Raw genomic sequence first — 55395 nt, 5'->3', positions numbered from 1 at the left:
CAGTCAGCTCCATCACCATGATTTCGCGGGTGCTGGGCTTCGTGCGCGACACTATCCTGGCCCGTGTTTTCGGTGCCGGGATCGCCACCGACGCCTTCTTCATCGCCTTCAAGCTGCCCAACCTGCTGCGGCGGATCTTTGCTGAAGGGGCGTTCTCCCAGGCGTTCGTGCCGATTCTGGCCGAATACAAGACCCAGCAAGGCGAGGAGGCGACACGGACCTTCATCGCCTACGTCAGCGGCCTGCTGACCCTGGTGCTGGCCCTGGTCACGGCGGTCGGCATCCTCGCCGCGCCGTGGGTGGTCTGGGCCACCGCCCCAGGCTTTGTCGACAGTGCCGAGAAGTACGCGCTGACCACCGACCTGCTGCGGGTGACGTTCCCTTATATATTGCTGATCTCGCTGTCGTCCCTGGCCGGCGCGATCCTCAACACCTGGAACCGCTTTTCGGTCCCGGCGTTCACCCCGACCCTGCTCAACGTGGCGATGATCATCTTCGCCGTGCTGCTGACGCCGTACTTCAACCCGCCGATCATGGCCCTGGCCTGGGGCGTGCTGGCCGGTGGCCTGGCGCAGTTGCTTTACCAGCTGCCAGCGCTGAAGAAGATCGGCATGCTCGTGCTGCCGCGTCTCAACCTGCGCGACGCTGGCGTATGGCGGGTGCTCAAGCAGATGCTGCCGGCGATCCTCGGGGTGTCGGTGAGCCAGATCTCGCTGATCATCAACACCATCTTCGCCTCGTTCCTGGTCGCCGGCTCGGTGTCGTGGATGTACTACGCCGACCGCCTCATGGAGCTGCCTTCGGGGGTGCTGGGCGTTGCCCTGGGCACCATCCTGCTGCCGACCCTGGCCAAGACCTACGCCAACAAGGACCGCGAGGAGTATTCGCGGATCATGGACTGGGGCCTGCGCCTGTGCTTCCTGCTGGTGCTGCCGTGCACCCTGGCCCTGGCGATCCTCGCCGAGCCGCTGACCGTGGCGCTGTTCCAGTACGGCAAGTTCAGCGCCTTCGACGCCGCGATGACCCAACGTGCGCTGATCGCCTATTCGGTCGGCCTGCTGGCGATCATCCTGGTCAAGGTACTGGCACCGGGCTTCTATGCGCAGCAGAATATCCGTACGCCGGTGAAGATCGCGATCTTCACCCTGGTCTGTACCCAGCTGTTCAACCTGGCGCTGGTCGGCCCGCTGCAGCACGCCGGCCTGGCCCTGGCGATCAGCCTGGGTGCCTGCCTGAACGCGGGCCTGCTGTTCTGGAAGCTGCGCAGCCAGCAATTGTTCCAGCCGCAACCGGGCTGGGCGATGTACCTGCTCAAGCTGGTACTGGCAGTTACCCTGATGGCAGCGGTGCTGCTGGTGGGCATGCACTATCTGCCGGCCTGGGAACAGGGCAACATGCTCGAACGGTTCCTGCGCCTCGGTGCGTTGATCGCGGCGGGTGTGGTGACCTATTTCGGTTGCCTGTACCTGTGTGGTTTCCGGCCCCGGCATTTCGCCCGCAAGGCCCTGCATTGAGGTAGAAGGCGGGTCAGGCGTCGGTTTTTCGCATTCCACGCCACCCCTTGGCGCTGCTGCCTGTCACCAGCGCCCGGGTGTGGTTATAATCGGCCACTTTATGAGCAAGAAGCGCGTTATGCAGCTGGTTCGAGGTCTTCACAACCTGCGCCCCGAGCACCGGGGCTGTGTCGCCACCATTGGCAACTTCGACGGGGTTCACCGCGGCCACCAGGCAATCCTGGCGCGCCTGCGCGAGCGCGGCCAGGCGTTGGGCCTGCCGACCTGCGTGGTGATCTTCGAACCGCAGCCGCGCGAGTACTTCGCCCCGGACACCGCACCCGCCCGCCTGGCGCGCCTGCGCGACAAGGTCGAACTGCTGGCCGCCGAAGGCATCGACCGGGTCCTGTGCCTGGCGTTCAACCAGCGCCTGAGCAAGCTCAGCGCCGATGCGTTCGTCAAGGCGATCCTGGTCGATGGCCTGGGCGTGCGCCACCTCGAAGTGGGCGACGACTTCCGCTTCGGCTGCGACCGTGCCGGCGACTTCGCCTTCTTGGTCGCTGCCGGCGAGCAGTATGGGTTTACCGTCGAAGCCGCCAACACGGTGATCCAGGACGGCCTGCGGGTCAGCAGCACCGAGGTGCGCAAGGCGCTGTCCGAGGGCAACTTCGAGCTGGCCGAGCACCTGCTGGGCCGCCCATACCGTATTACCGGCCGTGTGCTGCATGGCCAGAAGCTGGCTCGCCAGCTGGGCACGCCGACCGCCAACATCCAGCTCAAGCGCCGCCGTGTGCCGTTGTCCGGGGTCTACCTGGCCAGCATCGAGATCGACGGCAAGGCCTGGCCGGGTGTCGGCAACATCGGGGTGCGCCCCACGGTGGCCGGCGACGGCCGCCCGCACCTCGAGATTCATCTACTGGATTATGCCGGCGATCTGTATGGCCGGCGCCTGACGGTGGAATTCCACCACAAGCTGCGTGAAGAGCAGCGATTCGCCTCCCTGGAGGCGCTGAAGTCGGCGATCGATGCGGATATCGCCGCCGCACGTGCACATTGGCACGCTCAACCGCTAACGAAGAGCCTGAAATGACCGACTACAAAGCCACGCTAAACCTTCCGGACACCGCCTTCCCCATGAAGGCCGGCCTGCCTCAGCGCGAACCGCAGATCCTGCAGCGCTGGGACAGCATTGGCCTGTACCAGAAGCTGCGCGAAATTGGCAAGGATCGTCCGAAGTTCGTCCTGCACGACGGCCCGCCCTATGCCAACGGCAAGATTCACATCGGTCATGCGCTGAACAAGATCCTCAAGGACATGATCGTCCGTTCCAAGACCCTGTCCGGCTTCGACGCGCCGTATGTACCGGGCTGGGACTGCCATGGCCTGCCGATCGAGCACAAGGTCGAGGTCACCCATGGCAAGCACCTGACCGCCGACCGCACCCGCGAGCTGTGCCGCGAGTACGCCGCCGAGCAGATCGAAGGGCAGAAGACCGAGTTCATTCGCCTGGGCGTGCTGGGTGACTGGGACAACCCGTACAAGACCATGAACTTCGCCAACGAGGCCGGTGAAATCCGTGCCCTGGCCGAAATGGTCAAGCAAGGCTTCGTGTTCAAGGGCCTCAAGCCTGTGAACTGGTGCTTCGATTGCGGTTCGGCCCTGGCTGAAGCCGAAGTCGAATACGCCGACAAGAAATCCCAGACCATCGACGTGGCCTTCCCGGTTGCCGACGAAGCCAAGCTGGCTGCCGCCTTCGGCCTGGCCTCGCTGGCCAAGCCAGCTGCCATCGTGATCTGGACCACCACGCCGTGGACCATTCCGGCCAACCAGGCGCTGAACATCCACCCGGAGTTCAAGTACGCCCTGGTCGACACTGGCGAGCGCCTGCTGGTGCTGGCTGAAGAGCTGGTCGAGTCGTGCCTCAAGCGTTACAACCTGGAAGGTTCGGTGATCGCCACCGCCCCAGGCTCGGCCCTGGAGCTGGTCAACTTCCGCCACCCGTTCTACGACCGCCTGTCGCCGATCTACCTGGCCGACTACGTCGAGCTGGGCGCCGGTACCGGCGTGGTGCACTCGGCACCTGCCTACGGTGAAGACGACTTCGTCACCTGCAAACGCTACGGCATGGTCAACGACGACATCCTCACGCCGGTGCAGAGCAACGGCGTGTACGTCGAGTCGCTGCCATTCTTCGGCGGCCAGTTCATCTGGAAGGCCAACCCGGCCATCGTCGACAAGCTGAGCGAAGTCGGCGCGCTGATGCACACCGAAACCATCAGCCACAGCTACATGCACTGCTGGCGCCACAAGACCCCGCTGATCTACCGCGCCACCGCGCAGTGGTTCGTCGGCATGGACAAGCAGCCGAGCACCGGCGAGCCGCTGCGCGAGCGTGCACTCAAGGCCATCGAAGACACCAAGTTCGTCCCGGCCTGGGGCCAGGCGCGCCTGCACTCGATGATCGCCAACCGCCCGGACTGGTGCATCTCGCGTCAGCGCAACTGGGGCGTACCGATCCCGTTCTTCCTGCACAAGCAGACCGGCGAGCTGCACCCGCGCACCGTCGAGCTGATGGAAGCCGTGGCCAAGCGCGTCGAGCAAGAGGGCATCGAAGCCTGGTTCAAGCTGGACGCCGCCGAACTGCTGGGTGACGAAGCCGGCCAGTACGACAAGATCGCCGATACCCTGGACGTCTGGTTCGACTCCGGTACCACTCACTGGCACGTGCTGCGTGGCTCCCACGACATCGGCCACGCCACCGGCCCGCGCGCCGACCTGTACCTGGAAGGTTCCGACCAGCACCGCGGCTGGTTCCACTCGTCCTTGCTGACCGGTTGCGCCATCGACGGCCACGCGCCGTACCGCGAGCTGCTGACCCACGGCTTCACCGTGGACGAAAGCGGCCGCAAGATGTCCAAGTCGCTGGGCAACACCATCGAGCCGGAGAAGGTCAACAACACCCTGGGTGCCGACATCCTGCGCCTGTGGGTTTCCGCGACCGACTACTCGGGCGAGATGGCGGTTTCCGAGCAGATCCTGCAGCGCAGCGCCGATGCCTACCGCCGTATCCGCAACACCGCGCGCTTCCTGCTGTCCAACCTGTCCGGCTTCGACCCGGCCCGCGACCTGCTGGCCCCTGAAGACATGCTGGCCCTGGACCGCTGGGCAGTGGACCGTACCCTGCTGCTGCAGCGCGAGCTGGAAGAGCACTACGGCGAATACCGCTTCTGGAACGTCTACTCGAAGATCCACAACTTCTGCGTGCAGGAACTGGGTGGCTTCTACCTCGACATCATCAAGGACCGCCAGTACACCACCGGCGCCAACAGTGTTGCTCGCCGTTCCTGCCAGACCGCGCTGTATCACATCAGCGAGGCGCTGGTGCGCTGGATCGCGCCGATCCTGGCGTTCACCGCTGACGAAATCTGGCAGTACCTGCCGGGCGAGCGTAACGAGTCGGTGATGCTCAATGGTTGGTACCAGGGCCTGACCGAGCTGCCGGAAGGCACCGAGCTGGACCGCGCCTACTGGGACCGCGTGATGGCCGTGAAGGCAGCGGTCAACAAGGAGCTGGAGAACCAGCGTACCGCCAAGGTCATCGGCGGCAACCTGCAGGCTGAAGTCACCCTGTTCGCCGAGGAAGGCCTGAGCGCCGACCTGAGCAAGCTGGGCGACGAGCTGCGCTTCGTGCTGATCACCTCGGCCGCCAGCGTGGTGCCATTCGCCCAGGCGCCGGCCGAAGCCGTGGCCACCGAAGTCGAAGGCCTCAAGCTGCAGGTGGTCAAGTCTGGGCACGTCAAGTGCGGCCGTTGCTGGCACTTCCGCGCCGACGTCGGCAGCCACCCGGAGCACCCGGAAATCTGCGGCCGTTGCGTCGACAACCTGAGCGGCTCGGGTGAGGTGCGCCACTATGCCTAACCCTGCAGCGGGGCGCTTCGGGCGCCTTGCATGGCTGTGGCTGAGCTTGCTGGTCCTGGTCCTCGACCAGGCCACCAAGCTGTACTTCAACAACGCCCTGACCATGTACCAGCAGATCGTCGTCATCCCTGACTACTTCAGCTGGACCCTGGCCTACAACACCGGTGCTGCCTTCAGCTTCCTCGCCGATGGCGCCGGCTGGCAGCGTTGGCTGTTTGCCCTGATCGCCGTGGTGGTCAGTGCGGTGCTGGTGGTCTGGCTCAAGCGCCTGGGGCGCGGCGAGACCTGGCTGGCGGTGGCGTTGGCATTGGTACTGGGCGGTGCGATCGGCAACCTGTACGACCGCATCGTGCTCGGCCATGTGGTCGACTTCATCCTGGTGCACTGGCAGAACCGTCATTACTTCCCGGCCTTCAACCTGGCCGATAGCGCCATCACCGTTGGTGCGGTGATGCTGGCGCTGGATATGTTCAAGAGCAAGAAGTCCGAGGATCCGGTCCATGACTGACACCCGTATCGGCCAGAACACCGAAGTCACCCTGCACTTCGCGCTGCACCTGGAAAACGGCGACACCGTCGACAGCACCTTCGACAAGGCCCCGGCCACCTTCAAGGTCGGCGACGGCAACCTGCTGCCAGGCTTCGAGAGCGCGCTGTTCGGCTTCAAGGCCGGTGACAAGCGCACTGTGGTGGTGGCCCCGGAGAACGCTTTCGGCCAGCCCAACCCACAGAACGTGCAAGTCATGCCGCGGTCCAACTTCGAAGGCATGGAGTTGTCCGAAGGGCTGCTGATCATCTTCAACGACGCCGCCAACACCGAGCTGCCGGGTGTGGTCAAAGCGTTCGACGACAACCAGGTGACCATCGACTTCAATCACCCACTGGCTGGCAAGACCCTGACCTTCGAGGTGGAGATCCTCGAGGTCAAGGCCCTGTAGCCTGGAGCCGAGCATGCAAATCAAACTCGCCAACCCGCGCGGCTTCTGCGCGGGGGTCGACCGGGCGATCGAGATCGTCAACCGTGCGCTGGAAGTCTTCGGCCCGCCGATCTATGTGCGTCACGAAGTGGTGCACAACAAGTTCGTGGTGGAAGACCTGCGCAACCGTGGCGCCATCTTCGTCGAAGAACTGGACCAGGTGCCGGACGATGTCATCGTCATCTTCAGTGCCCACGGTGTTTCCCAGGCCGTGCGCCAGGAAGCCGCCGGCCGGGGCCTGAAGGTGTTCGACGCGACCTGCCCGCTGGTTACCAAGGTGCACATCGAAGTGGCCAAGTACAGCCGCGATGGCCGTGAGTGCATTCTCATCGGTCACGAGGGACACCCGGAAGTCGAAGGCACCATGGGGCAATACGACGCCAGCAACGGCGGCGCCATCTACCTCGTCGAAGACGAGGAAGATGTTGCCCAGCTGCAGGTGAACGACCCGGACCACCTGGCCTTCGTCACCCAGACCACGCTGTCGATGGACGATACCAGCCGCGTCATCGATGCCCTGCGCGCACGCTTCCCGAACATCGGCGGCCCGCGCAAGGACGACATCTGTTACGCCACGCAAAACCGCCAGGACGCCGTCAAGCAGCTGGCCGAGGAGAGTGATGTATTGCTGGTAGTTGGCAGCCCCAACAGCTCCAACTCCAACCGCCTGCGCGAGCTGGCCGAGCGCATGGGCACCCCGGCCTATCTGATCGATGGCGCTGAGGACATGCAGCTTGCCTGGTTTGAAAAGGCGCAACGGGTGGGCATCACTGCCGGTGCTTCGGCCCCCGAAGTGTTGGTGCAGGGTGTGATCGAACAGCTCAAGGCCTGGGGCGCTACCGGCGCCGAAGAGCTGGATGGGCGGCCGGAGAACATCACGTTCTCCATGCCTAAAGAGCTGCGGGTTCGCTCGCTGATCTGAATCAAGGGCCTGCGCACAGAGAATCTGTTTTGTCATCTGTGCGCAGGTCGACCCTTCCTGCACTTGATATCACCACGCGATACTTGCTGCTCGTTGATGAGCCTTCGCAAACTCTGATCGTTGCGCCCAGGCGCCCCACCGGCATTCCCTGTGCACTGAACTTCACCTGCCCATCGGTGTTGCCGGCTATTTTCATCAGCCGTGAGAACCGGTGTTCGCGTAGTACTTGTTGGTTGTGTTCGAGCAACACGCGCCAACCTTTCCCCCAATCACCCTCCAGTGGTCGCACCAACACCGGCTGACTTTGCAGCATGGCGTGGCTGCGTGCGCCGCGCAGCGTTTGGGTCAGGTCCCGGGCCGCCGCCGCTCTGTATAGGTCATCGCTCAACCTTGCGTAGGCCGGCATGCCGAGCTGCGTCAGCAATGCGGCCATGGCCAGGGCGAACATCATTTGAATCAGTGTTACACCACGTTGCCTCACCGTGCATTCCTCCCTGGAAGTGCTTGGCTATAGCTTCACGGTCGGTGGGCATGACGTCCAGACGACCAAGTTCAAGGTAGTTGCAGGAAAAGTCGCGGGAGGTGCAGGGATGCACAAGAAACAGCGGGGCATGACGCTTCTGGAGGTGCTGTTGGCAGTAGTCGTGGTGGCAGTGGGCATCTTGGCCTCGGCCGCCTTACAGCTTAAGGCATTGCAAGCCACCGACAGTGCACGGCGGGAAGGGCAGGCAGCGTTGGCGGAGCACAGTGAATACGAGCGGAACCGGCCATGAAGCGCATTCAAGTCGGCTTCGGGTTGCTGGAGGTCATGCTGGCGCTCGCGATCGGGCTGATGGTGTTGGTGGCTACCAGTCAGCTTTTTGTTTCCGCTTATCAAACATGGCGGCTTCAGGGCGCGGCGTTGCGCCTGCAGGATGACGCACGCTTGGCCCTCCTGCGCATGGCCCAAGATATCCGAATGGCTGGCATGTTTGGTTGCCTGCGACTGAAGTCCAGTGACTTCAAGGATCCGCTTGCTCAGCAGGTATTCTCGCAGCCATTGGTGATTGGGGCGTCCAGCCTGGAATTGGTGGTCGCTGAGTCATCGGGATACACAGGAAAGCCGGACTGGACATTGCTGACGGACTGCCGTGAAGAAGCCGTCGTCTTCAAAGATCCTCCTTCGCAAACGGGTACGGTCATGGCCGTGCGGATCAGCCGTCATCGTTACGAGCTGCGCGGTTCAATTCTCTATTTCACACAGGGCCAAAACTCACAGCCGCAGCCGCTCGCCAACCATGTGAGTGAGATGCAGGTGATGCAGGTTGATGCGCCCGAGGGGGAAAGGGTTGACCTGCAACTGACGTTGTTTGAACCGACACTGCAACTTGAGCAGCGCCATGAACTGAGCGTGGCACTGCGCAATTCGGTATCCATCCCATGAACCATCAGCGCGGTATCGTACTGCTGCTGTCGCTGGTGTTCAGCCTGCTGCTGGCCTTGCTTGCAGCTTCAGCCCTACGCGACGCGCTGATCGAAACGCGCATGACAGGCGCCATGAGTGATGGCCTGTTGGCATTCGAACAAGCGGAGATCGTGCTGCAGGCTGGCGTCGATGAACTGCAGCGCTCCCCGCCCGTGAAGTGCAGCGACTGCCAACCACCATCACGTCCGCACGACCTGCAAGGCCAATGGCAAAGCATCAAGGGCGGCTACTTTCACCTGCAGAACCTGGGTACAACTACCCGCGCCGCCCATATGCCGGAGGGGGAACGGGTCACCTTGTACCGAATAACAGCCGTCAGCCAGCAACTGGCAGCCCGCCAGGTCCTGGAGGCCGTCTACGCCATCCCAACCGCTCAAGCACAAGCCCCCCAGCGCATCCTCTGGCGGCAAAGACTGAGGCAGGACTGACATGCAGCAAGGTATGAGCCTGATCGAGTTGTTGATTGTCGTGGCCGTGACCGGCATTCTGGCAGCCATTGCCTACCCCAGTTACAGCGACCAGCTCAGGCGAGCCGCACGCAGCGAAGTGGTTGGCCTGCTGCATGACGCTGCCCTGCGCCTGGAACGCCATCGCGTGCGCACTGGCCAGTACGCCGAGGGCGACCCACATCTGCCCACCAGCAACCGCCACTACCGCCTGCAGGCCCAGCGTGACAGCGACACCTTCACGCTGATCGCCCGCCGGCTGCCCGATGGCCTGATGGCCGATGACCGCTGTGGCGACTTCCAGCTCGACCAGGCCGGCGTGCAGAGCAATCCGGGCGCCATGCAAAGCAACGAGCGCTGCTGGGGAAGCTGAAGGTTGAATGATGCCCAGGCATCGCGGATTTACTTCAGGTGTTGGATCGACAGATGAGCAAGCAAGTAGTGGTGGTCGGCGGCGGGGTGATCGGCCTGCTGACCGCGTTCAACCTGGCGGCGAGGGTCGGCCAGGTGGTGGTGTGTGATCAGGGCGAAGTTGGCCGTGAGTCTTCCTGGGCCGGCGGCGGTATCGTTTCGCCGCTGTACCCCTGGCGCTACAGCCCGGCGGTGACCGCCCTGGCGCATTGGTCGCAGGATTTTTATCCACAGCTGGGCGAGCGCCTGTTCGCCAGTACTGGCCTCGATCCGGAGGTGCACACCACTGGCCTGTACTGGCTCGACCTGGATGACGAAGCCGAGGCGCTGGCCTGGGCCGAGCGCGAACGGCGGCCACTCAGCGCTGTGGATATCTCCGCCGCCTACGATGCGGTGCCGGTGCTTGGCCCAGGTTTCAAGCACGCGATCTTCATGGCTGGTGTGGCCAATGTGCGCAACCCGCGGCTGGTGAAGTCGCTCAAGGCAGCGTTGCTGGCACTGCCCAACGTGACCTTGCGTGAGCACTGCCAGGTCAGCGGCTTCGTTCATGAGAACGGGCGCGTGACTGGCGTACAGACGGCTGACGGTGTGCTCATGGCAGATGAAGTGGTGCTCAGCGCTGGCGCCTGGAGCGGTGACCTGCTGCGCACCCTGGGGCTCGAACTGCCGGTCGAGCCGGTGAAGGGCCAGATGATCCTGTTCAAGTGCGCCGAGGACTTCCTGCCGAGCATGGTGCTGGCCAAGGGGCGCTATGCGATCCCGCGGCGTGACGGGCACATCCTGGTGGGCAGTACGCTGGAACATGCCGGTTACGACAAGACCCCGACCGAGGACGCGTTGGCCAGCCTCAAGGCTTCAGCCATCGAACTGCTGCCAGCGCTCAAGGATGCCAAGGTGGTGGGGCACTGGGCCGGACTGCGGCCCGGCTCGCCGGAAGGCATTCCCTACATTGGGCCGGTACCTGGGCATGACGGTTTGTGGTTGAACTGCGGGCATTACCGCAACGGGCTGGTGCTGGCGCCGGCTTCGTGTCAGCTGTTCACCGACCTTTTGACCGGGGCCGAGCCGATCATCGATCCGGCGCCGTATGCGCCAGAGGGGCGTTTGGGCTAAGGGCCTCTTCGCGGGTATACCCGCTCCTACAGGGATCTCACAGATCTGTGTGGGAGCGGGTTTACCCGCGAAAGGGCGTGAACAGGGATAGCCTCAGCCTTGTCGGCCAGGCCCCTGCTGCAAGTGCGCCTGGCTGCAATACCAGTCATTACCCTGCTGCAGCGCCCGGTCGTCGGGCAGGTGCACGCCGCAGTGGGCGCAGCGCACCATCTTCAGCGGCGCGTCGAGCTTCGGCTCGGGGTGCGACTGCTGGCTGACTTTGAACTTGCGCCACAGCCAGAACGCGGCGGCGATCAGGGCGATCCAGAAAAGTAGGCGAACCATGGTGTCCAGCTTGTTGGTTGTAGAAGCCGACAGTCTAGGACGCGGGCATAAAAAAAGGGAGGCCTCAGGCCTCCCTTTCTCATTGCGCTTGGATCAGTCGAACAGACCAAAGGTCATGTAGCTGAACCACGAACGGTCTTTTTCAGCTTCCTTCGGGCCTGCCGGCACGATCGGGTCGCCGTTCTCGTCCTTCGGCAGCAGCTCTTGCGGCATTTCGTCGCGCGCGTCCTGGAACTGCTTGACCACGTCCTGGTTGGCGCGGGTTTCGCCCGGCGGCAACGGGGTTTCGGTCTCGATCAGGCCCAGGGTGGCCTTGGACAGCCAGCCGCGGCCGTCAGACTCGGTCTGCTTGGGCTGGAACTGGCCATCGACCAGGCTCGGGTGGTCGGGGTAGTTGAGCTTGAGGGTTTCCAGGCTGGTGGCCGCCAGGTCGTCCAGGTGCATCTTCTGGTAGGACTCGACCATGATCGCCAGGCCGTCGCCGACCGATGGGGTTTCCTGGAAGTTCTCGACCACGTAGCGGCCACGGTTGGCAGCGGCCACGTAGGCCTGGCGGCTCAGGTAGTAGTCGGCCACGTGGATTTCGTAGGAAGCCAGCAGGTTGCGCAGGTAGATCATGCGCTGCTTGGCATCCGGCGAGTAGCGGCTGTTGGGGAAGCGGCTGGTCAGCTGGGCGAACTCGTTGTACGAGTCGCGGGCGGCACCCGGGTCACGCTTGGTCATGTCCAGCGGCAGGAAGCGCGCCAGCAGGCCACGGTCCTGGTCGAACGAGGTCAGGCCCTTGAGGTAGTAGGCGTAGTCGACGTTCGGGTGCTGCGGGTGCAGGCGGATGAAGCGCTCGGCGGCCGATTTGGCGGCCTCAGGCTCGGAGTTCTTGTAGTTGGCGTAGATCAGCTCGAGCTGCGCCTGGTCGGCGTAGCGGCCGAACGGGTAGCGCGACTCCAGGGCCTTGAGCTTGTTCACGGCGCTGGTGTAGCTGGAGTTGTCCAGGTCAGCCTGAGCCTGTTGATACAGCTCGGCCTCGCTGAGGTTCTCGTCAATGACTTCCTTATTAGAGGAACAGGCCGCGGTGAGCCCGAGGATGGCGATCAGCAGCAGGTGTTTCACTTGCATGGCGGCTTGCGTCCCTTTGACGGCCGCTGTCTTGGGCGGTGCCGTCCTGTTATGATGAGCGCCCCGGCCAACCCCGGGACAAAAGAAGCCGTATTTAACCACAAGCTCGCAGCCGAAACCAAAGGCTGTGCGCCCGCCGAATCGAGCATGTCCGAGATCATTCAACTTAGCGCAGAGGTCCCGTCCGAACTGGGCGGCCAACGCCTCGACCAGGTCGCCGCCCAATTGTTCGCCGAGTATTCGCGTTCGCGGCTTACTTCGTGGATCAAAGAGGGCCGCCTGACGGTCGATGGCGCGGTCGTGCGCCCACGGGACCCCGTCCATGGTGGCTCGCAGCTTGTCCTGGAGGCCGAGCAAGAGGCCCAGGGTGAGTGGGTCGCAGAGGATATCGAACTGGATATCGTCTACGAAGACGACCACATCTTGGTGATCAACAAGCCTGCCGGGCTGGTTGTGCACCCGGCCGCCGGGCATGCCAGTGGTACGCTGCTCAATGCGCTGCTGCACCACGTGCCAGACATCATCAACGTGCCGCGCGCCGGTATCGTTCACCGTCTGGACAAGGACACCACCGGTCTGATGGTGGTGGCCAAGACCTTGCAGGCGCAGACCAAGCTGGTCGAGCAGTTGCAGAGCCGCACGGTCAGCCGCATCTACGAGTGCATCGTGGTTGGGGTGGTGATCGCCGGCGGCAAGATCGACGCCCCGATCGGTCGTCACGGCGGGCTGCGTCAGCGCATGGCGGTCACTGACGGCGGCAAGCCTGCGGTCAGCCACTACCGGGTGCTCAAGCGCTTCCGTTCGCACACCCATGTGCGGGTCAAGCTGGAAACCGGCCGTACGCACCAGATCCGCGTGCACATGGCGCATGTCGGTTATCCGCTGGTCGGCGACCAGACGTACGGTGTGCGTTTCCGTATTCCGCCGGCAGCCAGCCCAACCATGGTCGAGGCGGTCAAGAACTTCCCGCGCCAGGCGCTGCATGCGCGGTTCCTGGCTTTGGTCCACCCGATCACTGGCGAGAAGATGAAGTGGGAGTCGCCACTGCCGGACGACTTCGTCTGGTTGCTGTCGCTGCTCAACCAGGACCGCGAGAGCTTTATCGGATGAACGGCCTGACGCAGTCGCTGCTGTTCCCCGACTGGCCAGCCCCGGCCTCGGTTCGCGCCTGTGTCACTACCCGTGAGGGCGGCGTCAGCCTGCCGCCCTACGAATCCTTCAATCTCGGCGATCACGTGGGCGATGACCCGCTCGCCGTCGCCGAGAACCGCCGACGCTTGAGTGACGAATTCACTATCCAGCCAGCCTGGCTCAAGCAGGTGCATGGCCTGGTGGTGGCGGATGCCGACCCGGCGCTGGTGGCCGAGGCCGATGCCAGCTGGACTGACCAGCCAGGCATTGCCTGTACCGTGATGACGGCCGATTGCCTGCCAGCGCTGTTCTGTGATCGCGCCGGTACTCGCGTGGCGGCAGCCCATGCCGGCTGGCGCGGGCTGGCGGGTGGCGTGCTCGAGGCCACCCTTGACCGCCTGGCGCTGGCGCCTGAAGAGGTGCTGGTGTGGCTCGGGCCGGCCATTGGCCCCAAGGCCTTCGAAGTGGGGCTGGAAGTGCGCGATGCCTTTACCGCCGTGCATCCTGAAGCGGCCAGGGCCTTCGTCGACGGCGAACGGCCGGGCAAGTTGATGGCCGACATCTATGAGCTGGCGCGCATTCGCCTGGCGGCGCGTGGGGTGACGGCTGTTTATGGTGGTGGTTACTGCACGGTCAGTGATGAGCGATTCTTCTCCTATCGCCGTACCCCGCAAGGCGGGCGCTTCGCCTCGCTGGTCTGGCTGGCCTCGCGCTAATCCACCAGGTTGACCCCGGTCAACCCCGCTACGCTTGAATCTTCCAGAATCAGCCTTATCTATAAGGTCATCTCAGGCAGGTTTCTTCATAAACAGGCGCTGTCCATCGCTCCGACCTGCCCTTTAAAGGAAGGTACACCATGCGAATAGACCGTTTGACCAGCAAGCTCCAGCTTGCAATATCCGATGCCCAATCCCTGGCCGTTGGCATGGACCACCCAGCCATCGAGCCCGTGCACCTGTTGCAGGCACTGCTCGAACAGCAGGGCGGTTCGATCAAGCCGCTGCTGATGCAGGTTGGCTTCGACATCAACAACCTGCGCCAGGCGTTGGTGAAAGAACTCGACCAGTTACCGAAAATCCAGAACCCCACGGGCGACGTGAACATGTCGCAGGACCTGGCGCGCCTGCTCAACCAGGCCGACCGCCTGGCCCAGCAGAAGGGCGACCAGTTCATTTCCAGCGAACTGGTGGTGCTCGCCGCCATGGACGAGAACAGCAAGCTCGGCAAGCTGTTGCTCAGCCAGGGCGTGACCAAGAAGGCCCTGGAAAACGCCATCAACAACCTGCGCGGCGGTGCGGCGGTGAATGACGCCAACGCTGAAGAATCGCGCCAGGCCCTGGACAAGTACACCGTCGACCTGACCAAGCGCGCCGAGGAAGGCAAGCTCGACCCGGTGATCGGCCGTGACGACGAAATCCGCCGCACCGTGCAGGTGCTCCAGCGTCGGACCAAGAACAACCCGGTGCTGATCGGTGAGCCTGGCGTGGGTAAAACCGCCATCGCCGAAGGCCTGGCCCAGCGCATCATCAACGGCGAAGTGCCCGATGGCCTGAAAGGCAAGCGCCTGCTGGCGCTGGACATGGGCGCGCTGATTGCCGGTGCCAAGTACCGCGGCGAGTTCGAAGAGCGCCTCAAAGGCCTGCTCAACGAGCTGTCCAAGCAGGAAGGCCAGATCATCCTGTTCATCGACGAACTGCACACCATGGTCGGCGCCGGCAAAGGCGAGGGCGCCATGGACGCCGGCAACATGCTCAAGCCGGCCCTGGCCCGTGGCGAGCTGCACTGCGTCGGCGCCACCACGCTCAACGAATACCGCCAGTTCATCGAGAAGGACGCGGCGCTGGAGCGGCGTTTCCAGAAAGTGCTGGTGGAAGAGCCGAGCGAGGAAGACACCATCGCCATCCTGCGTGGCCTGAAAGAGCGCTATGAAGTGCACCACAAGGTGGCCATCACCGACGGTGCAATCATCGCCGCAGCCAAGCTCAGCCACCGCTACATCACCGACCGCCAGCTGCCGGACAAGGCCATCGACCTGATCGACGAAGCGGCCAGCCGCATCCGCATGGAGATAGACTCCAAGCCGGAAGTGCTGGACCGCCTCGACCGCCGCCTGATCCAGCTGAAGGTGGAATCCCAGGCGCTGAAGAAGGAAGAAGACGAGGCGGCGAAGAAGCGTCTCGAGAAGCTCACCGAAGAAATCGAGCGGCTGGAGCGCGAATATTCCGACCTGGAAGAGATCTGGGCGTCGGAAAAAGCCGAAGTGCAGGGCTCGGCGCAGATCCAGCAAAAGATCGAGCAGGCTCGTCAGGAGCTGGAAAGCGCCCGGCGCAAAGGTGACCTGAGCCGCATGGCCGAGCTGCAGTATGGGGTGATCCCGGACCTGGAGCGCAGCCTGCAGATGGTCGACCAGCACGGTAAGACCGAGAACCAGTTGCTGCGCAACAAGGTCACCGAGGAAGAAATTGCCGAAGTGGTGTCCAAGTGGACCGGCATCCCGGTGGCGAAGATGCTCGAAGGCGAGCGCGAGAAGCTGCTGAAGATGGAAGATTTGCTGCACCAGCGGGTGATCGGCCAAGGCGAGGCGGTGACCGCGGTTGCCAACGCCGTGCGCCGTTCGCGTGCCGGGCTGTCCGACCCGAACCGGCCAAGTGGTTCGTTCCTGTTCCTTGGCCCGACCGGCGTGGGCAAGACCGAGCTGTGCAAGGCGCTGGCCGAGTTCCTGTTCGACACCGAAGAGGCCATGGTGCGCATCGACATGTCCGAGTTCATGGAGAAACACTCCGTGGCTCGCCTGATCGGTGCCCCGCCAGGCTACGTTGGTTATGAAGAGGGCGGTTACCTGACCGAGGCCGTGCGCCGCAAGCCGTACTCGGTGGTGCTGCTGGATGAAGTGGAGAAGGCTCACCCGGATGTGTTCAACGTGCTGCTGCAGGTGCTGGAAGACGGCCGCCTGACTGACAGCCATGGCCGCACCGTGGACTTCCGCAACACGGTGATCGTGATGACCTCCAACCTGGGCTCGGCGCAGATCCAGGAGCTGGTGGGGGATCGCGAGGCGCAGCGTGCGGCGGTGATGGACGCAGTGGGTTCGCACTTCCGTCCGGAGTTCATCAACCGCATCGACGAAGTGGTGGTGTTCGAGCCGCTGGGCCGCGAGCAGATCGCCGGTATCACCGAGATTCAGCTTGGCCGCCTGCGCAGCCGCCTGCTCGAACGCGAACTGTCGCTGAGCCTGAGCCCAGAGGCCTTGGACAAGTTGATCGCCGTGGGTTACGACCCGGTATACGGTGCACGGCCGCTGAAGCGGGCGATCCAGCGCTGGATCGAAAACCCGCTGGCGCAGCTGATCCTGGCTGGCAAGTTCATCCCAGGGACGGCGATTACTGCCAAGGTGGAAGGCGACGAAATCGTCTTTGCCTGATTGCAGTTGTGAACAAGCCCCGCTTCGGCGGGGCTTTTTTGTGTCTTCCTGTGCCGGCCTCTTCGCGGGTAAACCCGCTCCTACAGGGTAATGCGATCTCCTGTGGGAGCGGGCGAGCCCGCGAAGAGGCAGGCACAGGCCCAGCAAATCCGGGGCTTTCCGGGGGTTTGAGATAACTTGCTGAAATTTTTGAAATTTCTGCTTGCATCAAGAATCGAGTGCCCCTAATATACGCCGCGTTGTCAGGCACTAAGCGAATCACCAGCAACATCGGTGACCGCAAAACAACTTACAAATCAGTAAGTTGAATGAAAAAAAGTGGTTGACAAGCAAAACGAAGAATGTAGAATAGCCGGCCTCAGCAGCGACAAAGCGAAAGCAGAGAAGCTAAAGAGTCCGAAGCGAACACAGTCTTCGGAGTAGCAGTGAAGTAAGTTGTACCGAAGTTCAGTTCCGCGATAGCTCAGTCGGTAGAGCAAATGACTGTTAATCATTGGGTCCCTGGTTCGAGTCCAGGTCGCGGAGCCAATCTCGGGGTGTAGCGCAGTCCGGTAGCGCGCCTGCTTTGGGAGCAGGATGTCAGGAGTTCGAATCCCCTCACCCCGACCATTTTCCGGGTCGTTAGCTCAGTTGGTAGAGCAGTTGGCTTTTAACCAATTGGTCGTAGGTTCGAATCCTACACGACCCACCATGTAAAAAGGGGCATCTCGATCGAGGTGCCCTTTTTTTTAAGCAAGACCTCGGGGTGTAGCGCAGTCCGGTAGCGCGCCTGCTTTGGGAGCAGGATGTCAGGAGTTCGAATCCCCTCACCCCGACCATTTTCTGGGTCGTTAGCTCAGTTGGTAGAGCAGTTGGCTTTTAACCAATTGGTCGTAGGTTCGAATCCTACACGACCCACCATGAACAAAGGGCATCTCGCATGAGATGCCCTTTTTCTTTGCGCACAATAATTTACAGATACCCATCTGCCTCCTTGTTAGCCTATGGCTTTGCCACAAGGAGTGCCCCCATGTCTTTCAAAGCCAGTGTGTTCATTGCCACCAGCCTGGATGGCTTCATCGCGCGTGAAGATGGCGACATTGACTGGCTGCTGGGCGCCACCCAGTCGACTGACGATCATGGTTATGCGGCGTTCATGGCCGGTATCGATGCGCTGGTGATGGGGCGCGGCACGTTCGAGAAGGTCGCGGGCTTCGATGCGTGGCTGTATCCGGGTACCCGCGTAGTCGTTGTCAGCACTACGTTGCAGGCATTGCCAGCAATACCCGGCGCACAGGTTGAGCTGCACCCAGGGCCGATACCGGCGTTGCTGGAGCATTTGCAAGGCAGCGGCGCCAACAGCCTCTATGTGGATGGGGGCAAGCTGATTCAGGGGTTCTTGCGTGAAGGGCTGATCAACGAATTGACCATTACCCGCATCCCCGTTCTGCTGGGGCGGGGCATTCCATTGTTTGGTGAGCTGGTGAAGGATGTGCCGTTGCAGCACTTGCGCACAACCAGTTATGCCAGTGGGTTTGTGCAGAGCACGTATGAAGTAATCAAATAGGCGGGCTTGGATATTGGGCCTGCCTTGCAGGCCTTGTGTCGCGAAAGGGGGCGCAAAGCGCCCCCGGCAATCTTCAGTGCAGCTTCAACCGCGGCTCAGTGCCCCGACCAATCTTGCTACCCAGCATCATCAACGCCGTGCGGAAGAACCCATACAGCGCCATCTGGTGCATGCGGTACAGCGACACGTAGAACATCCGCGCCAGCCAACCCTCCAGCTTCACGCTGCCCATCAGGTTACCCATCAGGTTGCCCACCGCCGAGAAGCGCGACAGCGACACCAGCGAGCCGTAGTCCTTGTACTCGTAAGTCGGCAGCGCCTTGTTCTCCAGCCGTGCCTTCAGGCTCTGCGCCAGCATCGAAGCCTGCTGGTGCGCGGCCTGGGCCCGTGGTGGTACGTTACGGTCGCTACCCGGTTGCGGGCACGCGGCACAGTCACCGAAGGCGAAGATGTTGTCGTCGCGGGTGGTCTGCAGGGTAGGGCGCACCACCAGCTGGTTGATGCGGTTGGTCTCCAGGCCGTCGATGTCCTTGAGGAAGCCCGGCGCACGGATACCCGCGGCCCACACCTTGAGGCTGGCCTGGATCACTTCACCGTCTTTGGTCTTCAGGCCATCCTCGGTCACTTCACTGACCGCAGCGTTGGTCATCACCTTCACCCCGAGTTTTTCCAGGGTCTTGTGCACCGGTACGCTGATGCGCTCCGGCAGTGCAGGCAGCACGCGCGGGCCGGCTTCGATGAGGGTGATGTGCATGTCCTTGGGCTGGATGCGGTCCAGGCCATAGGCCGCCAGTTCGTGGGCAGCGTGGTGCAGCTCTGCCGCCAGTTCCACACCGGTGGCACCGGCGCCGACGATGGCCACGCTGATCTGCTCGCTGGCCACGTCACCGGCGTGGGCGCGCAGGTAGTGGTTCAGCAGCTGCTGGTGGAAGCGCTCGGCCTGCTTGCGGGTGTCGAGGAACAGGCAGTGCTGCGCCGCACCCAGGGTGCCGAAGTCGTTGGTGTTCGAACCCACGGCAATGACCAGGGTGTCGTAGCCCAGGGTGCGTGCAGGCAGTAGCTCGCGGCCGTCTTCATCGAGGGTGGCGGCCAGTTGAATCTGCTTGCCTTCACGGTCCAGGCCGCTCATGCGCCCCAGCTGGAAGTTGAAGTGGTTCCACTTGGCCTGGGCCACGTAGTTCAGTTCGTCTTCCGAGGAGTTCAGCGAGCCGGCGGCCACTTCGTGCAGCAGGGGCTTCCAGATGTGCGTGAGGTTGGCGTCGACCAGGGTGATTTCGGCCTGCTTGCGCTTGCCCAGGCTTTTACCCAGGCGGGTCGCCAGTTCCAGGCCGCCGGCGCCGCCGCCGACAATCACGATGCGATGAGTCATGGGGATATCTCATAAGGTTTACGGAATTCGTGGCCCCAGGGGCCGGCCGCAAACTGCACGAGGGGAGGGCGAGCGCAAGGCAGCTCATAGCACCAGTCCACTCAGCAGGCGGCTGATGAGACCCAACCCGATGGTCACGGCCAGTACCAGCACAAGGAGCAGCCAGGGCCGGAAGGGCCGGCGCTCGACTTGGTGCTGGGGGGCTCGCAGATACTCATCGACACGACGCTGATCTTCCGGGTTCAGGCGACTGGTCATGGTGGGCCTCGTCAGGTAGACGTTTGTGACTGCCCGAACGCCACAGCGTTCAGGCAAGCGCTTCAAACAAATGATAATGCTTTCTATCCCTGGCGCCGAGTTTACGCCATCGCAAAGACTCTCGGCAGTGGATCAAAGACTGATGCCCACGTCGAAGACGATGCTGCGCCCCAGGTTGCCGCGCAGAAAGTCCGGCGCGTCGGGGTGGGCGAACAGCACCCGGGCGAACGTCGGCCCGACCAGCGACAGCGAGCGCCAGCCCTGGCGCAGGTATTCGGTGGGCGGTGGGAAATGGGTGTTGAGGTCGAGCACTTCGCGCTTGAGGCTGGCGAAGGCGATGATGTCCAGCTCACCCAGGTCCAGCCCGCGCTCACGGTAGTTGTGCGCCTTCTTGCGCAGGGTCGGCGCCAGGCGCCCGAGCAGCTCGGCAGCGGCGATGCGCCGGGGGCGGGCTTCGCGGCGCACCAGCTGGGCCAGGGAAAAGGCACTGCGCCGGCGTTGCAGCTCTTCACGCCACTCGTCGTTAAGGCGGCGGCCTTCGTCGAGCACGAAAAACACCTCGAATGCCGCATCGCGGAACAGCACGTCCGGTGGCTCCTGGCCGGCCGGGGTGAAGTCCTCGCTGCGGTAGGGAATGTTCAGCCCTTGTAACAGGCGCTGGCACACCCATCGCTCCCGCTCCCACTTGCGGGCGTTGGAGAGAAAGGCATTGGCTTGTTCGGCCTGGATGGTAAGCAGGCGCAGGTAGTCTGAGTCATCCATGGGAACAAGCTTAGCCGCTAATCGATGACGGTAAGATGCTGTTTGTGCGTGGGAATCAGGCCAATGTCGACCACTGCTGCAGCAGCCCGACCAGATGCACCACGCCGAACCCCAGGCAGATCAGCGAGCTGATCACGATGAAGCGCTTGCTGCGGCCAGTGCCCGCCAGCAGCAGCGGGCCCAACAGGCCGCGTGCCAGGTACACCAGGGTGATCAGGCAAATGACTGGCAGTAGCAGGGGCAAGCGCCCGAGCAGGCCAGCGGCCGACAGCGCATAGGCTGACCACACCAGCAGTACCCCGGCGATGGCTGCGGTGATGAGCGCGGGGTAGCGGTGGCCTTTTTCAGCCGCCACCGCCAGGCGCTCGCCCGCACCGAACAGGCGATACCAGCGCGGGCCGACGACGATGATGGCCAGGTGCAGCAGGCCGGCGATGGCGCTGAGCGCAGCCCCCAGCAATAGAGGTAGGTTGAGTCCTTCAGCCATGGTGGATGCTTCCTGCATCGAAAAGAGCGCCTAGCCTACCGCAGCCGGGCATCGGCGAGAATCGGTGTAGACTCAGGTTTATCCACAGGCCGGAAAGGGGCATTGCTCGGGTGATCAGCGCGCAGGTGTTATCCACAACCAGCCTTGCCTTGGGCTGGCTCGGTTATGTGCCCTTGCTGATCTGGGCCGCCAGCCGTACGCGCTGGGTCGAGCTGGTGACCGACCGGCGCCGCCAGCACCTGCTGTTCGGCACGGTGTTCTGCCTGTTTGCCCTGTGGCTGGTCAGGCGCGATTTCGATACGGGCGTGTCATACCACTTCATTGGCATGACGGCGGTGACCTTGTTGCTGGATTGGCCGCTGGCCGTTCTGGGCGGGTTCCTCGCCCAACTCGGTTTGCTGGCACTGGGCCGACAGGACCTCGCAGCGCTTGGGGTCAACGGTTTGCTGCTGGTGGGTTTGCCGGTGCTGATCACCGAGGTGTGCGCGATCCTGGTCGAGCGGGCGCAACCGCGAAACCTGTTCGTCTACATCTTCTGTTCAGGGTTCTTTCCCGCTGCGCTGACGGTGCTGATTTGCGTGCCGGTGGCGTTGGGGGTGTTATGGCTGGATGGTCGCTTTGCGATGCCGGAGTGGCTCAGCGACTTTATTGGCTACCTGTGGTTGATGATGTTCCCGGAGGCGTTCATCAACGGCATGGTGATCAGTGCGCTGGTGGTGTTTTGCCCGGAGTGGCTCGAGACATTCAACCGAACCCGGTATCTGCAGGCGCCGTGGAAGGATGACGAGCGCTGAGAATTGTATTGGCTGTGCTGGCCTCTTCGCGGGTAAACCCGCTCCCACAGAGATATCACCGTTTGCAGCCCTGTGAAGGACCTGTGGGAGCGGGTTTACCCGCGAAGAGGCCAGTGCAGGCTAGCGAAAATCAGCTCAGTGCCGCGGCTCCAGCTCCCCGGAAAACAGCTCATCCTCGGCATCCGGCGCCACCGGAATCTTGTGCTCTTCCGCCGCCCAGGCGCCCAAATCGATCAGCTTGCAGCGATCGGAACAGAATGGCCGGAACGCGTTTTTCTCGTTCCATTCCACAGGTGCGCCACAGGTCGGGCAATCGACGGTCAATGGCTGGCTCATGGCTGGCCTCCTCGTAAAGTCAGGTAAAAGTGGTGCAGGCGGTCAATCTGTTCGTACAGTGCGGCCAAATCGCCGTCATTGACCACCACATCGTCGGCATGGCCCAGGCGCTCCTCACGGGCCAGCTGGGCCTTGAGAATGGCCTGCACCTGCTCAGGGCTGGTGTTGTCACGCGCCAGGGTACGCGCCACCTGCAGCTCCTGCGGCACATCGATCACCAGCACACGCTGGACCTTCTGATGCTGGCCCGACTCGATCAGCAGCGGCGACACGTAAACCGCATAGGGCGACTCGGCCTTGGCCAGGTAGCTGAAGATCTCCTGCCCGATCAACGGGTGCAGCAGTTGCTCCAGCCACTTGCGCTGCGCCGGGTCGGCAAAGATCAGCTGGCGCAAGGCCGCACGATCAAGCTGGCCATCGTCCAGCAGCACGCCGGGGCCGAAGCGTTCGACGATGCTCGCCAGTGCCGGGCGGCCGGGTTCGACCACCCAGCGTGCTGCCTGGTCGGCATCGACCAGGTGCACGCCAAGTTCGACGAAACGCTCGGCGGCGGCACTCTTGCCGCTGCCGATGCCGCCGGTCAGCCCGAGAATCCAGGGGGTGAAGGCCTTGGTGGTCATCACATTCCAAACAGTTGCAGGTAGAAGGCGTATATTTCATCACCCCAGAGCACGGCAATCCACCCCGCAATGGCCAGATAAGGGCCAAAGGGTATGGCCGTGCCGACGGATTGCCTGCGCACGCGCAGCAGGCACAGGCCCGCCGCCACGCCGATCACCGATGACAGCAGCAAGGTTACCGGCAAGACCTGCCAGCCGCCCCAGGCACCGATCAGCGCCAGCAGCTTGAAGTCGCCATAGCCCATGCCTTCCTTGCCGGTGATCAACTTGAACACCCAGTACACCGACCACAGGCTCAGGTAGCCGGCCACCGCGCCCCACAGTGCATCGGGCAACGGCACCACAGTATCGAAGGCGTTGACGATCAAGCCCAGCCACAGCGTCGGCAGCACGATGACATCGGGCAGAATTTGCTGGTCATGGTCGATCAGGCTCAGTGCCAGCAGGCTCCAGGTCAGCAGCAGCAGGGCCAGCGCGTCGATACCTGCACCGCAATGCCAGGCCACCACCATCGACAACAGCGCACAGGCCAGCTCGACCAGTGGATAACGCGCACTGATCGGCTGTTTGCACGCCGAGCAGCGCCCGCGCAATGCCAGGTAACTCAGTACGGGAATGTTCTCCCAGGCGCGGATCGCGTGGTTGCAATGCGGGCAGTGGGAAGCGGGGAGGGACAGGTTGAAACGCTCGTGCTCGGTGGTCGGCAGGCCCAGCACTTCCTGCGCCTCACGCTGCCACTGGCGCTCGAGCATGATCGGCAGGCGATGCACCACCACATTGAGGAAGCTGCCCACCAACAGGCCGAGCACAGCCGCCAGGGTAATGAAGTACGCCGGCTGTTCGGCCAGCAAAGTCCATGAAGTCATGTTCAGATCAAGCTACCCAACTGGAAGATCGGCAGGTACATCGCCACCACCAGGCCACCGACCAGCAAGCCCAGGATCAGCACGATGGCCGGCTCCAGCAGGCTGGTCAACTGGTCCAGCGCCTGGCTGACCTGTTCCTCGTAATGGCTGGCGGATTTCTCCAGCATCTGGTCCAGCGTGCCGCTGGATTCACCGATGGCAGTGAGTTGCACCAACAACGGCGGAAACAACGGCTCAATCGCCATCGCCTGATTCAGCGCCTGCCCGTTGGCCATGCCCTGGCGCAAGCGCTGCACCGCCTGCTCGTGCAGGTCATTGCCGCAGGCCTTGGCCACGGTGACCAGCGCATCCAGCAACGGTACCCCGGCAGCATAGGACGTGGCCAAGGTGCGAGCGAAACGCGCCAGGGCCGCCTGGCTCAAGAGCTTGCCGAACACGGGAACGCGCAAGGCTTGTGCAGTTATCCACAGGCGTGCTGGCGCATGCTTCTGATACAGGCGGGTCACGGCAAATCCCAAGGCAAGCGCGGTTATCAACAGCAGTGGCGCATAACGCCCCAGCCCTGTGGACAAGTTGATCACCCACTGCGTAAAGGCCGGCAACGCTGCATCGAAACCGGCAAACAGGCTCTCGAAACGCGGAATCACCTCCAGCAACAACACCGCCGAAACCCCCAACCCGGTCAGCAACAGCAGCAACGGATAGAGCATCGCCTTGCGCACGCGTTTACGCAGCACCTGGCGCTGCTCCAGCATCCCCGCCAGTTGTTCCAGCTGCCGATCGAGCGTGCCGGACTGCTCGCCCACGCGAATCAGGTTGCAGTACAACCCATCAAACCACGCCGGATGCCGCTGCAACGCATCCGCCAGCCCCAGCCCCGAAGCCACATCCCGTTTCAATTTATCCAGCAACGCTGCCAGCCCCGCACTGCAGCCGCTGCGCCCCATCACCTCGAAGGCCTGCAACAGCGGCACCCCGGCCTTGAGCAAGGTCGCCAGCTGCCGGCTGAAGCCCGCCGGGTCGGCCTTTACCCGAGCCTTCGGTAAACGCCATTCAAACCCGCCAGCCGCCCGCAGGCTGACCACGCGAATGCCCTGGCGCTGTAAGCCGGCCCGCGCATAGGCCGGGCTGCGCCCGCTGACCTGGCCGCTGACTTTAGCGCCACTGGCATCGGTGCCGTGCCAGGTATAGAGGTGTGTGGTTGGGTTCATGCAAAGGTCCTTTTCTGCCCGTGCGACAAGCCTGGAAACAGCTTGCCGCGTCCATGAGCGGGCGTGCGTCCGTGATGCTCACTAGAGTAGTTCAGCGAAGATGACGCCCTGGCGGGCAGGGGTGACAAAAGGTGTCTGTTCAGGCCTACTGCGCCGCTGCCAGTTGGGGTCGAGCCTGACCTCCACGCGTACACGTATCAAAAAGGAAATCGTTCATGAAAGGGCAACGCGGTATCACCCTGATCGAACTGATGATCGTCGTCGCGATCATCGGCATTCTGGCGACCATCGCCATCCCGATGTACACCAACCACCAGTCCCGCACCAAGGCTGCGGCCGGGTTGCTGGAGATCAGCGCGCTGAAGACGGCGATGGAGCTGCGCTTGAATGAAGGCAAGGACGTGACGAATGTGGCCGAGTTGGGCGGCCAGCCGGCTACGGCGAACTGTGCGATCACGGTCAGCAGCAAGGCGGCTGACGGGACCGGCACGATCGCGTGCACCCTGGCTGATGCGCCGGCCAATGTGGTGGGCAAGAGCCTGACCCTGACCCGCTCGCCTACTGGCTGGGGCTGCACCACCAACATCGAGGAAGACCTCGCGCCGAAGGGCTGCAAAGCGTCCTGAGGGGAGGGGAATAAGGCCGGGGAAACAGGGGTTTACGCGGCGGGTGCGGCAGTGGTACGTTGCGCTACACGCCGGTGTAGCTCAGTCGGTAGAGCAGCGCACTCGTAACGCGAAGGTCGCAGGTTCGATTCCTGTCTCCGGCACCAGTTCAGGTTCCAGCGAAGGCTACCAAAATCTCTGGAACCCCCGTAAAACCCGCCTTCTGGCGGGTTTTTTCGTTATGGCGTTCCGTCGGATTCCGACAGGTGCCAGCCGATTTAGGGGTAACGTTTGGGATAAAGTCGATTCGATAAAGGTGTTTACCCTTATGGCTCGCACTACTGCTCCCCTGACCGACACCGCATGCCGTTCGGCCAAACCTACTGACCGCCCCTACAAGCTTTTCGACGGTGACGGTCTTTACCTCCTCGTTTACCCCAATGGCCGCAAAGGCTGGCGCTTCCGCTATGTGAAACCGGATGGGCGAGAGGGGCTGACCTCGTTTGGCAACTATCCCGTCATTGGTCTCGCAGATGCTCGGCAGAAGCGTCTGGAGACTAAGCGGATGCTGGCTGAGGGCATCGATCCGATTGCGTCCAAGCAGCAGGCCAAGGCCGAGGCGGTTATCAGAGGCCACACATTCGAGCGCGTTGCCTTGGACTGGCATAAGGAAATGTCAGTTAAGTGGGCGCCTGGTCATTCGAGGACTGTGCTGAGTCGCTTGAAGACGCACGTATTCCCGCTGCTAGGCGCACGCGCCATCGTTGATCTGGATACCTTCGACCTCATGCAGCCGCTTGAGGCAATCAAGAAGCGCGGCACGATTGATGTGGCGTTGAGGGTGCAAAACTACCTACAAAGCATCATGCGTGAGGCGAAGCGGCTGCGGCTGATCATGGTGAACCCTGCATATGACCTTGAGGGCTTCATCAGCGCGCCACGGGTTACGCATCGGCCTGCACTCCCGCTCTCACGTCTGCCAGAGTTGATGTACCGCATCGAGAACTACAAGGGACGCACGCTCACTCGGCTGACCGTCATGCTGTCGCTGCATGTGTTTGTTCGGTCCAGCGAATTACGCTTCGCACGCTGGAGTGAGTTCGACCTGAAGCGCGGCATATGGGAGATACCTGACACGCGGCCCGCGTTGGACGGCGTACCGTATTCGACCAGAGGAACGAAGATGGCGGGCGACATCCATCTGGTCCCTCTGTCACCGCAAGCGGTAGCGTTGCTCGAACAGATTTATGCGATCACCGGGTACTTTGATCTGGTATTCACCAGTGACGCCCGCTCGTGGAAGCCTATGTCCGAGAACACGGTCAACAGCGCTTTGCGGAACATGGGCTACGACACCAAGACCGAAATTTGCGGGCATGGCTTCCGGTCCATGGCGTGCAGTGCCTTGGTCGAATCCGGGCTTTGGTCAGAGGCGGCTATTGAGCGGCAGATGAGCCACAGGGAGCGCAACAACGTTCGGGCGGCGTATATCCACAAAGCCGAGTTCCTGGAGGAGCGGCGATTGATCATGAGTTGGTGGAGCCGCTACCTCCAAGCGAATCGGCAGGAGCATATCTCGCCGCATGAGTTCGCGAATCAGATCGGGGCAAACATTTCTAGCCTAAGAGCAAGGCGTGGTGCAGTCGAGTGAGCGCACGGCTTTGAAGTTTCGATGATCCGCTTTCCATGCGGGTCCATCCAAACAGGGCTGCAAAGCCGCCCTGTTTGGATGGACCTCATCTGAAAAATCAAAAACACCAAATCGGCCACTGGAGACCACGGGATTCCGTACACGCCCAACGTCATGTTCAACTGCAAAATCCAGCGGGCGAGTCACTTGACCCTCTCGGATTGCGGGCGTAGAAAAGACAGTGCAAAGGCTGTCGTTGACAGCATCCCAGGTGACCCGAGCCTTCAAGGTCACGCCGCTCTCGCGGTGGTTCTCCCCAAGGGCGATTCGCATCCGGCAGCTCGCCCGGTCACTACCCATGTGATGGATGCTCTTACACATATAGCGCTCGTGCGCCAGACACACCGTACCTCGCTGCCCTGCAGCAACCTATCCGCTTGGCCGACTATTGCGCCAACCTGTGCCCGTCTCTTTCTTCTGGAAAGAGACGGGCACTTCTACCACTGCTGCAGCCCTGATCGCACAAGACTTTGCGGCATTCCCCCTCGTGACAATCGGCGTGACAAACACCGATGTCACCAGCAACAGCGCTGTAGATGATGGTGCCGCAGACCAAGGAATGGACTGCACCTGACTGACAGTCAGGTATACCCCGGTCATCGCATTGCTGCTTGCACATGACTCAGGATCTTCAGGCGCTGGTCTCGTCAGCCAGTGCTGCCTCCACCCGCCCACCGGTAACGGTGTTCAGGAGGCCAGATCATGAGATGCCCTGGCTCCCGGTCGTAAGGAGCCGCCAGTCCCGCGTAGAGGACATTCCCCACAGGTCGCAGGGGCCTTGATCCCTGATAACACTCAACATTCTTGGCGGGATGACGTGGGGCGAGGACCAGAGACCAGGCGATGAGGTGATTAGACATGGCATTGGTGGGTAGACGCGATGGCCGTAATTTCGGCTACGGTAGGCAACTGAGCTACGCAGGGCCGCAGGCGTTGAAAGACATGTTCGGCGGCGGCCACTACGGCACGGTGAAGGCACACTGTGATCGGTGGCAGGCATTCGTCAGATGGTGCCGATCCGAACAAGGGCCCGGTATCAATGATGCGCGGCAGATTGATCGGAAGGTATTGGCGGACTATGCGGCGTATCTGCGCGATGTGATTAGGCGCGGTGACCTCGCCATCAGCACCGCGCAAAATCGGCTATCCAGCGTTAACAGAACCATGGCGGCGCTTCGCGGTGATCAGTACGTGAAATTGCCCAGCCCGAGCAAGGCGTTGGGTATGCAGCGCACCGGGGTTCGCCACTCGGTGCCACAAGGACAAGATCGCGAGCAGGTGAAGCAGATCGTCAATGCACTTTGCAGCCAACATCATCAACGCGCCGCCGCGATTGTTCTGTTGGCGCGAGCCACCGGCATGCGCTTGCGTGAGGCCATCTTGGCTGACCTGCCACGGCTAAGTGGTGAGGCTGAAAAATTCGGCAAGATCAACATCCAGGATGGCACCAAAGGCGGCCGCTCCGGGGCCTCGGCGCCACGTTGGATTACGGTAGACAACAATGTTCGAGATGCACTTCGGTTTGCACGGCAGGTGTCGTCAGCGGGTAGCAGCAACCTGATAGCCCCGGGCGAAAGTTACCTGGACGTTCTGCAGAAAGTCGTCCGTCCGGCGCGCGACATCCTTCATGCCCACAACCTCAAAGGTTTTCATGAACTACGGGCGGCGTACGCGTGCGAACGCTATGAGCAGATCACCCGACTTCGCGCGCCTATCAACGGTGGTAAATGCTGCCAGATAGATCGGCGCCTTGATCGAGATGCCCAAAGGCAAATCAGCTACGACCTAGGGCACGGTCGTGTCGACGTGGTTGCTGCGTACATTGGGGGGCGGGCATGAGCAAGCCATTCGATATGGAATTGTTCCTGGCAGGCATGCTGAACGGTTCGCACGCGACCCGGCAACGCCATTTGCGGCAAGCAGAGCTTATCCAAGTTGAAATCGCAGAGCGCTGGCAGCGAGAGACGCCTTGGGCCTGGCAGAGAAAGCATTTGGCTTGGTTTCTCGAGCATCGCCTAGGCCGGCGCAGTGAGGCGACGCGCTATTACTACGTGCTGACTATGCGGGTGCTTACTCGCCGGTTAGAAAAGGCATGGGTATTCGCCCGCTAAGCGAGGAGCCGTTATTGATAGTCGCGGTCGGCAGCAATCGACCCAGCGGACATTCACAGATGGATGATTCGCCAGAAGCAGCATGGAGGAAAAAGAACGGGGCTTTCCTCTCCAGATAATCGATGATGAGCAAAGCTGCGTCGAAGAAAATTTTATGAGGTATTCATGCAGACGCAGTTAGCAACCGGATTGTAAGTTAGCGGTTATCTCGCTCTAGGCTTCTCCATTCGAAGGTACATGGACATGCGAATCCCTCGTCGAGGATTGTCTAAGAGCCGCATCCACGAAAACTTCACCATTTTGCATCCGTAGGACTGTGGTTAGTTCATATAATATTCCGTTATAAGTAAACTTAAGATTTTTGGGGTTGTTGAATTTTCTTAAAGTAAATTGATATGGTTGAGAGTCGACAAAGCTAATTTGTATGTAGGCATATGGACCATTGTCCCCTTCTAGGAAGTCCATAAAACCTACGTAGAACTCAGGGTTCTTAGGGTGCCAGATCTGCTTCACCATAAGCTGTCTTGAGTCGCTTTTCAATGCGGAGTCAACAAGTTCGGCTTTCTCTGTTAATTCGCTTACGGTCGATTCCAGCTTCCTGAACTGTGCAATCGGAACGTAGCCTGCCTCGACCTCTTTCCTAGGCAGGTAATCCTTCTCAACATCATCTTTTCTTAAATAATTCTGCTCTAGTTGGTCCTTTGTGATGTAGGTGCCGTTCTGAAGGATTTTTGAATTGGTTTTTTCCAGCACCCAATCGGTTTGCTTTAAGCCCATCTGGTAAGCCCCCGCAATCGAGGTCAGTAGAAAAGCCAGGATTAAGCGTTCAGATTTCATAGCAAACATTGTTGAAAAGATCTCTGTATTATTTTCAGCAAATGATAAGTGTTGTCACTCAGCGGGTGTGCGCAGGACGTAGCTATATTCCTTGGTTTGCCAAGGTGTATCTGGCGGCTACCATCGATCTTCGATGAAGATTGCGGATGTGAGCATTACTGGCTGAATAACAGGTTCGCTAACGCTCATCAAAACAGCACATCTTGGGAAGCAAGGTGCGATTAGGCGACCGGTCGGCCACTGAAGGTAAAAATGTGCTCGCCATCGTCGGTATACGCGACGGGAGTCCCGTTGCGGTCGTAAAAATCCAAGCTCATGCAGAATTTCCATCCGAAAGGGGGAGGGCAGGGCACTGCTGTGCCCTGAGCTCTGTTAAGCGGCCAACTTAATTGGCCGCTTTAGGGCGAATGACGATGCGGAACGGCTGGCCGTTTGCACGTCGAATCACCTTGCCCGATTTGGTGGTGATGGTCATACGATAGATGACCTCGCCTTCCCCCTCGGGTTTTTCGAACAGCTCAAGCTGGGACATAGAATCTCTCCTGTGAGGCGGCTCGAACACAGAACTCGCTCCCTTGCGAAAGGAGCCCATAGGGGCTACCATCCACAAGCTTTTTCCACAAAGCGCGAGAGACATCTGGAGCCAGTTCAGACGTCTTTTCCCGAAGGCCGGTCAAGTTCGTACCTTGACCGGCCTTTCTGTTTCTGGCGTTCTGAGATCCCATCCATGCCTCCTTTTTGAATCGCCTGAGGTGCTATGGATAGAGATGTATCACGACCATATCCAAAGGCTATCATCATCATTTTGATTACGTCAAGCGCTCGTGTGTTATCATTGACTATCAGATGTGCCCGACCGGATGTTGGGTCAGCAAGGCAGGTAAAACGGTAAGCCGGAGAGCAAATGATTGATTTGAGCGAATACAGCCAAGCGCAACGGGAGCGCCTGGTGTACATAGATTTCCGCCTGTACTTCACGGGAGCCGTTTCAAGAACTGATCTCATGGAGCGATTCGGGGTGGGGGCTGCAGCTGCCACCCGTGATTTCGCGCAGTATCGGGAGATTGCTCCTGAGAACACTGAGCTCGACACTGTGACCAAGCATTACGTGATACGCGAGACGTTCTCGCCTTTAATCGCGCACTCGCCTGAGCGAGTGCTCACGGCACTTTCCCAAGGGTATGGATACGGCCTGGATGGAGAGAAGCCGCTAATCTTGAACGAATCCGTTTCGCTGCTCAGCAAGCCGAAGGTGGAAGTTTTGGCGCCGATCTCGCGCGCGATCAGCCTCAACCAAGTGGTAAAAATTAGCTATACCTCGGGATCAGGCGAGTCTGAACGGGAAATCGTGCCGTTCGCGATCAGTTGTGATGGCTTGCGCTGGCATGTCCGAGCGTATGATCGGAAACGCCGGAAATTTGTGGACTTCGTTTTAGCTCGAATCGGCAATGCTCAGACTCAGTGGGGTGTTAAACCCAAGAGCGAAGAAAACCAAAAGCACGATGATCAATGGAATCGAATGCTGGATCTCCCCCTCGTGCCGCACCCTGATAAGAATTATGCGCAGATCGTGATGCTCGACTATGAGATGCCTGGCGGCGTTCTCAGGCTTCGAGTACGCGCTGCGATGGCAGGGTACGTCCTGCAGCAGTATCACGTGGACTGCTCACCTGACCACAGCATCGAAGATAAGGCATACCGCCTATGGCTCAGTGATCCCTTGATTCTCTATGGGGTGGAAAGCTCAGTGTTTGCGCCAGGATACAAAAGCCCGAATGGCGGTCTGGGCGGGAGCGATAAAGTTGAAGTCAGTTAAAGAGCTGCGCCTGATGTAAAGTCACGATCAAGTATAGTAAGCGGCCTTCCCATCCAATGGCGTGAGACCAGCGGCCGCTATTTTAACCAATAGCCGATCAGTGGGCTGGTTAATATATTGTATTTTTCGCCATCTCCTGCCACAGGATCTTCCTGTCTAGCTCTTGGCCTTGGTATATGACTTTTCCAAAAGTATCATCTACCAATCGTCGCCCTTTCTCATAGATATGAACGTGAATGCCCAGTTCCTGGGGCCTGTCCGCTGTCCATAGAACGGCTGGAGTAGAAGACCAAACCTCGAATTTAAGTCCGGTGTACTCGTCCATATTAAGCGTGCGTTCTGGGACTATATATTTGTTGCTGTTATTGAATTGATCATGCAGAGGTTTAAGTGGTGTTGATACAATTTTTCCTTCACTCCATACGCTGTCATTGCCACAGTTCCCACAGAAATGTTTTGCGTGTGGTGTATTGGCGAAACTACCTAAATCCAAGTGAGGATATCCGCATTTCTTGCACGTCACGCATGCCATTTCTCGGTCATTTTCCAGTGATTTAACGAACTCAAACGCAGCAGGCGGCGTAATCTGGATTTGGGTAATTTCGCTACTGGAAAATAGCCCTAGGTTTTGATTGTACGAGCACACGATAGCGTCAAAATCTCTGTCTAATAGCTTTTTGTTATCGCCAGAAAAACGCTTATGCACATGTATTTTTGGTGCTCTCGGGACTATCTTGTCACTGGAGAGTGCTGGCGGTAACGAACACCAAACGCCAATTTCCTCAAAGTCGTTAAAGTCCACTACCAACGGGTCAACTACATAGCTCATTCCCATAAGGTGATTACTACATGTTACCTCCCCGGTAGGAGGCACGGCAGCAATGTCCGCTTTTATACCCCAATGGATTTGGTGGGTCTTGCAATACCATCTATCTGCGCCATTTCTGAATTTTCCACATGGAACAATATTACAAGGCAGTACTGCATTGTCGCCGGATTTTGCCGTGAAGCTACCGAAAACTCCTTCCGAATTTACAGCGATATTTCCGATTGTTCTTCCAGGGGCCCAACATATCGCTGAAGCAGTAGAATACTGTTCAGGGCTATCTTCCTGTTCGCCCTCATTACAGTACTTTCTAATGAAATTTTTTTTTGCCATCCCCGTGCCGGGGTCAGACCATTCGCACTCCCAAACCTCAACCTGCCCTGTTTCTTGGTTTAATTTTCGCGAATAAAACATTAAGTAATCCTTTATCCTGATAGTCAGGTTTTTATAGTGTTGGAGTGCTAGTTTCGTGCTTCGTCTAGCCGCCTCTAGGCTGTGCTGATTTCTGGGTTGACCACGAACCTATGCACACATACAAACATCCGGGGAGGGGATGGCTAAAGGGCACACGATTCGATTGAAGCAGGTCCACAATCGGAGTTCAAGGCAAACCCGTATCCTGCCCGTGCACCCCCTATAAATTAGGCGTCTGGACTGATTGGGGGCCTCGACAGCTGGATGCATCGGCCGCCCACCTTGGCGCCTGTGGGCCCAGACATTTTTACGGGTTCCTGACAGCTGTTAAATTTCCATTTATACTCCTACGTGCTCATCCTTTTCTATAGGGTTGTAGCGGGGCGTGCGTTGACTTGATGTTTGAATCAGATGATCGCGTTAATGCTTTATCAGCTTCGAAGGATAGGAGCAGGTTGCGGTTGAAGTCCCACAAATCAGGCGACATATCTGGCTTGATTTTTTGACTCATTAATTATTTATATCTGGTAGGCGGATAATGCTTTTTGTTGTAATGCTAGGAGGTAAACATCCTAGAGCGAAAATTGAAGTCCACGACGTGGCCTTTGTAGCCGCTGATAGCCTAGAGGATACGTATCCTCAGCTCAGACAGAACTGGTTTGGAGCTCCCGTAGGCCTTCATATTGATGCATGGATGGCGGTTGATGGGATTGAAGGCTGGAAAGTAGAACTTAGCCCTCTAGCTCCTCGCCCCGGATCTCTCCGTTTGTACTTCATCAATCTTGGCGGTTATGAGGATAATTCCTTCGGCGAAGCACACCACTATTCGCTGATAGTCGCGAAAGATAAGCGTGACGCGATGAACCGTGGTAAGCGCCATATATTTAAGCATTGGGCCCAACCTCATACCGATAACTTATTTGATGTAGACGACTGTTTGCCAATTGATGCGATAGACGGACGTTACGTTCATTTGGTTCCGGAGCCACACGACGGCATAACTCAGCGCAATGACTACATTGTCCTGTCATAACGATCCGTTGAGTTTCCTTAGCATTAAGGCCCGCGAAAGTTAGCTGAGCAGAAACCACCGAGGGCCCAGGCCACCGCTTATCAGATCGCCAACCGCGATGAGTTGCAGCCATGCTGAGCAGGGCCTTGGCTATATTGCCATGGCTCGTTGACGCATTTGTCTTATTGGACAAACGAGGTTTAAGCTAATTTATCACATGCAACCTTGATGTCTTACGGAGTAGGACCTACAGGTTCTGACATCGTCTTGGACTGACTCCGTCTAGCCTGTTTTCGGTCTTCACTGCGGGGCAAAAATGGGCCGTTTGCTGCTCTCCCCCGTGGGCAGTCTGCTAATGACCCAGAGGTGGAATCACCTGCGTCACGCCAGCAATTCGTGTCCAAAATAGTCCTTTACATCCTGCTATGGATTCTTTTCACAGGTGCGAGAAATCGGCGAGTGACTGGGGGTAGTTTTAGAGATAGCAAGCTGTATCCCCACACATAATATTCATCAAATTCAACCGCTTGTGTATCGATACGATTCCTGTCTCCGCGCACCAGAGACCAGTTTCCAGAAGTCTATGACTGTCTACGAAACACCCCGCAAAGCCCGCCTGGCGCGGGCTTTGTTGATGCCGAAAGGCCCGATTTTCAGCCGCTGATTATTGGATAACCAAGGCAAAGCCTTGGTTATCTGCCCTCATGGGCGCACCTCTCCCGCAGCAGGCAATAAGTGCCGGACCGGCGCCACTTCACGAATGCCCGCCACCGATCGCTGTGCGCCTTAACCGTGCAGTAGTGGGAACCGCAGAACATGTCTTTCAGCGCCTGCGACCCTGCGTAGCTCAATTGCCTGCCATAGCCGAAATTACGATCATCGCGTCTACCCACCAATGCCATGCCAGTTACCTCATCATCCGATCTCCGATCCTCGCCCCACATCATCCCGCCAAGAATGTTGAGTGTTATCAGGGATCAAGGCCCCTGCGACCTGTGGGGAATGTCCTCTTCGCGGGACTGGCGGCTCCTTACTTCCGCGAGCGAGGGCATCTCATGATCTGGCCTCCTGAGCACCGTTACCGGTGGGCGGAGACAGGAATCAAACAATGACCTACAGACCCAGTAAAATATAGATTTTTCTTGGCATATCCCTCGCGCGTATCCCTAAACAAGGTTTCACCTCTGCCATGCTCAGAGGGTCCGGGTCTGCGAGTATGAGACGAATGATGCGTTTCGAACCATCCTAAGGAGCGTGACCTCTTGAAAGTCTTTTTCAGCGCCTGCATAGGGAGGTTGCTGAGTCGCGTGATTTCCGCATGAGTAACTCAGCCGCTACTGACGTATCCTGTGATCGCTCCGTCTTCATACATGTAAGACGACATATTGAGAGTAAACTGTTGTTTCAACTTATGCCTTGAACCGCCGACGTCTTTAAAGTTGATGACCGCCTTGAGTGGTGGAAAGTCGGCTATATCGGATACTCGCTTTAGATGAACGCAACTTGTCACGTATGAAAACCAGAGCGCTAAGTAAGCATGAGGAATATAAACCGAGACTGGTTGATCATTGATGGAAGCAGGCAGAGCGAAATCGATCTCTTGTATTTTTTGGTTCTTCCACATCGACGCCATAATCGTAGTACTGCCTTCTGCTGAAGAAAGCATATCACCCTCAAGCTTATACGCATCTAGCTTGGCGTCTAGAGCAGCTAGAGAATTCACCTTGGCGACGGCAGCCCCTATAGGAAATGACCAGCTTATCGTTAGATTTTTCGCTGGTCCTAGGCCGATATTATATGTCCTAACCACAAACTCCTTCCACAATGGATCTTTACCTAGGCTCTTGCCTTCCCCCCGGGACTTGTCAAAAGCAGTTCTAGCGAAAACCAACTCCGGCTTATACGAGGCCTTTCGCTGTACAGAAATCTGGATTACGGTTAGAAACGTCGCAATTGCGGATACTGCTGCGGCCACGCTAGCAGAGGTCGCTATAAGTTGATCTAGAGTCAAATTAAACATTGGCTGGGCAGCTCACAATAAGTAGTGCTTCGGCATATGCCTAGGTAAAGCTAAAAATGGTCCCCTCGGCTTCAGCTCACTGCTAGGTCTGAGCCACAGACGGGTAGCAGGCAGGGGACCCAAGGAGAATACCACTATAACGGGGACGGAAACCCGCGCCATCGCACTAGCGGGCAGGCCACCAGGTTACTGAAATTTCAGTCATTGAAATCTATCGGATGGCTGAATGAAAAGCTGATTCTTGCCGGTGCGGTAAGGGTAAGGCTCGGTGTTCAAGAAGCTGCACAATTCACCTCGGTTCACCTGATTCACCAGTTCACTAAGCTGGGCGCCCTGCCGCTAACAAAGAGCCGCGGGTTTCCTGCCCCGTATCTTGCCCATACTCCCAGGGTCCCCGGCTGGTTACAGAAAACGGGAGATCGGGACTACCTCTACCGCTGAAGGCGTGAATATATAGGGGCATGGGGTTCCTAGCTAGCCAACTCTATCCAGCGGTGTAACAGGTGTAATCCGTGTAACAAGAGCTACGAATCTATTGATTTTAAAGGCCGAAAGCATAGTTACACGTTAGCTTGGCCGCTCGTACCTAGCAGTGTAACGGTCGGATCGGTGTCGCAGACGTGCTTTATCCCAGTGGAGCCATCAAGCCCGAGGTCTATCTTCATGCAGAAATCACCAAAGGCTGCCGACCGCGCAATGTGTACCTGACCCATCCACGATGCATTGCCGCCCTGGACAGCTGGATAGCAGTTCGCTTGCAGCGCCGCTGGGGCCTTTCCGGCGATGCTGAATACCGAGGCCTGCGCCCAGGTTCAAAGCTTGTCACTACGCACAAGGGCCAAGCATTTGAACTGGCGTTCAAACACCGCGAGCTGGACAGTGGGCACGAGGTGTACCGGGCCTGTGATTCACTCCAGCAGACATTCAGCAGGCTTTACCGGCAGGCCGGTATCAAGCAGGGATCGTCGCACAGCGGCAGACGCTCCCTGGCGGCCAAGGTGTTAGCGGCAACCGGCGATGTTGAGACGGTGAAGACCATCCTTGGCTATGCCTGCCTTGACCACAGCAAGCCCTATCTGACCGTTGATCAAGCGACGATTCGTCGGGTATTTGAGGTTGCTTTGTGATCACCATCATGTATGAGCTGTGGGGCCTGGATCAGTTGATCATGTGTCATTCATTTTATAAAGCAGTTGCATTCATGTGGCTTTGCATTTACATTCATTTAAAAATCAGCCTGTAGTAGGTCCCCAAAAATGCTAGTCAGTATCCAGATCAAAGATGATCTACTCCGTGCCTTGTTGAATCAGGCCCACAAGAATGACTCAACGCCAGAGGCCCTTCTCGACGATATCTTGCGGGAAGAGCTCGATGACCCAGATTTGGAAAGCAAATCGCTTGATGCCTTCCTTCACGAGGCGATACGCGGGGCAGGCGCAATCGAAAAAATGACTGAATTTTCGTTCGATGACGTTTTGGGTAGGGAGGATTGGAATCGTCTGAGTGGTGGTGACCGTAAATCGCTTGGTCGAAGTTTCCGGAAAGAGGTTGAGCGCTTGGGTATCGCCGTGTGGCTGCGCCGCAATAGCGCGAACAAAGCCATTTACCTTAAGCGGTAGACCGAACGGAGGCGACGACTACAACAGCGCGAAAGAGTGTGTCGCTGTTACCTCTGACTGAATCAAGGACATCACGGCGGATTTGCCGCCCATTGACACCTCAAGCCCAGCCGTAAACGCTGGGCCGAGGCCGTAGAGCGGTGCGACTTTCGCGCGCTCATTACGAAGGAACGCGTCATGGCGAAATACAAAGTTGAGCAGTTTTCGAGCACGATCAAAGACAACGGGCGTGGGCGTGACAACTTGTTCATCCACTGCAAATTGATCAACTCGGCCAACAATGCAACGTCCCGTGAATACCGGATTTCACCGGATGAGCGGTTTCCGAACCTGCAAGAGCTGGCCGGGCTCATCACACTTGGGTTCAATCAGGCGAAGGCAAACGGGAAGTCGGTCGAGATCTCTGAGTACAAGGAGCGTGTATACCTGTTTCTGACCATGCCTGATGTCAATGGTGGCCAGCAAATACAGGTATCTGGCGAACGCGTTTGATCGAGGAAAACGACCAGGTACACCACAGCCCCTCCGGCCGCGGCGATATTGGAATGGAGTAAAGATGTTTGACACTTACGCTATGTGTTTTGTATTGGGCTGTTTTGCGGCTTTCCTCGCCTATGAGGCCGGGCAATCGCGTGGCTCAAAGATGGTGAAGAACCGTGTCCTGAAAGCATTGGCGCAGCATGAGGTTGATGTATCTCACGGATACTCGGAGGGCTACTCGGGCCTTGGCCTTGCACGGATCATCAGGAACATCATCAGCTAAAGGAAAACGCCCAGGTACACCAAAAGCCCAGCCGTTACACCGCTGGGCGGTGGCAGTAGATGGGCACGACTCACGCTGCCCAGGATCGAGGAAGGAAAAGAGCATGAGTACGAGCGAAACAACTGATACGTTGCAACTCAAACTCGATAAGGATGCCCAGCGACTCGTTCGTAGGTTCCGTGAAGCCCGTAAGAAGGTTCTTGAAACACCAGAAACTCAACGTGGCCCAAAGAACGGTTACAAGAAACGCGTTGCAGATATGAACGATGCCGCCGCTGATTTGGCAATGTGGATTGAGGTTATTGCTGAGCAACAGGAGCAAGCCAAGAACTAAAAGGAAATATGGTATGGGCTACAACCTTCGCCCTGGCCTACCAACACCGCCGATTTTCGAACCCAAGGCTCAGCTTCTGTTTTACCTGATTGATGGTCGAAGTTACCCGCTTACGCTGATTGCGGGCGACCATTGGTTGACGTATGACGGCTGCGTTTGGACGGTCAATGCGGATGAGCCAGCGACGGAGAAAGAAGTGGCGGCTTTGCTGGTTAAGGCTGGCGGTGTCACTACATGGTGGGGAGCATAGGAAAACTTGCCGCCTAAACAGCCCGCCCCGTGCGGGCTAAGCCCGTAGGAGAGGCGCGGTTTTCGCGCTCCAGGATCGAGCTAAAAACTATGGATATCATCGCATTGCTACAACAGGCATTGGACGCATCTAACAAACTTCGTGACTTAGCCAAAAAGGTTGGTGATGCTGATTTCAAGATGATCGTTGCTGATCTGCACTCGGCACTTGGGGATGCAAAACTTGAATCTGGCGAGCTTAAACTGAAGCTCGCGGCAGCCCAAGAACAGATTGTCAGTCTCCAAGCCCAGGTCAAGCAGAGGGCTGTGGGGCAGCCTACATACACCGAAGAAGGTGTTTACAGCTTTGAAGGCGAGCCGGGGCGATTCTGTACTTCTTGCTGGGATGTTGGTGAGCGTCGTGTGCGTCTTTCCGATGTACCTTACGATTTCCAGTTCGCAGGTAAATGGAAGTGCCCCAAGTGTAATGCTCGCTACGGCGCCGAAGGTTGACCCGTGGCGCATCAGCACGTCCTATTTCCTGACCGAACCGCTGGTGGAAACTGGCGCCATTGTCTACGAAGGCAAGGCAGAGCCAAACGAGCTGCAGTCTTACTGGCATCTCCACCCGCTGAGCGATGTGCTCATGAGCGTTACGGGCGCAGGCTTGAGCCTTCGTGCATTCGACGAGTACCCGCATTCCAATCGGGAGGAGGTCTACGACGTCTATGAGCAGGGCGCAGCACAAATACCCATGTGCTACACCCTGGTCGCAGAAAAACGCTGAGGAAGCTGATGAGCTGGGCTGGTTTTCCCGGCTCAGCCCACCGTAATCGCCGCATTCAGCATCAACACCACGATCAAACCAACCACCGCCACGATGGACTGCACCACCGAGATGGTCTTGGTAGCTTCACCCATGGTCATGCCAAAGGACTCCTTCACCATCCAGAAACCGGCATGGTTGGCATAGTTGAAAAACAGCGAACCGCAGCCGATGGACAGGGCCAGCAATGGCAGGTTCAGGCTGGGGTCAGCACCTGCAAGCGGTGCCAGCAAGCCGGCAGCGCCGACGATACCGACCGTGGCGGAGCCGGTAGACACCGACAGCAGCATCGCGATCAGCCAGCCCAGGATCAACGGCGGGAAGGCCGATTGCTGGGTCAGGTGCACGATGGCATCGCCGACCTTGGCGCTGGTCAGCATCTCCTGGAAGGCCCCGCCCCCGGCGATGATCATGATGATCGAGGCGATCGGCTTGAGGCTTTTGCCCAGCGCATCGCGCAGTTGTTCGGCATCGCCGCCGCGGGCGAGTACCAGGCTCGCGCCGGCGAACAGCACGCCCAGCAGCATGGCGATCAACGGGTTGCCCAGAAAGCTGGCCAGTTCCAGCAGCGCATTGCCCTTGGGCAGCAGCATTTCGGCGACGGCATGCACCAGCATCAGGATCGCCGGCAGCAACGCGGCCAGCATGCCGACCACTACGCCGGGGCGGGGTTGACCATCAGCTTTCTCAGCCAGGGTGAACTGGTCCAGCAATGCCTGATCGGGCCGGGTGCTCATGCGCTGCGCAATGAACAGGCCATACAGCGGGCCGCCCAGGATCATGGCCGGGATCGCGGCAAGGAAGCCATAGAGCATGGTGGGCCCGACCGAGGTCTTGAGCACGGCGATGGCGGTCAACGGGCCAGGGTGCGGCGGGACCATGCCGTGCATGGCGGCGAGCGCGGCAATCACTGGCACACCGACGTACACATACGCCGAGCCCTTGAAGCGGGCCTTGCTTTCCAGCTTTCGCGCCACGCTGAAGATCAGCGGCAGCATGATCACCAGGCCCACTTCGAAGAACATCGGGATGCCAATGACAAAGGCAACCAGCATCATCGCCCAAGGGATCATGCGGTCCGAGGTGCGCTTGAGGATCACATCCGCGACCTGCTCAGTGACGCCAGCGTCCGCCAGGATCTTGCCGAGCATTGCGCCCAGCGCGATCACCACCCCGACTGCACCCAGTGTCTTGCCGGCGCCCGTGAGCAGGTGGGAAACGATGCTGCCGGGTTCCATGCGGGTGGCAAAGCCCACGCCAATGGACACCACCAGCAAGGCCAGCAGCGGGTGCATCTTGAGGCGGGACACGATGAGCGCTACCAGCACCAGGACACTGACCAAGGCGGTCAGCAACAGCTGTATATCTAAGGGAGTCATTCAGGGAATCTCGGTTGGGCTGGCGCGCTAGCGGCACTCAGGCATTGCAGGCATGGCAGGGTTTCTGCGGGCAATAGCGAGCCGTTATCGGTCGCGGGCATATGGCCGACTGGATGCGCAAACTTCGAACTTCGGAGGAATGGGGCTGGCGGACGGAGGTGTCGCGCCGGGCAAAGGCGTAGGGCTGGGCAGTGCGATCATGGAGCGATTCACCTTGTTATTTGGTCATCTATATGAATCTTTACAAAGTATTTCCGGGACGGTGGGATGCTGTCAATAGCATGCGGTCGCATCACATGGTCTTTTCGCCTTGGCAGGCAATACTTCTCTCTATACGCAGGCGTGCTCCTGGTGGCGCGCGCCGCTGGGAGGTGTCAGGTGAACAAGTTATCAATCGTAGGTGCCGGGATCGTGGGCGAGGCGGCGGCGCAGATCATCGCCCGGGAAGAATACTGCCGTGAGCTGATGTTGCTCGATGTGCAGGGTGAGCTGGCCCAGGGCAAGGCGCTGGACATCTGGCAGGCGGCCGTCGAGTCAGGGTCTGATACCCGGGTACTTGGCGGCGCCAAGGCCGAAATGCTGCAGGACTCGGACCTGGTGGTGATTACCGCAGGCGTGCCGCGCAAGCCTGGTCAGTCGCGGCAGGACGTGCTGAGCATCAACCTGCCTATCCTCGACGGCATAATGCACGACATCAACCGCTATGCGCCGGCAGCGACGGTGCTGGTGGTGTCGAACCCGGTCGATGTGCTGACCTATCGGGCCAGGTCGCTGAGCAAACTCGGGCGGGGCAAGGTGTTCGGGCAGGCGGGGGTACTGGATACCGCACGCATGAAGTGCTTCATTGCCGAGGAGACCGGGTTTTCTGCGCGGGATATCACGGCGCTGGTGCTGGGCGGGCATGGCGACAGCATGGTGCCGCTGATGCGCTACTGCCAGGTCGGGTCGGTGCCGCTGTCGCACTTCCTGTCCGATGAGCAGATCGAGCGGATCGTCGAACGCACACGCAAAGGCGGTGGCGAGATTCTGGGTTTGAAGAAGGTTGGCAGCGCCTGCGATGCCCCGGGCGTGGCCATTGCGCAGATGGTGGATGCGATCGCCAATGGGCGTAACCGTATTCTGCCGGCGGTTGCGATTCTTGAAGGGGAATACGGGCGCACCGATATCGCCATGGGCGTACCCTGTGTGTTGGCTGGGGAGGGGATTGCCCGGGTGATCGAGTTGCCGCTGGATGCGAAGGAGCAGGCGATGTTTGATCACTCTGCCGATCAGGTGGCGCGGGATATTGGTGAGATGAAGGCGTTGTGAGGCGAAGGACCAACTGCTTACACAGCATAGCTTTATCGCCGGCCATGTGGCCGGCGATAAACACAGGCAAAACTACGCTCAGGACGTAGTCAGCTCCAGAGACAGTTCCGGATGCTTGAGGATTAAGCGCATCAGGCATAGAACACCACCTGGGGGCACGAAGCGGCCTTGTTCCCAATCACGTAACGTCGCCACTGGCGTAGCGATACGCTCAGCGAAAGTTGCCTGAGTCAATCCGCAACGCTCACGTGCCTGGCGAACCAGTATCTGCTCAGGCGTAGTGACGCGCCCGGCTCCTATCTTGGCTTCTTTGAGCGCTTGGCGCAGGTCAGGCAATGGCTCACCAGCATCAGCCTCGATGGCTTTGGCAACGCTTTCAAGATCAATGTCACGCATTTCATACCACCTTGCTGATTTCAGCGGGGCTCATGTTTGCTCGCTCGGCCTTGGCATAAACCGTAAGCAACAACACAATCTCATCTTCATTAAGGTTGAAGTAGATCACTCGTGTGCCGCCGGACTTGCCAGCCCCTGCACGACTCCATCGTATCTTTCGTGCACCATCAGCACCGGGGATCACATCCCCTGCAAGCGGATTGACTGCGATCCAATCGATGAAGGCCAGGCGCTCGTCGTCGGACCACAACCTGGCGGCGGCTCTTTGGAACGTAGGCGTTTCGATTACTGTACGCATCTGAATGTACGGGATTCCCTTATAGCATGCAACGCTGGAAACGGATGCTCAAAGGGCGAAACGGCAAACGGTTAAGGGGTTAAGTGGTCTGTGCCAAGCGAGCTGTGTTGCCGCTCAGCATTCAAGCCGGCCTGGGCGTAAATCATTGAACTCGCCCTTGAGCTCCTCGAATGCGAGCTGATGCGCTCGTCAGGATCATCTTCCTGCTTCAGGGGCACTGAGTCTTCATCGGCTGATTTGCTGGATGTGTCTAATACGGCTTATGGCCGACCCGGCGCTCCGGTGTGGCCGCTCCTGCTCGGGCTCGAGTTAATGCCTATTGGGCTTGTAGGAGGGCCGGGATGGCCCGGACGTAAATCAATTCACTTACCAGCTCAACCAGTGTTTGGGTGATGACTGCCGCTGCGGCCAACCCACGCAGGTCCTCAGGCAACGCCAGTGCAAGTGGCAAAACCACCAGCGAGTTGCGCGTCGCGGCACTGAAGGTCACCGAGCGTGCTTCAGCCACTGGCAGGCGCAGCAAGCGTGCCGAAGCGAACCCGAGCAGCGGTGCCAGCAGCATGAAGCCGACGTACACCGGAATCACCGGCAGCAACCGATCAAAATCCCGCAACACCACAGCAATCTGTGACCCAATCACCGCCACCAGCACCAGGGCCATCGCAGGCACTGGCATCCACGCCCAGGCGTCGTTCCACGCCGAGACAGCGCGGGAGCGGCGGGCGCCAGCGCTGGTGAGCACGGCGAGGATCATCGGCAGCACGATCAGTAGCACGAAGGCTTCCACGAAAGGCGCGATGCTGATGGCTACGCCGCTGCTGTCGCCTAGCATCAGCGCCAGGTACACCGGCAGCAGCACCAGCTGCACCAGCAACAGCACGGGCGTGGCGGCGAGGGTCAGGCGCGAGTCGCCTTTGCCGATGTGGGTGAACACCACCACATAGTCGATGCACGGCGTCAGCAGCACCAGCAGGGCGCCGATCAGGATCGCCGGGTGCTCGGCCAGGCCGCGGGTGAGGCCCCACACCAGCAATGGCACAAGGATGAAGTTGGCGAGCAGCAGGGCGGTCATGAAGCGGCGGTTGCCCAGGCCCTGGCGCAGGTCGAGGAAGGGGATCTGCAGGAACATCGCATACATGAGCACGGCGATGGCGGGGGTGACCAGGGCTTGCAGGTGTTGCGCGGCGTCGCTGGCCAGCAGGCCGAAGGCAACGGCAGCGAGCACCGCGGCAAAGTAGATCGGGATTTGCTGGGTTTCGAGTTGCTCTCTGGTCAAGACCGGGCCTGTGCTGGGTTGTGTTTGGGGTGGCACAGGTTAATACGTGACGACGGGTGGCGCACGACGTATCAGGCCGGCTTGAGCCAATCGACACCGCGCTCCTGAATGATCAGGCTCAAGGTCCCTTGCTGCGCAGCCGGATAGCAGGCCAGATACCCGCCCACCGGATACAGATTGTGCACTTCCAGTGGATGCCCATCCGCACTGGCCAGCTGAATTTCCCTGCGCCCATTTTCAAGCTGGGTCAGGTCGAACGCCTCACCGGTTTGAGCATCGGTCAGCGCCCACAGGCTTGGGTCTTCTGCCTTGATCGGTTGGGCGTTGACCAGGCCGTCGCCGGTGATGAACACGCCGTGGCCAGTGTGGGGGCCGCTGCGCAGATAGAGGCGGTAACCCGCCTCGCCGTGGCGAAAATACAGCAGCAACGCCGCTGGCTGGGCGGCTTGCTCGAAGGTGACCAGCCCGATCTCCCGGCCGTGATGCCAGTCCGCGTCGGTGCCATTCAACAGGCCGAGGGTCCTGGCGCCTTCAACCACATGACCTGGCGCTTGCTGTGGGCTCGCCAGCGTTACGGGCCCGCGGGTCATGTTGCCCAGCACATTGATCGGCGCTTCAGCGACCTCCAGGGTGGCAGTGAAGGACAGTGTTACGTGATCAGCCATGGGTGGCCTCCTGCGCGTTTATCAGAGGAGGTGGCAGGTTAGGCAGCCTGGTTCACACCGCCTATTCGGAAGCGGTTCCCGCGCCAGAACGCAGGCATGAAAAAGCCCGGCACAGGGCCGGGCTTTTTCACATCAGGCTTGCGCCAATCAGTTGCCGTAAACCGGCAGCTTCTTGCAGATGGCCTTGACCTTCTCACGCACGGCGTCGATCACCGCTTCGTTGTTCAGGTCAGCCAGGATGTCGCAGATCCAGCCGGCCAGCTCGCGGCACTCGGTTTCCTTGAAACCACGGGTGGTGACGGCTGGGGTGCCGAAACGCAGGCCCGAGGTGACGAACGGGGAACGTGGGTCGTTCGGTACCGAGTTCTTGTTGACGGTGATGAAGGCTTTGCCCAGGGCAGCGTCAGCATCTTTACCGGAGATTTCCTGCTTGATCAGCGACAGCAGGAACAGGTGGTTCTGGGTGCCGCCGGAAACGACGTCGAAACCACGCTCGATGAACACTTCGGCCATGGCCTGGGCGTTCTTCACGACCTGCTGCTGGTAAGCCTTGAACTCAGGCTGCAGTGCTTCCTTGAAGCAGATGGCCTTGGCGGCGATCACGTGCTCCAGCGGGCCGCCCTGGGCGCCTGGGAAGACGGCGGAGTTCAGCTTCTTCTCGATGTCGGCGTTGGCACGGGCCAGGATCAGGCCGCCACGTGGACCGCGCAGGGTCTTGTGGGTGGTGGTGGTGACCACGTCGGCGAACGGCACAGGGTTCGGGTACACGCCAGCGGCAACCAGGCCGGCAACGTGGGCCATGTCGACGAACAGGTAGGCACCGACCTTGTCGGCGATGGCGCGGAAGCGGGCGAAGTCCAGGACCTGCGAGTAAGCCGAGAAGCCGGCAACGATCATCTTTGGCTTGTGCTCGACAGCCAGGCGCTCGACTTCGTCGTAGTCGATCAGGCCGTTGCCGTCGATGCCGTACTGGATGGCGTTGTACAGCTTGCCCGACGAGCTCACCGAAGCACCGTGGGTCAGGTGGCCACCGTGGGCCAGGCTCATGCCCAGGATGGTGTCACCGGCCGACAGCAGGGCCAGGTAGACTGCGGCGTTGGCTTGCGAACCCGCGTGCGGCTGGACGTTGGCGTAGTCAGCGCCGAACAGTTCCTTGGCACGGTCGATGGCCAGTTGCTCGACCACGTCGACGTACTCGCAGCCACCGTAGTAGCGCTTGCCTGGGTAGCCTTCGGCGTACTTGTTGGTCAGGACCGAGCCCTGGGCTTCCATGACTGCCGGGCTGGTGTAGTTTTCCGAAGCGATCAGCTCGATATGCTCTTCCTGGCGCAGGGCTTCTTGCTGCATGGCTTCGAAGAGCTCGGCGTCGTACTTGGCAATGGTCAAATCACGGCTGAACATGGCGGTCCTCAAGGATCGGGGTAATTTGGGGGGGCATTCTAACCGATTGATCCGCGCCTGGCATATGAACTGGCATCAAGTCGCGGACCAATGGGGCTCATGTTGCATCCCGCGCCGTGTCTGGGCTGGAGTTGACTCTGAGGTCCGCTTTTTCGGCACGTTTTTCAGCCGTGACGCACCCCCTGTAGGAGCGGGCTTGCCCGCGAACACCGGCGGAGCCGGTGCCATCCACCGCGGTGCCTGCTTCGCGGGCAAGCCCGCTCCTACAGGTACCGTGTCGCGTCAACGGGCGAAGGCTCACTGGAACATGAACAGGGTCTCGTTGGCGAACTGCGCCTCGAACTGGGTGGCCGGCATCGGCCGCCCGAACAGGTAGCCCTGCACCTCGTCACAGCCATGCTCGCGCAGGAACTCCAGCTGCTCGTGGGTCTCCACGCCCTCGGCGATCACCGCCAGGTTGAGGCTGTGGGCCATGGCGATGATCGCCCGGGCGATCTGCGCGTCCTGCTCGCCCTCGGGCAGGCCGTCAACGAAGGTTCGGTCGATCTTCAGCACGTCGATGGGGAACTGCTTGAGGTAGTTCAGCGATGAGTAACCGGTGCCGAAGTCGTCGACCGCGATGCTCAGGCCAAGGTTCTTCAGGCTGGCGAGAATCTGCAGGGCCTCGTTGACCTCGCGCATCAGGATGCTCTCGGTCAGTTCCAGCTCCAGGCACGCCGGTGGCAGGCCGGTTTCCTCGAGGATGGTGGCAATCCGCGTGCCCAGCTGGCCGTCGGAGAACTGCCGCGCCGAGATGTTCACCGACACCTTCGGCACGCGCACCTTGTGCTTGTGCCAGACCTTCAGCTGGCGGCTGGCCTCGCGCAGCACCCAGTCGCCGACATCCACCACCAGGCCCAGTTCTTCGATCACCGGGATGAAGTCGCCCGGCGGCACCAGGCCGCGGGTCGGGTGACGCCAGCGCAGCAGCGCTTCGGCACCGGTCAGGCGCTTGCCGTCGCCGCTGAACTGCGGCTGGTAGTAGAGGATGAATTCGTTCTGCTCCAGTGCGTGGCGCAGGTCGCTCTCCAGCTCCAGGCGCTCCAGGGCACTGGCGTTCATCTCGGTCTGGTAGAACTGGAAGTTGTTCTTGCCGCGCTCCTTGGCGTGGTACATGGCGGTGTCGGCGTTTTTCATCAGCTGGCTCAGCTCGTTGCCGTCCTGCGGGCTGAGGGCGATGCCGATACTGGCGGTGACGAAGAACTCGCGGCCTTCCAGCACGAACGGCCGTACCAGGCTGCCCAGAATGTTCTCGGCCACGTGAATGGCGCGGTTCAGGGCCATCTCGCGTGTGGCGCGCGGCTGCAGCAGCAGGGTGAATTCGTCGCCGCCCATGCGCGCCACGGTGTCATCGTCATCGACGCAGGCCAGCAGGCGCTGGGCCATGTCCTTGAGCATGCGGTCGCCTGCGGCGTGGCCTAGGGAGTCGTTGATCGGCTTGAAGCGGTCGAGGTCGAGGAACATCAGCACCACCCACGACTTCTGCCGCTCGGCCTGCTGCAGCGCGGTGTGCAGGCGGTCCTGGAACAGCGTGCGGTTGGGCAGGTGGGTGAGGGCGTCGTAGTAGGCCAGGCGGTGGATGCGCTGCTCGCTGGCCTTGCGCTCGCTGATGTCGGTGAAGAAGCACACATAGCTGGCCAGGTCGCCTTCGTCGTCGAGTACGGCGGTAATGCCGACCCAGGCCGGGTAATGGTCGCCGCTGCGGCGCTTGAGCCACACTTCGCCTTCCCAGCTGCCGCGCTGGTGCAGTTGCTTGAGCACGTAGCGCAGGTGGCTTTCCTGCTGGTCCTCGACCACCAGCATGGCCGGCAACTGGTCGAGCACGTCGCTGACCGCGTAGCCACTGACCCGGCTGAACGCTTCGTTGGCCTGCACGATGTAGCCGGCCGGGTCGGTGATGAGGATGGCCGACGTGGAGTGTTCGAATACCGTCGCGGCCATGCGCAGGTCTTTTTCCGCACGGCGTTGCTGGCTGATGTCGCGGCCCACACCGAGCACGCCCTCGAAGCGCTGCTGGTCGTCCCACACCAGTACCAGGCGCAGTTCGATGGGGATCTTGCGGCCATCGGCGCGCAGGCAGTCGAACAGGAACAGTTGCGTCGGCAGCTGGCTGCGCAGTTGTGCCAGCTGCTCGCTGTCGCCCATGGCCTTGCTGACCCGCTCCATCAGGCTGTAGATGCCGGTGAGCTGGGCCGGGTTGGCGATGATCGACTGCCAGCCGTTGTCGAAGATCCAGTCGGCCTGGTAGCCCAGCACCGCCTGCACCGACGGGCTGAGGTAGTTGAGCTGCAGGCGGCTGTCGGTGGAGAAGATCACGTCGCTGATGCTTTCGGCGAGCATGCGGTAGCGTTGTTCGCTGTCACGCAGCGACTGGCTGGCCTCGATCTGCACGGTGACATCCTTGCCCACGCCGATGATGCGCGTGACCAGGCCATCGTCGTCGCGGGTCAGCACCTGCTCGCGGATTTCGTAGCAGCGCCAGCCGCCGTCGCGGTGGCGGAAGCGCAACTGCGTGTGCAGCGACTGGCTGTGGGCACTGTCGCGCTGTTGCTGGCGTAATGCCTGATAGTGCGCGGCGTCTTCGGGGTGCAGCAGCAACTCCCAGAAGCGGTCGCCCATCTGCGCCAGCTCGGTGCGGTCGTAGCCGAGGGTCTGGCCGAGGTGGCGATTGCTGAAGATCATTCGCTGGCTGAGCACGTCCTGCACGTACAGCTGGTCGGGCACGGTGCGCACCACGTCGGACCAGAAGCTTTCACGTTCCAGCAGCGACAACTCCACCTGCTTGCGGCTGGTGATGTCGCTGATGCTGAGGATCACCGCCTGGTAGTTGCGGCGCTGCTGCGGCAGGCGCGCCATCAGCCACAGGTGCAGCTCGCCGCCCAGCGGCGCGGGCAGGCGCACTTCCAGCTCCAGCGACGGGCGTTGTTCGATCAGGGCGTCGATCAGCTGCATGCCAATGCTGTCGCGGCTAACGCCGCTGCCATCGATCAGCCGTTGCCAGGCGCCTTCGTGGCACTCGACATTGAGCAGCTGGCGCGCCACCTGGTTGATCTCGGTGATCTTCAGTTCCAGCAGCAGTGAGCGACGCAGGTTGGGGTCCAGTGCCAGGCTCTGCTTGAGCCCGGCCAGGTTGCGCAGGTGATAGCGGTCGAGCTGGCCGGGCAGGCTCGACAGGTCCAGCACGCACAAGGCCACGCCCGTGCCTTCGAAGATTTCCTGGTAGCGCCGGCGGTCTTCCTGCAGCGCGCGCTGGCGACGGCGCATGTTGATCAGCGCCAGCACCGGCAGCAGGGCGCAGAACAGCGCCAGCAGGCACTTGCCGATCAGTGCCGGCAGCAGCTTCTGCTGGGCCAGGCCGGCGTCGAACAGGCCACGCAATTGCCAGGCGCTGTTGTCGATGTAGGCGAGCATCACGCTTTGCAGGGGTTCACCGCTGGTCTGTGCCGGGGCATGGCGTTCCAGTACCTCGCCGTTGCGGCTGTTTTCCAGCAGCCACAGCGGGTGGCCGGGGCCGTCCAGGTGCACGGTGAGCGCCTGGTAATAGTCCGCAGACAGCCGCAGCAGCCAGTAGCCGCGATCCTGTTCCGCCGTCTGGCGCAACAGCAGGTAGACGGTGCGGTTGTCTGCCGAGTTGGCGAAGAAGTAGCTGCGGCCCTGGTTCAGGCCGACCAGTTCGTCAATCATCTGGCGGTCGGGGCTGCCGGCCAGGCTGTCACTGCGCAGTTGCCCGGCATGGTCCAGCCACGCCAGGTCGCGCAGGGCGGGCAGGCGTTCGCGCAGGGTCACCAGCAGGCTCGGCAGGGCGGCGGGTGTCGGCGCCTTGACGTACGGCTGGACCACGTTGAGGGCCTGCTGGGCCTTGAGCGCCAGGTTCAGGCTCAGGTGGTCGGCGAGTTCGGCGCTGGCATCGAGGCTCAGCTGGCGCTGGTCGGCCTGGGTGTGGCGGAACTGCGAGAACAGTTGCCACAGCAGCAAAGCCAGCAGGATCAGGGCCAGCAGGGCCAGCGCACCTTTGACCGAACCACGCAGCGAAGCGACTGGGGCCGGCGAAGCGGGGCGCAGCAGAGTCGGATGATTGAGATCGGTCAAGCGTCGGTCCTGCGATTGGGCTGGCGATGGCAGGGAGGGAACATGCACGGTGTATGCCGGTATCTGCACAGGCCAGGACCGCGGTCGCGCACTATAAAGCCGGACTTCCGAACGGGCTAGCATGCCTGTGATTATGGCAATGTGCCAGCCCTGTTGTCCGGTGCCAGTGGTCGTGGTGATGCCGGCCCGTTCGGCAAGACCCTGCATCCTGTGCGAGAATGCCGCCCGCTTCAATGACAACGCATCGGAGATGTTCGGTTTTGGTTACTCACTTTTCCACCAATGGCCTCGATTCCGCCTGTGGGCGCAGCAGTCAGACCCTTGTCAGCACTGCCGTGACCGCGGACGTATCCTGCAAATCGTGCCAGCGTTCGCTGGTCAAACCCGACGCGGCTGCGGCCTCGAAGAACAAGACGCCATCGCTGGCGGAACTGCGCAAGACCGCCAAGGCGGCAGCGCCGGCTGAAGAGGCACCTGTGGCTGCCGTGGCCAAGCCGGCTGGCAAGGTTGTCAGCACGCCAGCTGCAGCCAAGCCTGCCCAGCCCGCCAAGGTTGCCGAGCAGCCTGCCCGCAGTGCTGGCTTCAGCGTCAAGGCCGCTTACGCTGCGCGCCTGGCCGAGCAGAGCGACCGTTGCCGGTTGCCGCGGGGCAAGGCTAAGAAGCAGCGTCACGTCTGACCCATTTCGGGCTGCTGTGCCGGCCTCTTCGCGGCTAAAGCCGCTCCCACAGGTATTGCTCAAGGCTTGAATCTTGTGCAGTACCTGTGGGAGCTACAGGATTGCTCAAGGCTTGAATCTTATGCAGTACCTGTGGGAGCCACAGGATTGCTCAAGGCTTGAATCTTATGCAGTACCTGTGGGGGCTACAGGATTGCTCAAGGCTTGAATCCTGTGCAGTACCTGTGGGAGCGGCTTTAGCCGCGAAAGGGCCGGCACAGGCAATAAATGCCTGCCAGGATCACAACGATCCCACCCCACCATCCGACCACCCTGTGCAACGCCGCGCGTTGGCGTAGAATGGTCGACTTTGTTCAATGAAACCCCGTAAACACATCCCCCTGGCCACAACGCCTGGGCGATCGTCGATGTCTTTACCTATTTAGAGGGCTTGGTTTTGGCTCAATACGTCTACACCATGCATCGGCTGAGCAAGGTCGTGCCGCCGAAGCGGGAAATTCTCAAGAATATTTCCCTGTCGTTCTTCCCTGGCGCCAAGATCGGCGTGCTCGGCCTGAACGGCGCCGGTAAATCGACCCTGCTGCGGATCATGGCGGGCGTCGACAAGGAATTCGACGGCGAAGCCCGTCCGATGCCCGACATCAACGTGGGTTACCTGCCGCAGGAACCGCAACTGGACCCGAACAAGTCCGTGCGTGAAGTGGTCGAGGAAGCGGTCAGCGTGATCAAGGACGCCCAGGCTCGCCTGGACGAGGTCTACGCCGCCTACGCCGAGCCGGACGCTGACTTCGACAAGCTGGCTGCCGAACAGGCCAAGCTCGAAGCCATCCTGCAGGCCGCCGACGGCCACAACCTGGAGCGCCAGCTGGACGTTGCCGCCGACGCCCTGCGCCTGCCGGCCTGGGATGCCCGCATCGAACACCTGTCCGGTGGTGAGAAGCGCCGTGTGGCCCTGTGCCGTCTGCTGCTGTCGGCCCCCGACATGCTGCTGCTCGACGAACCGACCAACCACCTGGACGCCGACTCGGTAGCCTGGCTGGAGCGCTTCCTGCACGACTTCCCGGGCACCGTGGTAGCGATTACCCACGACCGTTACTTCCTCGACAACGTCGCCGGCTGGATCCTCGAACTGGACCGCGGCGCCGGCATTCCGTACGAAGGCAACTACTCGGGCTGGCTGGAAGCCAAATCGGAGCGTCTGGCGCAGGAATCCAAGCAGCAGAGCGCCCACGAGAAGGCCATGAAAGAGGAACTGGAGTGGGTGCGCAAAGGCGCCAAGGCCCGTCAGTCCAAGTCCAAGGCCCGTCTGCAGCGCTTCGAAGAAATGCAGTCGCAGGAATTCCAGAAGCGCAGCGAAACCAACGAGATCTACATCCCGGCCGGTCCGCGCCTGGGCGACAAGGTCATCGAGTTCAAGAACGTCACCAAGGGCTATGGCGATCGCGTGCTGATCGACAACCTGTCGTTCGCCATGCCGAAGGGCGCCATCGTCGGCGTGATCGGTGGTAACGGTGCCGGTAAGTCGACCCTGTTCCGCATGCTGATGGGCAAGGAACAACCGGACTCGGGCAGCATCGAGATCGGCGAAACCGTGCAGCTGGCCTGTGTCGACCAGAGCCGCGAGGACCTGGACGGCGGCAAGACCGTGTTCCAACAGGTTTCCGACGGTTCCGACATGATCAAGATCGGCAGCTACGAGATCCCGTCGCGTACCTACGTTGGCCGCTTCAACTTCAAGGGTGGCGACCAGCAGAAGTTCGTCAAGGACCTGTCCGGTGGTGAGCGTGGCCGACTGCACCTGGCCCTGACCCTGAAGGAGGGCGGTAACGTCCTGCTGCTCGACGAACCGTCCAACGACCTCGACGTCGAAACCCTGCGTTCCCTGGAAGAAGCCCTGCTGGACTTCCCGGGCGCCGCCATTGTGATTTCCCACGACCGTTGGTTCCTGGACCGTGTGGCCACTCACATCCTGGCGTACGAAGACGACTCGAACGTGGTGTTCTTCGAGGGCAACTACACCGAGTACGAAGCCGACCGCAAGAAGCGCCTGGGCGATGCTGCTGCCCAGCCGCACCGTGTACGGCACAAGAAGCTGGCCCAGTAAGCCAGTCTTCTGATGCACAGGAATGGGGCCCGTCGCGGCCCCATTTTTGTGCCTGGCTGGAAAGGGGTGTTGGCTTCATTCGCGGGCACGCCCGCTCCCACAGGTACAGCGCCGGTCTTGAGGTTTGCGAGGTTCCTGTGGGAGCGGGCGTGCCCGCGAAGCAGGCGGCGCGGAGGGTGATTTTGTATACACTTATATAAAACGCACCAAATAATTTCAGAAAAACGACATTTCGCCCTATTCCGGTGCGATTGCTTCTTGGTACATTTCGAAAAAAACCAATAAGTCCAATCCTCTTGGTGAGATGTCTACCATGATCGAATCTGTCGACAATTTCCTTGCACGCCTGCAGCAACGCGACCCGGGCCAACCGGAATTCCACCAGGCTGTGGAAGAAGTGCTGCGTACCCTGTGGCCTTTCCTCGAAGCCAACCCTCACTACCTGCAGTCCGGCATCCTCGAGCGCATGGTCGAGCCTGAGCGCGCCGTGCTGTTCCGCGTGTCGTGGGTCGATGACCAGGGCAAGGTCCAGGTCAACCGCGGCTACCGCATCCAGATGAGCAGCGCCATCGGCCCGTACAAGGGCGGCCTGCGCTTCCACCCGTCGGTAAACTTGAGCGTGCTCAAGTTCCTGGCCTTCGAACAGGTGTTCAAGAACTCCCTCACCTCGCTGCCCATGGGCGGCGGCAAAGGTGGCTCGGACTTCGACCCGAAAGGCAAGAGCGATGCCGAAGTCATGCGCTTCTGCCAGGCCTTCATGAGCGAGCTGTACCGCCACATCGGCGCCGACTGCGACGTGCCGGCCGGTGACATCGGCGTGGGTGCCCGCGAGATCGGCTTCATGTTCGGCCAGTACAAGCGCCTGGCCAACCAGTTCACCTCGGTGCTGACTGGCAAGGGCATGACCTACGGCGGCAGCCTGATTCGCCCTGAAGCCACCGGCTACGGTTGCGTGTACTTCGCGGAAGAAATGCTCAAGCGTCAGAGCCTGCGCATCGATGGCCGTCGCGTGGCCATTTCCGGTTCCGGCAACGTTGCCCAGTACGCGGCGCGCAAGGTCATGGACCTGGGCGGCAAGGTGATTTCGCTGTCCGACTCCGAAGGCACCCTGTACGCCGAAGCCGGCCTGACCGATGCCCAGTGGGACGCGCTGATGGACCTGAAGAACGTCAAGCGCGGCCGCATCAGCGAGCTGGCTGACCAGTTCGGCCTGGAGTTCCGCAAGGGCCAGACGCCGTGGAGCCTGCCGTGCGATATCGCCCTGCCGTGCGCCACACAGAACGAACTGGACATCGAAGACGCCCGTACCCTGCTGCGCAACGGCTGCATCTGCGTGGCTGAAGGCGCCAACATGCCGACCACCCTGGCGGCGGTCGACCTGTTCATCGAAGCTGGCATCTTGTACGCACCGGGCAAGGCATCCAACGCCGGCGGCGTGGCCGTATCGGGCCTGGAGATGTCGCAGAACGCCATGCGCCTGCTGTGGACGGCCGGTGAAGTGGACAGCAAGCTGCACAACATCATGCAGTCGATTCACCATGCCTGCGTGCATTACGGTGAAGAGGCGGATGGCAAGGTCAACTACGTGAAGGGCGCGAACATTGCGGGCTTTGTGAAAGTGGCCGACGCCATGCTGGCGCAAGGCGTGGTCTGATCCGAGGGACTCGGGGGCTGCTTTG

At 60.4% G+C, this 55395-nt stretch carries 56 protein-coding genes, 6 tRNA genes and 1 pseudogene (1 of these 63 running past the window's edge); 40 read left to right on the top strand and 23 right to left on the bottom strand.

The window, feature by feature from the left end; genetic code table 11:
- The 6 genes from murJ to ispH form a co-directional block, all read left to right on the top strand.
- Window positions 1–1514, top strand: the 3' portion of a protein-coding gene (gene murJ / locus J7573_RS20265; protein ID WP_294339539.1) for a murein biosynthesis integral membrane protein MurJ. The gene continues 25 nt to the left of window position 1, outside the view; 1514 of the gene's 1539 nt are visible here — the last part of the coding sequence; the start codon falls outside the window, past its left edge; its stop codon occupies window positions 1512–1514.
- Between the two features lie 118 nt (window positions 1515–1632).
- Window positions 1633–2583, top strand: a complete 951-nt coding sequence (ribF, locus tag J7573_RS20260; protein WP_103445786.1) for a bifunctional riboflavin kinase/FAD synthetase — start codon at window positions 1633–1635, stop codon at window positions 2581–2583.
- Window positions 2580–5411 carry an isoleucine--tRNA ligase gene (gene ileS / locus J7573_RS20255; protein WP_294339532.1) on the top strand — a complete coding sequence of 944 codons (2832 nt, stop codon included), beginning with the start codon at window positions 2580–2582 and terminating at the stop codon, window positions 5409–5411. The genes ribF and ileS overlap by 4 nt, the downstream gene beginning before the upstream one ends.
- Window positions 5404–5919, top strand: coding sequence for a signal peptidase II (gene lspA / locus J7573_RS20250; protein WP_054886101.1), 516 nt, complete (start codon window positions 5404–5406; stop codon window positions 5917–5919). Before ileS ends, lspA begins: the two co-directional genes overlap by 8 nt.
- A complete protein-coding gene (fkpB, locus tag J7573_RS20245; RefSeq protein WP_294339528.1) occupies window positions 5912–6349 on the top strand; it encodes an FKBP-type peptidyl-prolyl cis-trans isomerase in 438 nt (145 codons plus the stop codon). The genes lspA and fkpB overlap by 8 nt, the downstream gene beginning before the upstream one ends.
- A gap of 13 nt (window positions 6350–6362) precedes the next feature.
- Entirely contained in the window at window positions 6363–7310 is a 948-nt protein-coding gene (ispH, locus tag J7573_RS20240; protein WP_294339526.1) for a 4-hydroxy-3-methylbut-2-enyl diphosphate reductase, read from the top strand.
- Window position 7311: 1 nt separating this feature from the next.
- On the opposite strand, the gene J7573_RS20235 is transcribed toward ispH, so the two are convergent.
- Window positions 7312–7791, bottom strand: coding sequence for a GspH/FimT family pseudopilin (locus J7573_RS20235; protein WP_294339524.1), 480 nt, complete (start codon window positions 7789–7791; stop codon window positions 7312–7314).
- Window positions 7792–7900: 109 nt separating this feature from the next.
- Here J7573_RS20235 and J7573_RS20230 point away from each other — a divergent pair, with 109 nt between their 5' ends.
- From J7573_RS20230 to thiO, 5 genes are read left to right on the top strand one after another with little or no spacing between them, the layout of a single operon-like run.
- Window positions 7901–8083, top strand: a complete 183-nt coding sequence (locus J7573_RS20230) for a prepilin-type N-terminal cleavage/methylation domain-containing protein (RefSeq protein ID WP_294339575.1) — start codon at window positions 7901–7903, stop codon at window positions 8081–8083.
- Window positions 8080–8733: a pilus assembly protein PilW gene (locus tag J7573_RS20225; protein WP_294339521.1), complete on the top strand. Its 654-nt coding sequence runs from the start codon at window positions 8080–8082 to the stop codon at window positions 8731–8733. Before J7573_RS20230 ends, J7573_RS20225 begins: the two co-directional genes overlap by 4 nt.
- Window positions 8730–9203, top strand: a complete 474-nt coding sequence (locus tag J7573_RS20220; protein WP_294339517.1) for a hypothetical protein — start codon at window positions 8730–8732, stop codon at window positions 9201–9203. The genes J7573_RS20225 and J7573_RS20220 overlap by 4 nt, the downstream gene beginning before the upstream one ends.
- A 1-nt stretch (window position 9204) precedes the next feature.
- Complete coding sequence (locus J7573_RS20215; RefSeq protein ID WP_294339515.1) at window positions 9205–9594, top strand: type IV pilin protein; 390 nt, start codon at window positions 9205–9207, stop codon at window positions 9592–9594.
- Between the two features lie 53 nt (window positions 9595–9647).
- On the top strand, window positions 9648–10745 hold the full coding sequence (gene thiO, locus J7573_RS20210) for a glycine oxidase ThiO (RefSeq protein WP_294339513.1): 1098 nt from the start codon (window positions 9648–9650) through the stop codon (window positions 10743–10745).
- Window positions 10746–10838: 93 nt separating this feature from the next.
- Here thiO and J7573_RS20205 read toward each other — a convergent pair whose 3' ends face one another.
- A complete protein-coding gene (locus J7573_RS20205) occupies window positions 10839–11069 on the bottom strand; it encodes a PP0621 family protein (protein WP_294339511.1) in 231 nt (76 codons plus the stop codon).
- 93 nt (window positions 11070–11162) lie between these two features.
- Entirely contained in the window at window positions 11163–12182 is a 1020-nt protein-coding gene (locus tag J7573_RS20200) for an outer membrane protein assembly factor BamD (protein ID WP_294339508.1), read from the bottom strand.
- A 147-nt stretch (window positions 12183–12329) separates the two neighbouring features.
- On the opposite strand from J7573_RS20200, the gene rluD reads away from it, so the two are divergent.
- The 9 genes from rluD to J7573_RS20155 all read left to right on the top strand — a co-directional run bounded on the left by rluD (window position 12330) and on the right by J7573_RS20155 (window position 18280).
- Window positions 12330–13292, top strand: coding sequence for a 23S rRNA pseudouridine(1911/1915/1917) synthase RluD (gene rluD / locus J7573_RS20195; RefSeq protein WP_294339505.1), 963 nt, complete (start codon window positions 12330–12332; stop codon window positions 13290–13292).
- Entirely contained in the window at window positions 13289–14029 is a 741-nt protein-coding gene (pgeF, locus tag J7573_RS20190) for a peptidoglycan editing factor PgeF (RefSeq protein WP_294339504.1), read from the top strand. The genes rluD and pgeF overlap by 4 nt, the downstream gene beginning before the upstream one ends.
- Before the next feature lie 140 nt (window positions 14030–14169).
- Window positions 14170–16734, top strand: a complete 2565-nt coding sequence (gene clpB / locus J7573_RS20185) for an ATP-dependent chaperone ClpB (protein WP_294339501.1) — start codon at window positions 14170–14172, stop codon at window positions 16732–16734.
- Window positions 16735–17186: 452 nt separating this feature from the next.
- A tRNA-Asn gene (locus J7573_RS20180) sits at window positions 17187–17262 on the top strand.
- Window positions 17263–17266: 4 nt separating this feature from the next.
- Window positions 17267–17343: transfer RNA gene (locus J7573_RS20175), tRNA-Pro, on the top strand.
- Window positions 17344–17349: 6 nt separating this feature from the next.
- Window positions 17350–17425 (top strand) — tRNA-Lys (locus tag J7573_RS20170).
- A 50-nt stretch (window positions 17426–17475) separates the two neighbouring features.
- Window positions 17476–17552 (top strand) — tRNA-Pro (locus J7573_RS20165).
- 6 nt (window positions 17553–17558) lie between these two features.
- Window positions 17559–17634, top strand: a tRNA-Lys gene (locus J7573_RS20160).
- Between the two features lie 109 nt (window positions 17635–17743).
- Window positions 17744–18280, top strand: coding sequence for a dihydrofolate reductase family protein (locus J7573_RS20155; RefSeq protein WP_294339499.1), 537 nt, complete (start codon window positions 17744–17746; stop codon window positions 18278–18280).
- A 73-nt stretch (window positions 18281–18353) separates the two neighbouring features.
- Here J7573_RS20155 and J7573_RS20150 read toward each other — a convergent pair whose 3' ends face one another.
- From J7573_RS20150 to J7573_RS20135, 4 genes are all read right to left on the bottom strand, one after another.
- The gene (locus J7573_RS20150; RefSeq protein WP_294339496.1) at window positions 18354–19649 is read right to left on the bottom strand and encodes an NAD(P)/FAD-dependent oxidoreductase; all 1296 of its coding nucleotides are present in this window, start codon (window positions 19647–19649) and stop codon (window positions 18354–18356) included.
- 84 nt (window positions 19650–19733) lie between these two features.
- Complete coding sequence (locus tag J7573_RS20145) at window positions 19734–19907, bottom strand: DUF3094 domain-containing protein (protein WP_008091951.1); 174 nt, start codon at window positions 19905–19907, stop codon at window positions 19734–19736.
- 132 nt (window positions 19908–20039) lie between these two features.
- Entirely contained in the window at window positions 20040–20669 is a 630-nt protein-coding gene (locus J7573_RS20140) for a DUF1780 domain-containing protein (RefSeq protein ID WP_152959241.1), read from the bottom strand.
- Window positions 20670–20724: 55 nt separating this feature from the next.
- On the bottom strand, window positions 20725–21156 hold the full coding sequence (locus J7573_RS20135; RefSeq protein WP_294339481.1) for a hypothetical protein: 432 nt from the start codon (window positions 21154–21156) through the stop codon (window positions 20725–20727).
- A 110-nt stretch (window positions 21157–21266) separates the two neighbouring features.
- Here J7573_RS20135 and J7573_RS20130 point away from each other — a divergent pair, with 110 nt between their 5' ends.
- Complete coding sequence (locus J7573_RS20130; RefSeq protein ID WP_294339479.1) at window positions 21267–21950, top strand: energy-coupling factor ABC transporter permease; 684 nt, start codon at window positions 21267–21269, stop codon at window positions 21948–21950.
- Between the two features lie 135 nt (window positions 21951–22085).
- Here the strand turns inward: J7573_RS20130 and yacG are convergent, their stop codons facing one another.
- The 4 genes from yacG to J7573_RS20110 are packed head-to-tail and all read right to left on the bottom strand — an operon-like array spanning window position 22086 to window position 24983.
- Window positions 22086–22286 (bottom strand): DNA gyrase inhibitor YacG, encoded by a 201-nt coding sequence (yacG, locus tag J7573_RS20125; RefSeq protein ID WP_085674056.1) that lies wholly within the window; start codon window positions 22284–22286, stop codon window positions 22086–22088.
- On the bottom strand, window positions 22283–22906 hold the full coding sequence (gene coaE / locus J7573_RS20120; protein WP_294339468.1) for a dephospho-CoA kinase: 624 nt from the start codon (window positions 22904–22906) through the stop codon (window positions 22283–22285). The genes yacG and coaE overlap by 4 nt, the downstream gene beginning before the upstream one ends.
- Window positions 22906–23772, bottom strand: a complete 867-nt coding sequence (locus J7573_RS20115) for an A24 family peptidase (protein ID WP_294339466.1) — start codon at window positions 23770–23772, stop codon at window positions 22906–22908. Before J7573_RS20115 ends, coaE begins: the two co-directional genes overlap by 1 nt.
- Before the next feature lie 2 nt (window positions 23773–23774).
- Window positions 23775–24983, bottom strand: coding sequence for a type II secretion system F family protein (locus tag J7573_RS20110; protein ID WP_294339463.1), 1209 nt, complete (start codon window positions 24981–24983; stop codon window positions 23775–23777).
- A gap of 215 nt (window positions 24984–25198) precedes the next feature.
- Between J7573_RS20110 and J7573_RS20105 the strand changes: the two genes are divergently transcribed.
- The 5 genes from J7573_RS20105 to J7573_RS20085 all read left to right on the top strand — a co-directional run bounded on the left by J7573_RS20105 (window position 25199) and on the right by J7573_RS20085 (window position 29389).
- A complete protein-coding gene (locus J7573_RS20105; protein ID WP_294339461.1) occupies window positions 25199–25609 on the top strand; it encodes a pilin in 411 nt (136 codons plus the stop codon).
- Window positions 25610–25679: 70 nt separating this feature from the next.
- Window positions 25680–25755, top strand: a tRNA-Thr gene (locus J7573_RS20100).
- 161 nt (window positions 25756–25916) lie between these two features.
- The gene (locus J7573_RS20095) at window positions 25917–27239 is read left to right on the top strand and encodes an integrase arm-type DNA-binding domain-containing protein (RefSeq protein ID WP_294339459.1); all 1323 of its coding nucleotides are present in this window, start codon (window positions 25917–25919) and stop codon (window positions 27237–27239) included.
- A gap of 897 nt (window positions 27240–28136) precedes the next feature.
- A complete protein-coding gene (locus J7573_RS20090; protein WP_294339455.1) occupies window positions 28137–29117 on the top strand; it encodes an integrase domain-containing protein in 981 nt (326 codons plus the stop codon).
- Entirely contained in the window at window positions 29114–29389 is a 276-nt protein-coding gene (locus tag J7573_RS20085) for a hypothetical protein (protein ID WP_294339451.1), read from the top strand. The genes J7573_RS20090 and J7573_RS20085 overlap by 4 nt, the downstream gene beginning before the upstream one ends.
- Window positions 29390–29602: 213 nt before the next feature.
- On the opposite strand, the gene J7573_RS20080 is transcribed toward J7573_RS20085, so the two are convergent.
- A complete protein-coding gene (locus J7573_RS20080) occupies window positions 29603–30226 on the bottom strand; it encodes a hypothetical protein (protein ID WP_294339449.1) in 624 nt (207 codons plus the stop codon).
- Between the two features lie 385 nt (window positions 30227–30611).
- A complete protein-coding gene (locus tag J7573_RS20075; RefSeq protein ID WP_177326693.1) occupies window positions 30612–30758 on the bottom strand; it encodes a hypothetical protein in 147 nt (48 codons plus the stop codon).
- A 372-nt stretch (window positions 30759–31130) separates the two neighbouring features.
- Between J7573_RS20075 and J7573_RS20070 the strand changes: the two genes are divergently transcribed.
- Window positions 31131–32042 carry a WYL domain-containing protein gene (locus J7573_RS20070; RefSeq protein ID WP_294339441.1) on the top strand — a complete coding sequence of 304 codons (912 nt, stop codon included), beginning with the start codon at window positions 31131–31133 and terminating at the stop codon, window positions 32040–32042.
- Between the two features lie 109 nt (window positions 32043–32151).
- Here J7573_RS20070 and J7573_RS20065 read toward each other — a convergent pair whose 3' ends face one another.
- A complete protein-coding gene (locus tag J7573_RS20065; protein ID WP_081784268.1) occupies window positions 32152–33282 on the bottom strand; it encodes a hypothetical protein in 1131 nt (376 codons plus the stop codon).
- Window positions 33283–33820: 538 nt separating this feature from the next.
- Between J7573_RS20065 and J7573_RS20060 the strand changes: the two genes are divergently transcribed.
- Entirely contained in the window at window positions 33821–34315 is a 495-nt protein-coding gene (locus tag J7573_RS20060; protein WP_294339436.1) for a DUF1543 domain-containing protein, read from the top strand.
- 719 nt (window positions 34316–35034) lie between these two features.
- On the opposite strand, the pseudogene J7573_RS20055 reads toward J7573_RS20060, so the two are convergent.
- Window positions 35035–35196 (bottom strand): annotated as a pseudogene (locus J7573_RS20055) (integrase); the annotation flags it as partial.
- A gap of 425 nt (window positions 35197–35621) precedes the next feature.
- Window positions 35622–36314 carry a hypothetical protein gene (locus tag J7573_RS20050; protein ID WP_294339433.1) on the bottom strand — a complete coding sequence of 231 codons (693 nt, stop codon included), beginning with the start codon at window positions 36312–36314 and terminating at the stop codon, window positions 35622–35624.
- 605 nt (window positions 36315–36919) lie between these two features.
- Between J7573_RS20050 and J7573_RS20045 the strand changes: the two genes are divergently transcribed.
- The 8 genes from J7573_RS20045 to J7573_RS20010 all read left to right on the top strand — a co-directional run bounded on the left by J7573_RS20045 (window position 36920) and on the right by J7573_RS20010 (window position 40045).
- A complete protein-coding gene (locus tag J7573_RS20045; RefSeq protein WP_294339572.1) occupies window positions 36920–37441 on the top strand; it encodes a tyrosine-type recombinase/integrase in 522 nt (173 codons plus the stop codon).
- Window positions 37442–37570: 129 nt separating this feature from the next.
- Complete coding sequence (locus tag J7573_RS20040; protein ID WP_294339430.1) at window positions 37571–37933, top strand: DUF1413 domain-containing protein; 363 nt, start codon at window positions 37571–37573, stop codon at window positions 37931–37933.
- 177 nt (window positions 37934–38110) lie between these two features.
- Complete coding sequence (locus J7573_RS20035) at window positions 38111–38425, top strand: hypothetical protein (RefSeq protein ID WP_294339427.1); 315 nt, start codon at window positions 38111–38113, stop codon at window positions 38423–38425.
- A gap of 64 nt (window positions 38426–38489) precedes the next feature.
- Window positions 38490–38696 (top strand): hypothetical protein, encoded by a 207-nt coding sequence (locus tag J7573_RS20030; RefSeq protein ID WP_294339425.1) that lies wholly within the window; start codon window positions 38490–38492, stop codon window positions 38694–38696.
- 103 nt (window positions 38697–38799) lie between these two features.
- Window positions 38800–39030: a hypothetical protein gene (locus tag J7573_RS20025; protein WP_294339424.1), complete on the top strand. Its 231-nt coding sequence runs from the start codon at window positions 38800–38802 to the stop codon at window positions 39028–39030.
- A 13-nt stretch (window positions 39031–39043) separates the two neighbouring features.
- Window positions 39044–39280: a hypothetical protein gene (locus tag J7573_RS20020; RefSeq protein ID WP_294339422.1), complete on the top strand. Its 237-nt coding sequence runs from the start codon at window positions 39044–39046 to the stop codon at window positions 39278–39280.
- 89 nt (window positions 39281–39369) lie between these two features.
- Complete coding sequence (locus J7573_RS20015) at window positions 39370–39771, top strand: hypothetical protein (protein WP_294339419.1); 402 nt, start codon at window positions 39370–39372, stop codon at window positions 39769–39771.
- Window positions 39746–40045 (top strand): hypothetical protein, encoded by a 300-nt coding sequence (locus J7573_RS20010; RefSeq protein ID WP_294339417.1) that lies wholly within the window; start codon window positions 39746–39748, stop codon window positions 40043–40045. Before J7573_RS20015 ends, J7573_RS20010 begins: the two co-directional genes overlap by 26 nt.
- Window positions 40046–40077: 32 nt before the next feature.
- Here J7573_RS20010 and J7573_RS20005 read toward each other — a convergent pair whose 3' ends face one another.
- Entirely contained in the window at window positions 40078–41463 is a 1386-nt protein-coding gene (locus J7573_RS20005) for a gluconate:H+ symporter (protein WP_294339415.1), read from the bottom strand.
- A 378-nt stretch (window positions 41464–41841) separates the two neighbouring features.
- Here J7573_RS20005 and J7573_RS20000 point away from each other — a divergent pair, with 378 nt between their 5' ends.
- Window positions 41842–42771 (top strand): malate dehydrogenase, encoded by a 930-nt coding sequence (locus J7573_RS20000; RefSeq protein WP_294339412.1) that lies wholly within the window; start codon window positions 41842–41844, stop codon window positions 42769–42771.
- Between the two features lie 78 nt (window positions 42772–42849).
- On the opposite strand, the gene J7573_RS19995 is transcribed toward J7573_RS20000, so the two are convergent.
- From J7573_RS19995 to J7573_RS19970, 6 genes are all read right to left on the bottom strand, one after another.
- Entirely contained in the window at window positions 42850–43167 is a 318-nt protein-coding gene (locus J7573_RS19995) for a helix-turn-helix domain-containing protein (protein ID WP_294339410.1), read from the bottom strand.
- A gap of 1 nt (window position 43168) precedes the next feature.
- A complete protein-coding gene (locus J7573_RS19990) occupies window positions 43169–43465 on the bottom strand; it encodes a type II toxin-antitoxin system RelE/ParE family toxin (RefSeq protein ID WP_294339408.1) in 297 nt (98 codons plus the stop codon).
- 316 nt (window positions 43466–43781) lie between these two features.
- Entirely contained in the window at window positions 43782–44741 is a 960-nt protein-coding gene (locus J7573_RS19985) for a bile acid:sodium symporter (protein ID WP_294339404.1), read from the bottom strand.
- A gap of 71 nt (window positions 44742–44812) precedes the next feature.
- A complete protein-coding gene (locus J7573_RS19980) occupies window positions 44813–45406 on the bottom strand; it encodes a hypothetical protein (RefSeq protein ID WP_294339402.1) in 594 nt (197 codons plus the stop codon).
- A gap of 147 nt (window positions 45407–45553) precedes the next feature.
- Window positions 45554–46807, bottom strand: coding sequence for a serine hydroxymethyltransferase (glyA, locus tag J7573_RS19975; RefSeq protein WP_027918253.1), 1254 nt, complete (start codon window positions 46805–46807; stop codon window positions 45554–45556).
- Between the two features lie 297 nt (window positions 46808–47104).
- Entirely contained in the window at window positions 47105–50935 is a 3831-nt protein-coding gene (locus J7573_RS19970; protein WP_294339397.1) for an EAL domain-containing protein, read from the bottom strand.
- Between the two features lie 260 nt (window positions 50936–51195).
- Between J7573_RS19970 and J7573_RS19965 the strand changes: the two genes are divergently transcribed.
- From J7573_RS19965 to gdhA, 3 genes are all read left to right on the top strand, one after another.
- Window positions 51196–51612 carry a hypothetical protein gene (locus tag J7573_RS19965; protein ID WP_294339394.1) on the top strand — a complete coding sequence of 139 codons (417 nt, stop codon included), beginning with the start codon at window positions 51196–51198 and terminating at the stop codon, window positions 51610–51612.
- Window positions 51613–52048: 436 nt separating this feature from the next.
- Window positions 52049–53716, top strand: coding sequence for an energy-dependent translational throttle protein EttA (gene ettA / locus J7573_RS19960; protein ID WP_103445757.1), 1668 nt, complete (start codon window positions 52049–52051; stop codon window positions 53714–53716).
- Between the two features lie 313 nt (window positions 53717–54029).
- Entirely contained in the window at window positions 54030–55370 is a 1341-nt protein-coding gene (gene gdhA, locus J7573_RS19955; protein ID WP_294339387.1) for an NADP-specific glutamate dehydrogenase, read from the top strand.
- Window positions 55371–55395: the final 25 nt, after the last annotated feature.

Source organism: Pseudomonas sp. (genome assembly GCF_017744435.1).
Lineage (GTDB): Bacteria > Pseudomonadota > Gammaproteobacteria > Pseudomonadales > Pseudomonadaceae > Aquipseudomonas.
The sequence above is the reverse complement of the archived record's forward strand: the minus strand, read 5'-3'. Positions and strand labels throughout refer to the sequence as shown.

Excerpts from the sequence above, each read along its gene's own strand:
- ribF (WP_103445786.1), top strand. The coding sequence starts at position 1,633 with ATGCAGCTGGTTCGAGGTCTTCACAACCTGCGCCCCGAGCACCGGGGC.
- ileS (WP_294339532.1), top strand. The coding sequence starts at position 2,580 with ATGACCGACTACAAAGCCACGCTAAACCTTCCGGACACCGCCTTCCCC.
- lspA (WP_054886101.1), top strand. The coding sequence starts at position 5,404 with ATGCCTAACCCTGCAGCGGGGCGCTTCGGGCGCCTTGCATGGCTGTGG.
- fkpB (WP_294339528.1), top strand. The coding sequence starts at position 5,912 with ATGACTGACACCCGTATCGGCCAGAACACCGAAGTCACCCTGCACTTC.
- ispH (WP_294339526.1), top strand. The coding sequence starts at position 6,363 with ATGCAAATCAAACTCGCCAACCCGCGCGGCTTCTGCGCGGGGGTCGAC.
- J7573_RS20230 (WP_294339575.1), top strand. The coding sequence starts at position 7,901 with ATGCACAAGAAACAGCGGGGCATGACGCTTCTGGAGGTGCTGTTGGCA.
- J7573_RS20225 (WP_294339521.1), top strand. The coding sequence starts at position 8,080 with ATGAAGCGCATTCAAGTCGGCTTCGGGTTGCTGGAGGTCATGCTGGCG.
- J7573_RS20220 (WP_294339517.1), top strand. The coding sequence starts at position 8,730 with ATGAACCATCAGCGCGGTATCGTACTGCTGCTGTCGCTGGTGTTCAGC.
- J7573_RS20215 (WP_294339515.1), top strand. The coding sequence starts at position 9,205 with ATGCAGCAAGGTATGAGCCTGATCGAGTTGTTGATTGTCGTGGCCGTG.
- thiO (WP_294339513.1), top strand. The coding sequence starts at position 9,648 with ATGAGCAAGCAAGTAGTGGTGGTCGGCGGCGGGGTGATCGGCCTGCTG.
- J7573_RS20205 (WP_294339511.1), bottom strand. The coding sequence starts at position 11,069 with ATGGTTCGCCTACTTTTCTGGATCGCCCTGATCGCCGCCGCGTTCTGG.
- J7573_RS20200 (WP_294339508.1), bottom strand. The coding sequence starts at position 12,182 with ATGCAAGTGAAACACCTGCTGCTGATCGCCATCCTCGGGCTCACCGCG.
- rluD (WP_294339505.1), top strand. The coding sequence starts at position 12,330 with ATGTCCGAGATCATTCAACTTAGCGCAGAGGTCCCGTCCGAACTGGGC.
- pgeF (WP_294339504.1), top strand. The coding sequence starts at position 13,289 with ATGAACGGCCTGACGCAGTCGCTGCTGTTCCCCGACTGGCCAGCCCCG.
- clpB (WP_294339501.1), top strand. The coding sequence starts at position 14,170 with ATGCGAATAGACCGTTTGACCAGCAAGCTCCAGCTTGCAATATCCGAT.
- J7573_RS20155 (WP_294339499.1), top strand. The coding sequence starts at position 17,744 with ATGTCTTTCAAAGCCAGTGTGTTCATTGCCACCAGCCTGGATGGCTTC.
- J7573_RS20150 (WP_294339496.1), bottom strand. The coding sequence starts at position 19,649 with ATGACTCATCGCATCGTGATTGTCGGCGGCGGCGCCGGCGGCCTGGAA.
- J7573_RS20145 (WP_008091951.1), bottom strand. The coding sequence starts at position 19,907 with ATGACCAGTCGCCTGAACCCGGAAGATCAGCGTCGTGTCGATGAGTAT.
- J7573_RS20140 (WP_152959241.1), bottom strand. The coding sequence starts at position 20,669 with ATGGATGACTCAGACTACCTGCGCCTGCTTACCATCCAGGCCGAACAA.
- J7573_RS20135 (WP_294339481.1), bottom strand. The coding sequence starts at position 21,156 with ATGGCTGAAGGACTCAACCTACCTCTATTGCTGGGGGCTGCGCTCAGC.
- yacG (WP_085674056.1), bottom strand. The coding sequence starts at position 22,286 with ATGAGCCAGCCATTGACCGTCGATTGCCCGACCTGTGGCGCACCTGTG.
- coaE (WP_294339468.1), bottom strand. The coding sequence starts at position 22,906 with ATGACCACCAAGGCCTTCACCCCCTGGATTCTCGGGCTGACCGGCGGC.
- J7573_RS20115 (WP_294339466.1), bottom strand. The coding sequence starts at position 23,772 with ATGACTTCATGGACTTTGCTGGCCGAACAGCCGGCGTACTTCATTACC.
- J7573_RS20110 (WP_294339463.1), bottom strand. The coding sequence starts at position 24,983 with ATGAACCCAACCACACACCTCTATACCTGGCACGGCACCGATGCCAGT.
- J7573_RS20105 (WP_294339461.1), top strand. The coding sequence starts at position 25,199 with ATGAAAGGGCAACGCGGTATCACCCTGATCGAACTGATGATCGTCGTC.
- J7573_RS20095 (WP_294339459.1), top strand. The coding sequence starts at position 25,917 with ATGGCTCGCACTACTGCTCCCCTGACCGACACCGCATGCCGTTCGGCC.
- J7573_RS20090 (WP_294339455.1), top strand. The coding sequence starts at position 28,137 with ATGGCATTGGTGGGTAGACGCGATGGCCGTAATTTCGGCTACGGTAGG.
- J7573_RS20085 (WP_294339451.1), top strand. The coding sequence starts at position 29,114 with ATGAGCAAGCCATTCGATATGGAATTGTTCCTGGCAGGCATGCTGAAC.
- J7573_RS20080 (WP_294339449.1), bottom strand. The coding sequence starts at position 30,226 with ATGAAATCTGAACGCTTAATCCTGGCTTTTCTACTGACCTCGATTGCG.
- J7573_RS20075 (WP_177326693.1), bottom strand. The coding sequence starts at position 30,758 with ATGTCCCAGCTTGAGCTGTTCGAAAAACCCGAGGGGGAAGGCGAGGTC.
- J7573_RS20070 (WP_294339441.1), top strand. The coding sequence starts at position 31,131 with ATGATTGATTTGAGCGAATACAGCCAAGCGCAACGGGAGCGCCTGGTG.
- J7573_RS20065 (WP_081784268.1), bottom strand. The coding sequence starts at position 33,282 with ATGTTTTATTCGCGAAAATTAAACCAAGAAACAGGGCAGGTTGAGGTT.
- J7573_RS20060 (WP_294339436.1), top strand. The coding sequence starts at position 33,821 with ATGCTTTTTGTTGTAATGCTAGGAGGTAAACATCCTAGAGCGAAAATT.
- J7573_RS20050 (WP_294339433.1), bottom strand. The coding sequence starts at position 36,314 with ATGTTTAATTTGACTCTAGATCAACTTATAGCGACCTCTGCTAGCGTG.
- J7573_RS20040 (WP_294339430.1), top strand. The coding sequence starts at position 37,571 with ATGCTAGTCAGTATCCAGATCAAAGATGATCTACTCCGTGCCTTGTTG.
- J7573_RS20035 (WP_294339427.1), top strand. The coding sequence starts at position 38,111 with ATGGCGAAATACAAAGTTGAGCAGTTTTCGAGCACGATCAAAGACAAC.
- J7573_RS20030 (WP_294339425.1), top strand. The coding sequence starts at position 38,490 with ATGTTTGACACTTACGCTATGTGTTTTGTATTGGGCTGTTTTGCGGCT.
- J7573_RS20025 (WP_294339424.1), top strand. The coding sequence starts at position 38,800 with ATGAGTACGAGCGAAACAACTGATACGTTGCAACTCAAACTCGATAAG.
- J7573_RS20020 (WP_294339422.1), top strand. The coding sequence starts at position 39,044 with ATGGGCTACAACCTTCGCCCTGGCCTACCAACACCGCCGATTTTCGAA.
- J7573_RS20015 (WP_294339419.1), top strand. The coding sequence starts at position 39,370 with ATGGATATCATCGCATTGCTACAACAGGCATTGGACGCATCTAACAAA.
- J7573_RS20010 (WP_294339417.1), top strand. The coding sequence starts at position 39,746 with ATGCTCGCTACGGCGCCGAAGGTTGACCCGTGGCGCATCAGCACGTCC.
- J7573_RS20005 (WP_294339415.1), bottom strand. The coding sequence starts at position 41,463 with ATGACTCCCTTAGATATACAGCTGTTGCTGACCGCCTTGGTCAGTGTC.
- J7573_RS19995 (WP_294339410.1), bottom strand. The coding sequence starts at position 43,167 with ATGCGTGACATTGATCTTGAAAGCGTTGCCAAAGCCATCGAGGCTGAT.
- J7573_RS19990 (WP_294339408.1), bottom strand. The coding sequence starts at position 43,465 with ATGCGTACAGTAATCGAAACGCCTACGTTCCAAAGAGCCGCCGCCAGG.
- J7573_RS19980 (WP_294339402.1), bottom strand. The coding sequence starts at position 45,406 with ATGGCTGATCACGTAACACTGTCCTTCACTGCCACCCTGGAGGTCGCT.
- glyA (WP_027918253.1), bottom strand. The coding sequence starts at position 46,807 with ATGTTCAGCCGTGATTTGACCATTGCCAAGTACGACGCCGAGCTCTTC.
- gdhA (WP_294339387.1), top strand. The coding sequence starts at position 54,030 with ATGATCGAATCTGTCGACAATTTCCTTGCACGCCTGCAGCAACGCGAC.